At 62.3% G+C, this 56563-nt stretch carries 51 protein-coding genes (2 of these 51 cut by a window edge); 39 read left to right on the plus strand and 12 right to left on the minus strand.

Going from position 1 to position 56563, the window contains the following annotated elements; all coding sequences use genetic code 11:
- Window positions 1–518, minus strand: partial view of an electron transfer flavoprotein-ubiquinone oxidoreductase gene (locus tag SB756_RS01020; RefSeq protein WP_080642769.1) — the 5' end (the start) only. Its footprint begins 1165 nt before the window's first position; 518 of the gene's 1683 nt are visible here — the first part of the coding sequence; it begins with the start codon at window positions 516–518; the stop codon falls past the left edge of the window.
- Window positions 519–1050: 532 nt separating this feature from the next.
- On the opposite strand from SB756_RS01020, the gene SB756_RS01025 reads away from it, so the two are divergent.
- The 9 genes from SB756_RS01025 to SB756_RS01065 all read left to right on the plus strand — a co-directional run bounded on the left by SB756_RS01025 (window position 1051) and on the right by SB756_RS01065 (window position 8084).
- On the plus strand, window positions 1051–1800 hold the full coding sequence (locus SB756_RS01025) for an electron transfer flavoprotein subunit beta/FixA family protein (protein WP_016498683.1): 750 nt from the start codon (window positions 1051–1053) through the stop codon (window positions 1798–1800).
- Window positions 1801–2730: an electron transfer flavoprotein subunit alpha/FixB family protein gene (locus SB756_RS01030; protein ID WP_028613362.1), complete on the plus strand. Its 930-nt coding sequence runs from the start codon at window positions 1801–1803 to the stop codon at window positions 2728–2730.
- 75 nt (window positions 2731–2805) lie between these two features.
- On the plus strand, window positions 2806–3627 hold the full coding sequence (locus tag SB756_RS01035) for a substrate-binding periplasmic protein (protein ID WP_341796341.1): 822 nt from the start codon (window positions 2806–2808) through the stop codon (window positions 3625–3627).
- Window positions 3628–3636: 9 nt separating this feature from the next.
- Window positions 3637–3990: a DUF4398 domain-containing protein gene (locus SB756_RS01040; RefSeq protein ID WP_049275988.1), complete on the plus strand. Its 354-nt coding sequence runs from the start codon at window positions 3637–3639 to the stop codon at window positions 3988–3990.
- Entirely contained in the window at window positions 3987–4799 is an 813-nt protein-coding gene (locus SB756_RS01045; RefSeq protein WP_341796340.1) for an OmpA family protein, read from the plus strand. The genes SB756_RS01040 and SB756_RS01045 overlap by 4 nt, the downstream gene beginning before the upstream one ends.
- 279 nt (window positions 4800–5078) lie before the next feature.
- Entirely contained in the window at window positions 5079–6521 is a 1443-nt protein-coding gene (locus SB756_RS01050) for a PLP-dependent aminotransferase family protein (protein ID WP_016498688.1), read from the plus strand.
- 64 nt (window positions 6522–6585) lie between these two features.
- Entirely contained in the window at window positions 6586–7062 is a 477-nt protein-coding gene (locus tag SB756_RS01055; protein ID WP_341796339.1) for a hypothetical protein, read from the plus strand.
- A gap of 129 nt (window positions 7063–7191) precedes the next feature.
- Window positions 7192–7446 (plus strand): YkgJ family cysteine cluster protein, encoded by a 255-nt coding sequence (locus SB756_RS01060; RefSeq protein WP_009684718.1) that lies wholly within the window; start codon window positions 7192–7194, stop codon window positions 7444–7446.
- Window positions 7447–7478: 32 nt separating this feature from the next.
- A complete protein-coding gene (locus SB756_RS01065; RefSeq protein ID WP_341798913.1) occupies window positions 7479–8084 on the plus strand; it encodes an START domain-containing protein in 606 nt (201 codons plus the stop codon).
- Between the two features lie 100 nt (window positions 8085–8184).
- Here SB756_RS01065 and gltA read toward each other — a convergent pair whose 3' ends face one another.
- On the minus strand, window positions 8185–9474 hold the full coding sequence (gene gltA, locus SB756_RS01070) for a citrate synthase (RefSeq protein WP_016488282.1): 1290 nt from the start codon (window positions 9472–9474) through the stop codon (window positions 8185–8187).
- Window positions 9475–9826: 352 nt separating this feature from the next.
- On the opposite strand from gltA, the gene sdhC reads away from it, so the two are divergent.
- From sdhC to SB756_RS01125, 11 genes are all read left to right on the plus strand, one after another.
- Window positions 9827–10213, plus strand: coding sequence for a succinate dehydrogenase, cytochrome b556 subunit (sdhC, locus tag SB756_RS01075; protein ID WP_008091902.1), 387 nt, complete (start codon window positions 9827–9829; stop codon window positions 10211–10213).
- Entirely contained in the window at window positions 10207–10575 is a 369-nt protein-coding gene (sdhD, locus tag SB756_RS01080) for a succinate dehydrogenase, hydrophobic membrane anchor protein (protein ID WP_016498691.1), read from the plus strand. Before sdhC ends, sdhD begins: the two co-directional genes overlap by 7 nt.
- A 3-nt stretch (window positions 10576–10578) precedes the next feature.
- Entirely contained in the window at window positions 10579–12351 is a 1773-nt protein-coding gene (gene sdhA, locus SB756_RS01085) for a succinate dehydrogenase flavoprotein subunit (RefSeq protein ID WP_016488281.1), read from the plus strand.
- Between the two features lie 11 nt (window positions 12352–12362).
- A complete protein-coding gene (locus SB756_RS01090) occupies window positions 12363–13067 on the plus strand; it encodes a succinate dehydrogenase iron-sulfur subunit (RefSeq protein WP_008091906.1) in 705 nt (234 codons plus the stop codon).
- Between the two features lie 244 nt (window positions 13068–13311).
- Entirely contained in the window at window positions 13312–16143 is a 2832-nt protein-coding gene (locus SB756_RS01095; protein WP_341796338.1) for a 2-oxoglutarate dehydrogenase E1 component, read from the plus strand.
- A 42-nt stretch (window positions 16144–16185) separates the two neighbouring features.
- Entirely contained in the window at window positions 16186–17406 is a 1221-nt protein-coding gene (gene odhB, locus SB756_RS01100) for a 2-oxoglutarate dehydrogenase complex dihydrolipoyllysine-residue succinyltransferase (RefSeq protein WP_341796337.1), read from the plus strand.
- Window positions 17407–17499: 93 nt separating this feature from the next.
- Window positions 17500–18936 carry a dihydrolipoyl dehydrogenase gene (gene lpdA / locus SB756_RS01105; protein WP_341796336.1) on the plus strand — a complete coding sequence of 479 codons (1437 nt, stop codon included), beginning with the start codon at window positions 17500–17502 and terminating at the stop codon, window positions 18934–18936.
- A gap of 172 nt (window positions 18937–19108) precedes the next feature.
- Window positions 19109–20275: an ADP-forming succinate--CoA ligase subunit beta gene (sucC, locus tag SB756_RS01110; protein ID WP_008091914.1), complete on the plus strand. Its 1167-nt coding sequence runs from the start codon at window positions 19109–19111 to the stop codon at window positions 20273–20275.
- The gene (sucD, locus tag SB756_RS01115) at window positions 20275–21159 is read left to right on the plus strand and encodes a succinate--CoA ligase subunit alpha (protein ID WP_003254203.1); all 885 of its coding nucleotides are present in this window, start codon (window positions 20275–20277) and stop codon (window positions 21157–21159) included. The genes sucC and sucD overlap by 1 nt, the downstream gene beginning before the upstream one ends.
- Window positions 21160–21532: 373 nt before the next feature.
- Window positions 21533–22846, plus strand: a complete 1314-nt coding sequence (gene brnQ / locus SB756_RS01120; protein ID WP_016498696.1) for a branched-chain amino acid transport system II carrier protein — start codon at window positions 21533–21535, stop codon at window positions 22844–22846.
- 247 nt (window positions 22847–23093) lie between these two features.
- Window positions 23094–23843, plus strand: coding sequence for a DUF599 domain-containing protein (locus tag SB756_RS01125; RefSeq protein ID WP_063424499.1), 750 nt, complete (start codon window positions 23094–23096; stop codon window positions 23841–23843).
- A gap of 67 nt (window positions 23844–23910) precedes the next feature.
- On the opposite strand, the gene SB756_RS01130 is transcribed toward SB756_RS01125, so the two are convergent.
- Window positions 23911–24213 (minus strand): hypothetical protein, encoded by a 303-nt coding sequence (locus tag SB756_RS01130; RefSeq protein WP_016498698.1) that lies wholly within the window; start codon window positions 24211–24213, stop codon window positions 23911–23913.
- 154 nt (window positions 24214–24367) lie between these two features.
- On the opposite strand from SB756_RS01130, the gene SB756_RS01135 reads away from it, so the two are divergent.
- The 4 genes from SB756_RS01135 to SB756_RS01150 all read left to right on the plus strand — a co-directional run bounded on the left by SB756_RS01135 (window position 24368) and on the right by SB756_RS01150 (window position 28087).
- A complete protein-coding gene (locus SB756_RS01135; protein WP_410910005.1) occupies window positions 24368–24844 on the plus strand; it encodes a PaaI family thioesterase in 477 nt (158 codons plus the stop codon).
- The gene (locus tag SB756_RS01140; RefSeq protein WP_016498700.1) at window positions 24841–25323 is read left to right on the plus strand and encodes a PaaI family thioesterase; all 483 of its coding nucleotides are present in this window, start codon (window positions 24841–24843) and stop codon (window positions 25321–25323) included. Before SB756_RS01135 ends, SB756_RS01140 begins: the two co-directional genes overlap by 4 nt.
- A 69-nt stretch (window positions 25324–25392) precedes the next feature.
- Entirely contained in the window at window positions 25393–27297 is a 1905-nt protein-coding gene (htpG, locus tag SB756_RS01145) for a molecular chaperone HtpG (RefSeq protein ID WP_341796334.1), read from the plus strand.
- A gap of 64 nt (window positions 27298–27361) precedes the next feature.
- Complete coding sequence (locus SB756_RS01150) at window positions 27362–28087, plus strand: dienelactone hydrolase family protein (RefSeq protein WP_410910006.1); 726 nt, start codon at window positions 27362–27364, stop codon at window positions 28085–28087.
- 116 nt (window positions 28088–28203) lie between these two features.
- Here the strand turns inward: SB756_RS01150 and SB756_RS01155 are convergent, their stop codons facing one another.
- On the minus strand, window positions 28204–29067 hold the full coding sequence (locus SB756_RS01155; RefSeq protein WP_174371959.1) for a pirin family protein: 864 nt from the start codon (window positions 29065–29067) through the stop codon (window positions 28204–28206).
- Between the two features lie 117 nt (window positions 29068–29184).
- Here SB756_RS01155 and SB756_RS01160 point away from each other — a divergent pair, with 117 nt between their 5' ends.
- Window positions 29185–30189 carry an amidohydrolase family protein gene (locus SB756_RS01160; RefSeq protein WP_341796331.1) on the plus strand — a complete coding sequence of 335 codons (1005 nt, stop codon included), beginning with the start codon at window positions 29185–29187 and terminating at the stop codon, window positions 30187–30189.
- Window positions 30190–30281: 92 nt separating this feature from the next.
- Here SB756_RS01160 and fabB read toward each other — a convergent pair whose 3' ends face one another.
- From fabB to SB756_RS01185, 5 genes are all read right to left on the minus strand, one after another.
- Window positions 30282–31502, minus strand: a complete 1221-nt coding sequence (gene fabB, locus SB756_RS01165; protein ID WP_341796330.1) for a beta-ketoacyl-ACP synthase I — start codon at window positions 31500–31502, stop codon at window positions 30282–30284.
- An 11-nt stretch (window positions 31503–31513) separates the two neighbouring features.
- Window positions 31514–32029, minus strand: coding sequence for a 3-hydroxyacyl-[acyl-carrier-protein] dehydratase FabA (gene fabA, locus SB756_RS01170; protein WP_016498706.1), 516 nt, complete (start codon window positions 32027–32029; stop codon window positions 31514–31516).
- A 207-nt stretch (window positions 32030–32236) separates the two neighbouring features.
- On the minus strand, window positions 32237–34168 hold the full coding sequence (locus SB756_RS01175) for an ATP-binding protein (protein ID WP_341796329.1): 1932 nt from the start codon (window positions 34166–34168) through the stop codon (window positions 32237–32239).
- Window positions 34165–35055: an ABC transporter substrate-binding protein gene (locus SB756_RS01180; protein ID WP_341796328.1), complete on the minus strand. Its 891-nt coding sequence runs from the start codon at window positions 35053–35055 to the stop codon at window positions 34165–34167. Before SB756_RS01180 ends, SB756_RS01175 begins: the two co-directional genes overlap by 4 nt.
- Entirely contained in the window at window positions 35055–37202 is a 2148-nt protein-coding gene (locus SB756_RS01185) for a TonB-dependent receptor plug domain-containing protein (protein WP_341796327.1), read from the minus strand. Before SB756_RS01185 ends, SB756_RS01180 begins: the two co-directional genes overlap by 1 nt.
- A gap of 210 nt (window positions 37203–37412) precedes the next feature.
- Between SB756_RS01185 and SB756_RS01190 the strand changes: the two genes are divergently transcribed.
- From SB756_RS01190 to SB756_RS01255, 14 genes are all read left to right on the plus strand, one after another.
- A complete protein-coding gene (locus SB756_RS01190) occupies window positions 37413–38438 on the plus strand; it encodes an NAD(P)H-dependent glycerol-3-phosphate dehydrogenase (protein ID WP_410910007.1) in 1026 nt (341 codons plus the stop codon).
- A gap of 36 nt (window positions 38439–38474) precedes the next feature.
- Window positions 38475–38822: a DUF4389 domain-containing protein gene (locus SB756_RS01195; protein WP_016498711.1), complete on the plus strand. Its 348-nt coding sequence runs from the start codon at window positions 38475–38477 to the stop codon at window positions 38820–38822.
- Window positions 38819–39277 carry a phosphohistidine phosphatase SixA gene (gene sixA / locus SB756_RS01200; protein WP_410910008.1) on the plus strand — a complete coding sequence of 153 codons (459 nt, stop codon included), beginning with the start codon at window positions 38819–38821 and terminating at the stop codon, window positions 39275–39277. The genes SB756_RS01195 and sixA overlap by 4 nt, the downstream gene beginning before the upstream one ends.
- A gap of 101 nt (window positions 39278–39378) precedes the next feature.
- On the plus strand, window positions 39379–39765 hold the full coding sequence (locus SB756_RS01205; RefSeq protein ID WP_410910009.1) for a hypothetical protein: 387 nt from the start codon (window positions 39379–39381) through the stop codon (window positions 39763–39765).
- Window positions 39766–39858: 93 nt separating this feature from the next.
- Window positions 39859–40647, plus strand: coding sequence for an alpha/beta fold hydrolase (locus tag SB756_RS01210; protein WP_410910010.1), 789 nt, complete (start codon window positions 39859–39861; stop codon window positions 40645–40647).
- The gene (locus tag SB756_RS01215; protein WP_410910011.1) at window positions 40644–41498 is read left to right on the plus strand and encodes an alpha/beta hydrolase; all 855 of its coding nucleotides are present in this window, start codon (window positions 40644–40646) and stop codon (window positions 41496–41498) included. Before SB756_RS01210 ends, SB756_RS01215 begins: the two co-directional genes overlap by 4 nt.
- A 109-nt stretch (window positions 41499–41607) precedes the next feature.
- Complete coding sequence (locus SB756_RS01220) at window positions 41608–42402, plus strand: DUF4892 domain-containing protein (protein WP_341796322.1); 795 nt, start codon at window positions 41608–41610, stop codon at window positions 42400–42402.
- Window positions 42403–42414: 12 nt separating this feature from the next.
- Window positions 42415–43467, plus strand: coding sequence for an AI-2E family transporter (locus tag SB756_RS01225; protein WP_341796321.1), 1053 nt, complete (start codon window positions 42415–42417; stop codon window positions 43465–43467).
- Between the two features lie 232 nt (window positions 43468–43699).
- A complete protein-coding gene (gene kdpF, locus SB756_RS01230; protein WP_003251485.1) occupies window positions 43700–43789 on the plus strand; it encodes a K(+)-transporting ATPase subunit F in 90 nt (29 codons plus the stop codon).
- 9 nt (window positions 43790–43798) lie between these two features.
- Window positions 43799–45493: a potassium-transporting ATPase subunit KdpA gene (kdpA, locus tag SB756_RS01235; RefSeq protein WP_410910012.1), complete on the plus strand. Its 1695-nt coding sequence runs from the start codon at window positions 43799–43801 to the stop codon at window positions 45491–45493.
- A 9-nt stretch (window positions 45494–45502) separates the two neighbouring features.
- Window positions 45503–47557: a potassium-transporting ATPase subunit KdpB gene (gene kdpB, locus SB756_RS01240; protein ID WP_410910013.1), complete on the plus strand. Its 2055-nt coding sequence runs from the start codon at window positions 45503–45505 to the stop codon at window positions 47555–47557.
- 10 nt (window positions 47558–47567) lie between these two features.
- Window positions 47568–48119 (plus strand): potassium-transporting ATPase subunit KdpC, encoded by a 552-nt coding sequence (gene kdpC, locus SB756_RS01245; RefSeq protein WP_341796319.1) that lies wholly within the window; start codon window positions 47568–47570, stop codon window positions 48117–48119.
- Between the two features lie 84 nt (window positions 48120–48203).
- Entirely contained in the window at window positions 48204–50858 is a 2655-nt protein-coding gene (locus tag SB756_RS01250; RefSeq protein ID WP_410910014.1) for a DUF4118 domain-containing protein, read from the plus strand.
- Entirely contained in the window at window positions 50855–51550 is a 696-nt protein-coding gene (locus SB756_RS01255; protein ID WP_132841987.1) for a response regulator, read from the plus strand. The genes SB756_RS01250 and SB756_RS01255 overlap by 4 nt, the downstream gene beginning before the upstream one ends.
- Before the next feature lie 158 nt (window positions 51551–51708).
- Here SB756_RS01255 and SB756_RS01260 read toward each other — a convergent pair whose 3' ends face one another.
- The 3 genes in view from SB756_RS01260 to SB756_RS01270 are tightly spaced (at most 44 nt apart) and all read right to left on the minus strand, a layout consistent with a single transcriptional unit that may run on beyond the window.
- Entirely contained in the window at window positions 51709–52431 is a 723-nt protein-coding gene (locus SB756_RS01260) for a DUF6708 domain-containing protein (RefSeq protein ID WP_410910015.1), read from the minus strand.
- Between the two features lie 44 nt (window positions 52432–52475).
- Window positions 52476–55661: a T6SS effector BTH_I2691 family protein gene (locus SB756_RS01265; protein WP_410910016.1), complete on the minus strand. Its 3186-nt coding sequence runs from the start codon at window positions 55659–55661 to the stop codon at window positions 52476–52478.
- Window positions 55658–56563 carry the 3' portion of a hypothetical protein gene (locus SB756_RS01270; RefSeq protein WP_410910017.1) on the minus strand. Its footprint extends 54 nt past the window's final position, so only the last 906 of its 960 coding nucleotides appear in the window; the start codon falls outside the window, past its right edge — the gene reads right to left on this strand; it ends in the stop codon at window positions 55658–55660. Before SB756_RS01270 ends, SB756_RS01265 begins: the two co-directional genes overlap by 4 nt.

Here is a 56563-nt window from a genome sequence, read left to right on the forward strand (position 1 = left end):
TTGCCTTCGCGGTCGACACCCAGGTCGCCGGTGACGATGCCGCGGACCACGCCGTTGTCGTCGAACAGCGCTTCCTGGGCGGCGAAGCCCGGGTAGATTTCCACGCCCAGGTTCTCTGCCTGCTGGGCCAGCCAGCGGCACAGGTTGCCCAGCGAGATAATGTAGTTGCCATGGTTGTGCATGGTCTTGGGCACGAACAGGTCCGGCACCTTGGTGGCGCTGCCGGCATCCTTGAGCACATAGATGTCGTCGCGCTTCACTTCGGTGTTCAGCGGTGCGCCGAGCTCTTTCCAGTCGGGGAAGAGTTCGTTCAGGGCGCGGGGTTCGAACACCGCGCCGGAGAGGATGTGGGCGCCGACTTCAGAGCCTTTTTCCACCACGCAGACGCTGATTTCGCTACCGGCTTCGGCGGCCTTCTGCTTCAGGCGGCAGGCGGCGGACAGGCCTGCCGGGCCGGCGCCGACGATGACCACGTCGAATTCCATGTATTCGCGTTCCACTGGTTCTCTCCTACTCATCAAGGCTCGTGCTGTTGCTTTGTCTTATGGGTGTTTGCGCGCAGTGGCTCATCACGGGAGCGAAACTGTAGCTGCGCAAATGACGGACTACACCGTTTTGTCTTGGCCGCGCATTATATCTACACCACTTGGCGGGTCCAATACAAACGTTTGTTTGAATTTGCCGCAGGCCAGTAAAATCAAAGGAACACGGCTGGAGGGTGACCGATTTGCCGTATTGACCGGATGGGGTGTTACGGTCAAGATACGAGCGGTTTTACGTTCGCCGTAGGCTTGCAGCCGGGCGCAGGTACACCTCTAAAGACCAGGTGTGGAGCAGGGTTTTGCGGCCTTGGGCCGGTTTGTAGTGGAGTTTACACGCCACGACAGAAAATGACCCGTGAGTATTTGTCGCAAGAGTCCGGACAAGACTGTTCGGTCACAGTGAAGATACTGGCTCCCGGTACGTTTTTAGAGGTGCCCTTGTACCCACGCGCATCGCCGGGCTCAGCCCCAGGCGACTATCTATTCACCGGAGAGTAACGAGGAATCCATGAAGGTTCTTGTAGCTGTCAAACGAGTGGTCGACTACAACGTCAAGGTTCGCGTCAAGGCGGACAACTCCGGCGTCGACCTTGCTAACGTCAAGATGTCCATGAACCCCTTCTGCGAAATCGCCGTGGAAGAGGCCGTACGCTTGAAGGAAAAAGGCGTTGCGACCGAGATCGTCGTCGTTTCCGTCGGCCCGACCACTGCCCAGGAGCAACTGCGTACCGCCCTGGCCCTGGGTGCCGACCGTGCCATCCTGGTAGAAGCCGCTGACGAGCTGAACTCCCTGGCGGTGGCCAAGGCGCTGAAAGCCGTTGTCGACAAAGAGCAGCCGCAGCTGGTCATCCTTGGCAAGCAGGCCATCGACAGCGACAACAACCAGACCGGCCAGATGCTGGCTGCGCTGACCGGCTACGCCCAGGGCACCTTCGCCTCCAAGGTGGAAGTCGCCGGCGACAAGCTGAACGTCACCCGTGAAATCGATGGCGGCCTGCAGACCGTATCGCTGAACCTGCCAGCCATCGTCACCACCGACCTGCGCCTGAACGAGCCACGCTATGCGTCGCTGCCGAACATCATGAAGGCCAAGAAGAAGCCGCTGGAGACCGTTACTCCAGACGCGCTGGGCGTTTCCCTCGCCTCCACCAACAAAACCCTGAAAGTTGAAGCGCCGGCTGCCCGCAGCGCTGGCATCAAGGTCAAGTCGGTGGCCGAACTGGTCGAGAAGCTGAAGAACGAAGCGAAGGTAATCTAAATGACTATCCTGGTTGTCGCTGAATACGAAGCCGGCGCCGTTGCCCCGGCCACCCTGAACACTGTCGCCGCAGCCGCCAAGATCGGTGGTGATGTGCACGTGCTGGTCGCAGGCCAGAACGTCGGTGGCGTTGCTGAATCCGCTGCCAAGATCGCTGGTGTGGCCAAGGTCCTGGTTGCTGATAACGCCGCCTACGCCCACGCCTTGCCGGAAAACGTCGCGCCGCTGATCGTCGAGCTGGCCAAGGGTTACAGCCACGTGCTGGCCCCGGCCACCACCAACGGCAAGAACATCCTGCCGCGCGTTGCCGCGCTGCTGGACGTGGACCAGATCTCCGAGATCATCTCGGTCGAGTCCGCCGACACCTTCAAGCGCCCGATCTATGCCGGTAACGCCATTGCCACCGTGCAATCGAGCGCTTCGATCAAGGTCATCACCGTGCGTACCACCGGCTTCGACCCAGTCGCTGCCGAAGGTGGCTCGGCTGCTGTTGAAGCGGTGAGTGCCGCGCACAACGCCGGTATCTCGGCCTTTGTCGGTGAAGAGCTGGCCAAGTCCGACCGCCCAGAGCTGACCGCTGCCAAGATCGTCGTTTCCGGCGGCCGCGGCATGGGCAACGGTGACAACTTCAAGCATCTGTACAGCCTGGCCGACAAGCTCGGTGCTGCTGTCGGTGCCTCACGCGCTGCGGTCGACGCCGGCTTCGTGCCGAACGACATGCAGGTCGGCCAGACCGGCAAGATCGTTGCGCCACAGCTGTACATCGCCGTCGGTATCTCCGGCGCGATCCAGCACCTGGCCGGCATGAAAGACTCCAAAGTGATCGTTGCGATCAACAAGGACGAAGAAGCGCCGATCTTCCAGGTGGCCGACTACGGCCTGGTCGCTGACCTGTTCGAAGCGGTTCCGGAGCTGGAAAAGCTGGTCTGATCCGCCTGCATCACTTATAAAGAACCCGGCCCTCGCATTGAGGGTCGGGTTTTTTTATGGGTTGAGGAGTGAGGGATGACGTTGCGCGGAACGGGCAGGGTGCTGGCATGCATGGTGGCGTTGGCTTCGCCGCTGGCCATGGCGGCAGGCAAGTGCGAGCGCCTGGTGGCAACCGGCAGCCCTGATGCGCCGCCTTATTCGTGGCAGGACCCAAAAGACCCGAAACACCTGATAGGCGCCAACGTCGACCTTTTGCGCCAGGTGGCTGGCGAGCTGGGGGTGAAGGTGGAGGTGCTGAGTGCAGGCCGTCGCGACCAGGCCCTGGAGGAAGTGCGCAGCGGGCGTATGGACCTGCTGCTCGATACGCCGCTGCAGGTGGAGCAACTGACCGCGCTGGACTACATCCACCCACCCCTTCAACTCAACGAATACCTGGTGTGGACACGCCACGATGCCACGCTGACCTTCGATGGCCCGGCGGACCTGGCACAGTACCAGGGTAGCTTGTCCGAACGCGCGCGCCTGACCCCGGCCTTTACCGCGTTTGCCAAGGCCCAGCTGAAGCTGGTGCCGGCGCAGAACCTGACCCAGGCGTTCCAGAAACTGGTGCTTGGCCAGGTGGACTATGTACTCGCTGGTCGCTATTCGGGCATGGCCATGGCCCAGAGCCTGGGCATGAACAATGACCTGGTCGCCCGCGGCCTGCCGGTGGACCGGCCAGGCCTGTACTTGGCCCTGTCGCACAACTCGGCATGCAATGACAGCTGGTTGCGTGGGCAATTGGCAAAAAAACTGACAGAATTGCCGATCTCCGGTGCGTCCGAGGCGGTCCTGCAACGTAATGTCGAGCGCTGGAAAGCGCAGTTGCAGGTGCCGGCGGACGCCCCCAAACACTAGGAAGATTGCGTGAGAACCCAACCACTAATCCTTGCCTTGGCCGTGCTCGGCCTGGCTGGCTGCGCCAATGATCCGGCCCCTGACGAGCAGATGCGCATTTCCGAGCAGGCACTGGAGCAGGCCAGGGCCGTAGGTGCCACCGAGCAGGTCGAAACGCTGCAGATGGCTGAAGACAAGCTGGCCCGGGCCAAGGCCAACATGCTGACCCAGGACTACCGTGATGCGCGCATGCGCGCCGAGCAGGCCGAACTTGATGCCCGCCTGGCCGAGGCCCAGGTGCTGAACCAGAAAAGCGAAGAGCAACTGCAACTGCTGCAGTCGCGGGTCAAGCGCTTGCGCAAGCAACTGGAGGTGCAGCCATGATGCGCCGTACACCATTGGCCGCGCTGGTGTTGCTGGCGCTGGCAGCAGGCTTGCAAGGTTGTGCCAGCCAGCGCAGCTCTGCTGCGCTGGATGAAGCCAGTGCCACCTTCGCCAAGGTCAAGGATGATTCCGATGTGCTGCGCAGTGCGCCACGTGACGTGATCCGTGCAGGTGAGTCGCTGGCCCGTGCCGAGCGCCTGTCCAGCTATATCGGCACCGGTTCCGATGTGCGTCATTACGCTTACCTTAGTCAGCGCTACAGTGAAATTGCCAGTGAGCATGCCAAGCTGGCGCTGAACCAGGAGCGCCAGGCCAAGCTTGACCTCGAGCGTCAGCGCCTGCAGTTGGCGTTGCGCGAGGCCAAGCTGGCCAGCGTGCAGCAGCAAGGCAAGTGGGTCGAGTCGCAGATCGCTGCGCTGGCTTCGGAGCAGACTGATCGTGGCCTGGTGATGACCCTGGGTGACGTGCTGTTTGATACTGGCCGTGCCGAGCTGAAGAATTCGGCCAGCCGTACCGTGCTCAAGCTGGTGCAGTTCCTTCAGCTCAACCCGCGGCGGGTAGTGCGTATCGAAGGTTATACCGACAGCACTGGCGCGGCCGAAGACAACCTGAAACTGTCCCGCGACCGGGCGCAGGCCGTGGCCGACATGCTGGTGGACCTTGGTATCGACGAAAAGCGCCTGCAGGTCGAGGGCTATGGCGACCAGTACCCGATCGAGGCCAACGCCTCTGAGCGGGGCAGGGCGCAGAACCGCCGCGTGGAGATCGTGTTCTCCGACGACAAGGGCAGGCTCGCGCCTGCGCGCTGATCGCTGGCGTGCGGAGGACGGCACCGGCTTTGCCGGTGTTCGCGGCTAAAGCCGCTCCCACAGGGTAGTGTCAAGCCCAAGACATGTGCAGAACCTGTAGGAGCGGCCTTGTGCCGCGAAAGGGCCGCCATGCGGCCCCGCTTTTTGTCGGCTTAGTCGTTTCGATAGCTATCACGCTATTGTATTGTCGACTATGTTGCATACTGTCCCAGTACACTTTGCAACTGTTACGGTATCCTCTACCGTCACTGAGCCGTATAAGAACAACGAGCCGCCGCCATGACCAACCTGCTGCTGTACCAGCGTATCGCCCAGCAACTGGCCGATGACATCCGTCGCGGTGTCTACCAGCCAGGCGAGCGGGTACCCTCCGTGCGCAAGATGAGTGCCCAGCTCAATGTCAGCCATGCCACGGTGCTGCAGGCCTATGCCAACCTCGAAGACCAAGGGTTGATCCGCGCGCGGCCACAATCTGGCTACTACGTGCACCAGACGCCGGCCCTGACCGCGCAAACCCCGGACATTGCCCGGGTGGAGCGCCCAGGCCTGGTCACCCGTGCCAGCATCATCCAGCAAGTGCTGACCGAGGCGCGCCGTGATGGCGTGTTCCCGTTCGGCGCCGCGGTGCCGCATGTCGACTACCTGCCAGTGCGTGCCCTGCATCAGCAAATTGCCAAGGTCACCCGCTTTCACAGCCCGCGTGCCTTCAGCTACATGTTCAGCCCCGGTTTCGAGCCACTGCGCCGGCAGATCGCCATTCGCATGCGCGATGCCGGCGTGCTGGTCGACCCGCGTGAAGTGATCGTGACCCATGGCTGCGTCGATGCCCTGCAAATGTCCCTGCGCGTGTTGACCCGCCCGGGCGATCTGATCGCTGCCGAGTCGCCGACCTATTACGGGTTGCTGCAACTGGCCGATTTGCTCGGCCTGAAAGTGATCGAAATCCCCAGCGATCCATCCACGGGTATCAGCCTTGAAGCCTTGCAGCTGGCGGCTAACCAGTGGTCGATCAAGGCCTTGGTACTGACGGCGCGCCTGAGCAATCCGCTGGGTGGCACGGTCCCTGAGGAGCGGCAAAAGCAATTGCTGCGCCTGGCGTCAGACTTCGATATTCAGATTATCGAGGACGACATCTATGGCGAGTTGATGTTCGAGCAAGGCAAGACCAAAGCGCTGAAGGCATTCGACCGCCTGGACCGGGTGATCTACTGTTCAAGCTTCTCCAAGACCCTGTCCCCCGGTGTGCGCGTTGGCTGGATGATCGCCGGGCGCTATCAGGACGAAATTCAGCGCCTGCAGACCTTCACCACCCATTCGGCCTGTAGCGTGACGCAGATGGGGGTGGCGGCCTATCTGGAAAATGGCGGTTACGACCGGCACCTGCGCTACATCCGCCAGGAGTATCGCAAGAACCTCAGTGCCTACCAGTTGGCGGTGCAGCAGCACTTCCCCGAGGGTACCCAGATGACCCGGCCCACGGGCGGTTTCATCCTCTGGATAAGCCTGCCGGGGCGGGTCAATACCCAGGAGCTGCATGTGCGGGCGCTGGAGCAAGGCATCAGTATCGCGCCGGGGTTAATATTCAGTAACACGGAACAGTTCAACCACTGCATCCGCCTTAATTGTGGCATCCCGTGGAACAAAGAGGCCGAGCGGGCAGTGATTACGCTGGGTTTGCTGGCTCAGCAGTTGTGCAGGGAGCCTGCGCTCACACTTTTGTAAGGCTTGCCAGCCGCCCGTGGAACATGGAGCATACGCACCTTTCTTGCCAGTCTGTCCATTTGCCATGAAAGCTTTGCGCCGTTTTGCCTTGATCTTGTGCCTTGCACCGCTCTGCTACCCGGGCAGTCCAGCCTTGGCTGCGCAGCCGGCAAGCCAGGCGCAGGCAGCCCAGGGCAAAAATGTGCAAAAAAAGGCGCCAGGCAAGCCTGCGCAGAAGCAGGTGGTGAAAAAGGCTGGCAGCAAGAACAAGGCGCACAAGCCGGTCAGCAAAGCGGTCGCCAAACCATTGCCCAAGGCAAAGCTGGACCTCAGCCTGCCTGTCGATATGGTCGACAATCTGGAGCCGAATGTGGGTACCCCGTCGCCCATCCAGCGGCGCAAACCTTTGCTGCCGCCCATGTTTACCGAAAAGCCGGAAACCAGCGACAGCCCGTTCCAGCTCAATGGCCGGTTGATCAATAACGAAATGCAGCTGCAGTTGCGTAATGACAGCCGTCATGACGTGGAAGGGGCAGCCATCGATTTCGAGTATCGCCAGTAGCCGGGAACTGACTGCCGGGTCACGGCAAATTTCATCGTGCCAGTAATTTCAAACGCCTGTTTGAGCGGTTACTATCCAGGGACGTTCGTCCCGTTTTGTTCCAGGGAGTCCTGATTTTGGTGAATGACCATGAATTGCCGTGAGGGCTGTGGTGCCTGCTGCATCGCCCCGTCCATCACTTCTGCGATGCCGCGCATGCCCAATGGCAAGCCGGCTGGCGAGCGCTGCCTGCACCTGACGGCTGCCAACCTCTGCGACCTGTTCGGCAAGCCCGAGCGGCCGGCGGTATGTGGCGGCTTCAAGGCGGATGTCGAGGTGTGCGGCAGTGATCGTGACGAGGCAATCAGGATTCTTGGCTGGTGGGAGCAGATGACGGCGGCGTGACAGGCTGGATCTTCGACAACAAGGATAAACATATGAGATCGTTCAAGCGTATTGCACTGCTGTGTGGCGTGGGTGTTCTGCTGTCGCCTGCGGCCTGGGCCGAGAACTGGCAGGTGGCCAAGGACGAGGAGGGGATCAAGGTATCCCTCAGCGAAGTGGCGGGCTCCAAGTACAAGGCTTATCAGGGTGTCACCGTGATCAAGGCGCCGCTGGCCAAGGTGCAGGCGTTGCAGGAAGACGTGGTCGGCGCCTGCGCATGGATTCACGAGTGCAAGTCGCAGAAGCTGCTCAAGCATGAGGGTGACCAGAGCTGGACCTACACCCAGTTCAATACGCCATGGCCGGTGACGCCGCGGGATTCGATTCTGCATGTGACCACTGTCAAGGCAGCGGACGGCAGCCTGGTGCGGAACCTGAAGGAAGAGCCGACCTATCTACCGGAAGAGAAGGGCTTTGTGCGGGTAGCCAAGGTTGAGGGCTTCTGGAAGCTGGTGCCCAAGGGCGACAGCACGGAAGTGACCTACCAGGTGCACACCGAGCCGGGTGGTAGCGTGCCGGCGATGGTGGCCAACAAGTTCGTGGTGGATGCGCCGTTCAATACCCTGAAAGGGCTGCGCGAACGGGCTGAGAAAAACTGAGGTTTAACGCGGGGCTCCCGCAAGGGTCGAGCTGCGGCCATCAGGACCTGGAATAAAAAAGGCTGCCCGAGGGCAGCCTTTTTGCGTTCGGCTAAAAAGCTTACTTGCGGTCTTTCAGTGCAGTGATGTCGCGTTTTTGCTCGCCGGTGTACAGCTGGCGCGGACGGCCGATCTTGTACGGGCTGGAGAGCATTTCTTTCCAGTGCGAGATCCAGCCCACGGTACGTGCCAGGGCGAAGATCACGGTGAACATGCTGGTCGGAATGCCGATTGCCTTGAGGATGATCCCCGAGTAGAAGTCGACGTTCGGGTACAGCGAGCGTTCGATGAAGTACGGATCGGTCAGGGCGATCTCTTCGAGGCGCATGGCCAGTTCCAGCTGCGGGTCGTTCTTTATGCCCAGCTCGCGCAGGACTTCGTCGCAGGTCTGCTTCATCACGGTGGCACGCGGGTCGCGGTTCTTGTACACGCGGTGACCGAAGCCCATCAGCTTGAACGGGTCGTTCTTGTCCTTGGCCTTGGCGATGAACGTGTCGATGTTCGAGACATCGCCGATTTCATCGAGCATGGTCAGGACGGCTTCGTTCGCACCGCCGTGGGCCGGGCCCCACAGTGCGGCGATACCGGCGGCGATACAGGCGAACGGGTTGGCACCCGACGAGCCGGCCAGGCGGACGGTGGAGGTGGAGGCGTTTTGCTCGTGGTCGGCGTGGAGGATGAAGATCCGGTCCATTGCCTTGGCCAGCACCGGGCTGATCGGTTTGATCTCGCACGGGGTGTTGAACATCATGTGCAGGAAGTTTTCCGCGTACGACAGGTCGTTGCGCGGGTACATCATTGGCTGGCCCATGGAGTACTTGTAAACCATCGCGGCCAGGGTCGGCATCTTGGCGACCAGGCGCACCGCGGAAATTTCGCGGTGTTGCGGGTTATTGATGTCCAGGGAGTCGTGATAGAACGCCGACAGGGCGCCGACCACGCCACACATCACCGCCATCGGGTGAGCGTCGCGGCGGAAGCCGTTGAAGAAGGACTTCAGCTGCTCGTGAACCATGGTGTGGTTCTTGACGGTGCTGACGAACTGGGCCTTCTGCTCGGCATTCGGCAGTTCGCCGTTGAGCAGCAGGTAGCAGGTTTCGAGGTAGTCGGATTGCTCGGCGAGTTGCTCGATCGGGTAGCCGCGGTGCAGCAGGATACCTTTGTCGCCGTCAATGTAGGTGATCTTCGACTCGCACGAGGCAGTCGCCATGAAACCAGGGTCGAAGGTGAAGTGACCAGTGGCCCCCAACCCGCGGACGTCGATTACATCAGGACCAACGGTGCCGGTTAAAATGGGCAGCTCGACGGGGGCAGCGCCCTCGATGACCAACTGCGCTTTTTTGTCAGCCATGTGGCCTCCTATTAATGCTTGAAATCATCAGACAGACCCCCCACGCAGGGCCCGCACCACTATAGAGGGATAAATCCAGATGTCAATTTGCCTAAAGGCTTGTTGAAACAGGCATTCAAGCCTGATTTTTCCCGAAATTCTCGCCCATTTACGCCTTTTGTTCGTTAAAGGCAATGCGCTATTTGGGCTACCCCGTCACGTTGTCATAAGCAGCCTAACTGTCTATACTCGGCACCCGACCGCCAGGGGCTTGCAAGCCCGAACTGCTGGGGGTCGCCGTTCCCTGGGTGGTGGGTACCTGACCAGTACACTTACCAACAACTTTGCCCTGATTCGCTAGGGGCTCTTCAGTGTGAAAAAAGCCGTGAAAAGCCAACGACCTGTAAACCTAGACCTAAGGACCATCAAGCTCCCTGTCACTGCGTACACGTCCATCTTGCACCGTATCTCCGGCGTCATCCTGTTCATCGGCCTTGCCATCATGCTTTATGCACTGGGCAAATCGCTGGGTTCCGAGGAAGGCTTCGGTGAGGTGAAGGCGTGTCTGACCAGCCCGCTGGCCAAATTCGTGACCTGGGGTCTGCTGTCTGCCCTGCTTTATCACCTCGTGGCAGGTGTTCGTCACCTGATCATGGACATGGGTATCGGTGAGACGCTGGAAGGCGGCAAGCTGGGCTCGAAAATCGTGATCGTCATCTCCGTGGTGCTGATCGTTCTGGTGGGAGTTTGGGTATGGTAACCAATGTCACGAACCTGTCGCGTTCGGGCCTCTATGACTGGATGGCGCAGCGCGTTTCTGCGGTCGTTCTCGCGGCTTACTTCCTCTTCCTGATCGGCTACGTGATCGCCCACCCAGGCATCGACTACACCCAGTGGCATGGTCTGTTCTCCAACAACGCGATGCGGATCTTCAGTCTGCTGGCCCTCGTTGCCCTGGGCGCTCACGCCTGGGTCGGCATGTGGACCATTGCAACCGACTACCTGACGCCTATGTCGTTCGGCAAGTCGGCAACTGCGATTCGTTTCCTGTTCCAGGCGGTATGCGGCGTTGCGATGTTCGCTTACTTCGTCTGGGGTGTGCAGATTCTCTGGGGTATCTGATCCATGGCTAGCATTCCAACCATTTCCTTCGACGCCATCATCATCGGTGGCGGCGGCGCCGGCATGCGTGCTGCGCTGCAACTGGCTCAAGGCGGCCACAAGACTGCCGTAGTCACCAAGGTCTTCCCGACCCGCTCGCACACCGTATCCGCCCAGGGCGGCATCACCTGCGCCATCGCTTCGGCCGACCCGAACGACGACTGGCGCTGGCACATGTACGATACCGTCAAGGGTTCCGACTACATCGGTGACCAGGACGCTATCGAATACATGTGTCAGGAAGGCCCGGCTGCGGTCTTCGAGCTGGACCACATGGGCCTGCCGTTCTCGCGGACCGAAACCGGCCGCATCTACCAGCGTCCGTTCGGTGGTCAGTCCAAGGACTTCGGTAAAGGTGGCCAGGCTGCCCGTACCTGTGCCGCTTCCGACCGTACCGGTCACGCGCTGCTGCACACCTTGTACCAGGGCAACCTGAAAGCCGGTACCACCTTCCTCAACGAGTACTATGCCGTTGACCTGGTGAAGAACCAGGAAGGCGCCTTTGTCGGTGTGATCGCGATCTGCATCGAAACCGGCGAAACCATGTACATCAAGTCCAAGGCCACCGTTCTGGCGACTGGCGGTGCGGGCCGTATCTACGCCTCCACCACCAACGCCCTGATCAATACCGGCGACGGTATCGGCATGGCCCTGCGTGCCGGTGTACCGGTGCAGGACATCGAGATGTGGCAGTTCCACCCGACCGGCATCGCTGGCGCCGGTGTACTGGTCACCGAGGGTTGCCGCGGTGAAGGTGGTTACCTGATCAACGCCCACGGCGAGCGCTTCATGGAGCGTTACGCGCCGAACGCGAAAGACCTGGCCGGCCGCGACGTGGTTGCCCGTTCCATGGTCAAGGAAATCATCGCCGGCAACGGCGTGGGCCCGAACAAGGACCACGTACTGCTGAAGCTGGACCACCTGGGCGAGGAAGTGCTGCACAGCCGCCTGCCAGGTATCTGCGAACTGTCCAAGACCTTCGCCCACGTCGACCCGGTCGTCGCGCCGGTGCCGGTCGTTCCGACCTGCCACTACATGATGGGCGGCGTTGCTACCAACATTCATGGCCAGGCGATCACCATGGACGAAGAAGGCAAGGATCACATCATCCCTGGCCTGTTCGCCGTAGGTGAAGTGGCGTGCGTATCGGTTCACGGTGCCAACCGCCTGGGCGGCAACTCGCTGCTCGACCTGGTGGTGTTCGGCCGTGCTGCCGGCCTGCACCTGGAGAAGGCGCTGAGCGACGGCATCGAGCATCTCGACGCCAGCGACACCGACATCGAAGTTGCCCTGAACCGCCTGAACAAGCTCAACGAGCGCTCCACTGGCGAAGACGTTGCCAGCCTCAAGCGCGAGCTGCAGAGCTGCATGCAGAACTACTTCGGTGTATTCCGTACCGGCGAGTACATGCTCAAGGGTATCGAGCAACTGGCCGGCCTGCGTGACCGCATCGCCAACGTCAAGATCAACGACAAGTCCCAGGCCTTCAACACCGCGCGTATCGAAGCGCTGGAGCTGCAGAACCTGTTGGAAGTCGCCGAAGCTACCGCCATCGCGGCCGAAGCCCGTAAAGAGTCCCGCGGCGCTCACGCCCGTGAAGACTTCGAAGACCGTGACGACGAAAACTGGCTGTGCCACACCCTGTACTACCCGGGTGAGAAGCGCGTTGCCAAGCGCGGTGTCAACTTTGCGCCGAAGACCGTTCCGGCCTTCGAGCCAAAAATCCGGACTTACTAAGGGTGGCTGCTATGTTGAAAGTCGAAGTTTATCGTTACAACCCCGACACCGACTCGGCGCCCAAGATGGAGTCGTTCGACGTCGATACCGGCGGCAAGGACCTGATGGTTCTCGATGTATTGGCGCTGATCAAGGAAAAGGACGAGGGTTTCTCGTACCGTCGCTCCTGCCGTGAAGGCGTGTGCGGTTCCGATGGCATGAACATGAACGGCAAGAACGGCCTGGCCTGCATCACCCCGCTGTCGGGCGTGGTCAAGGGCAACAAGCTGGTTCTGCGCCCGCTGCCGGGTCTGCCGGTCATTCGTGACCTGGTCGTCGACATGAGCATCTTCTACAAGCAGTACGAGAAGGTGAAACCATTCCTGCAGAACGACACGCCGGCCCCGGCCATCGAGCGTCTGCAGTCGCCTGAAGAGCGTGACAAGCTGGACGGTCTGTACGAGTGCATCCTGTGCGCTTGCTGCTCGACTTCCTGCCCGTCGTTCTGGTGGAACCCGGACAAGTTCCTGGGCCCCGCCGCACTGCTGCAGGCCTACCGCTTCCTGGCCGACAGCCGTGACACCAAGACTCAGGAGCGCCTGGCGTCCCTGGATGACCCGTTCAGCGTATTCCGCTGCCGCGGGATCATGAACTGCGTAAACGTTTGCCCGAAAGGTCTGAACCCGACCAAGGCAATCGGTCACGTACGTAACATGCTGCTGCAAAGCGGCACCTGATACAACGTGTTGTACCTGCAGTATGCCGAGGTGCGGGTGTGAGCCCGCACTGAGGTAAAACCCGAACAAGGGCCCACAAAGCCCGCGTTCATACCTATGAAGATATGAGACCAGCAGGGGCTTTCCGGGCTGGTACCCGGAAAATCAGCAGGATCCAAGTGGCGTGGTTCAGTCGCTTTATTCGGACTTTTCCAGGTTTGCTGTGGCTCTTGTCGATCAGTCCCCTAATCGAGGGTGACCAAGCATGCAAGAAAGCGTGATGCAGCGCATGTGGGATAGCGCCCACCTTTCAGGTGGTAACGCTGCATATGTGGAAGAGCTCTACGAACTCTACCTGCACGACCCTAACGCTGTGCCAGAAGAGTGGCGCACTTACTTCCAGAAGTTGCCAGCCGACGGCAGCACCGCTACTGATGTATCGCACTCGACAATCCGCGACCATTTCGTACTGCTGGCAAAGAACCAGCGCCGCGCCCAACCGGTGTCCGCCGGGAGCGTGAGCAGTGAACACGAGAAGAAGCAGGTTGAAGTTCTGCGACTGATCCAGGCCTATCGTATGCGCGGCCATCAGGCTGCCAAGCTTGACCCGTTGGGGTTGTGGCAGCGTCCAGCGCCCGTAGACCTGTCGATCAATCACTACGGCTTGACCAATGCCGATCTTGATACGACCTTCCGTGCCGGCGACCTGTTCATCGGCAAAGAGGAGGCGAGCCTACGCGACATCTTCGATGCACTCCAGAAGACATATTGTCGCACCATTGGCGCCGAATTCACCCACATCGTCGATTCCGAGCAGCGCAGCTGGTTCCAGCAGCGTCTGGAAAGCGTGCGCGGTCGTCCGGAGTTTTCCGCTGACGTGCAGGCTCACCTGCTCGAGCGCGTGACCGCCGGTGAGGGCCTGGAAAAGTACCTGGGCACCAAGTACCCGGGCACCAAGCGTTTCGGCCTTGAAGGCGGCGAGAGCCTGATTCCGATGCTGGATGAAATGATCCAGCGTTCCGGCTCTTACGGCGCCAAGGAGGTCGTGATCGGCATGGCCCACCGTGGCCGCCTGAACGTGCTGGTGAACACCTTCGGCAAGAACCCGCGCGAGCTGTTCGACGAGTTCGAAGGCAAGAAGATGAACGAGCTGGGCTCCGGTGACGTGAAGTATCACCAGGGCTTCTCCTCGAACGTGATGACCCCGGGTGGCGAAGTGCACCTGGCCATGGCGTTCAACCCGTCCCACCTGGAAATCGTTTCGCCGGTGGTCGAGGGTTCGGTGCGCGCCCGTCAGGACCGCCGCAACGACACCGTTGGCGACAAGGTGGTGCCGATCTCGATCCACGGCGACGCAGCATTCGCCGGCCAGGGCGTGGTCATGGAAACCTTCCAGATGTCGCAGACCCGCGGTTTCAAGACCGGCGGTACCGTGCACATCGTGATCAATAACCAGGTTGGTTTCACCATCAGCAACCCGCTGGACGCGCGCTCCACCGAGTACGCCACCGACGTTGCCAAGATGATCCAGGCGCCGATCCTGCACGTGAACGGCGATGACCCGGAAGCAGTGCTGTTCGTCACCCAGCTGGCCATCGACTACCGCATGCAGTTCAAGCGTGACGTGGTCATCGACCTGGTCTGCTACCGTCGCCGTGGCCACAATGAGGCTGACGAGCCTAACGGCACCCAGCCGCTGATGTACCAGCAAATCAGCAAGCAGCGCACTACCCGTGAGCTGTATGCCGAGCAGCTGATCCAGGCCGGTCGCATCGACGCCGAGCGCGCTCAGGCCAAGATCGACGAGTACCGCAACGCGCTGGACAATGGCCTGCACGTGGTGAAGAGCCTGGTCAAGGAGCCGAACCGCGAGCTGTTCGTCGACTGGCGTCCGTACCTGGGCCATGCCTGGACCGCGCGTCACGACACCCGCTTCGACCTCAAGACCCTGCAGGATCTGTCGGCCAAGCTGCTTGAGCTGCCGGAAGGTTTCGTGGTCCAGCGTCAGGTGTCGAAGATCTACGAAGACCGTCAGAAGATGCAGGCCGGTGGCTTGCCGATCAACTGGGGTTATGCAGAGACCATGGCTTACGCCACCCTGCAGTTCGAAGGTCACCCGATCCGCATGACCGGCCAGGACATCGGCCGTGGCACCTTCTCGCACCGTCACGCGGTGCTGCACAACCAGAAGGACGCCAGCACCTACATTCCGTTGCAGAACCTGTTCCCAGGCCAGCCACGTTTCGATCTGTACGATTCGTTCCTGTCCGAGGAGGCGGTACTGGCCTTCGAATACGGCTACTCCACCACCATGCCGAACGCGCTGGTGATCTGGGAAGCCCAGTTCGGCGACTTCGCCAACGGTGCGCAAGTGGTGATCGACCAGTTCATCACCAGCGGTGAGCACAAGTGGGGCCGCCTGTGCGGTCTGACCATGCTGCTGCCACACGGTTACGAAGGGCAGGGCCCGGAGCACTCCTCCGCGCGTCTGGAGCGTTACCTGCAGCTGTGCGCCGAGCACAACATCCAGGTCTGCGTACCGACCACTCCGGCACAGATCTACCACCTGCTGCGTCGCCAGGTCATCCGCCCGCTGCGCAAGCCGCTGGTAGTCCTGACGCCGAAGTCGCTGCTGCGCCACAAGCTGGCCATCTCGACCCTGGAAGAACTGGCAGAAGGCTCGTTCCAGACCGTGATCCCGGAAATCGACGCAATCGATCCGGCCAAGGTCGAGCGCCTGGTGCTGTGCAGCGGCAAGGTTTACTACGACCTGCTGGAAAAACGCCGTGCCGAAGGCCGCGAAGACATCGCCATCCTGCGTCTCGAGCAGCTGTACCCGTTCCCGGAAGACGACCTGGTCGAAATCCTGGCGCAATACAGCAACCTCAAGCACGCCGTATGGTGCCAGGAAGAGCCGATGAACCAGGGCGCCTGGTACAGCAGCCAGCACCACATGCGCCGTATCCTGGGCCGCCACAACAAGGCACTGGTCCTGGAATACGCCGGTCGCGACGCGTCTGCCGCACCAGCCTGTGGTTACGCTTCGAAGCACGCCGAACAGCAGGAAAAACTGCTGCAAGACGCCTTCACTGTCTAACGCCTTCGCGCACCTGAAACCGAATTTAAGGAAACACAGATAATGGCTATCGAGATCAAAGCCCCAACCTTCCCGGAATCGGTTGCCGATGGCACCGTTGCCACCTGGCACAAGAAGCCGGGCGACGCCGTCAAGCGTGACGAGCTGATCGTCGACATCGAGACCGACAAGGTTGTCCTGGAAGTACTGGCTACCGCCGATGGCGTGCTGGGCGACATCGTCAAGGGCGAGGGCGACACCGTCCTGTCCGACGAACTGCTGGGCTCGATCGTTGAAGGCGGTGCTGCCGCGGCTCCTGCCGCCGCAGCCGCTCCTGCTGCTGCTCCGGCTGCCGCTGCTGTCGCTGCTGGCGAAGATGACCCGGTTGCTGCCCCGGCCGCCCGCAAGCTGGCTGAAGAAAACGGCATTGACCTGGCTGCCGTTGCCGGTACCGGTAAAGGCGGTCGCGTCACCAAGGAAGACGTGGTTGCTGCTGTTGCCAACAAGAAGTCGGCACCTGCCGCTGCCCCGGCTGCCAAGCCTGCCGCTGCTGCTGCCCCGGTTGTCGTCGCTGCTGGCGACCGCACCGAGAAGCGCGTGCCGATGACCCGCCTGCGCGCCAAGATCGCCGAGCGTCTGGTCGAAGCCCAGTCCAACATGGCGATGCTGACCACCTTCAACGAAGTGGACATGACCGAAGTCATGGCCCTGCGTTCTAAGTACAAGGACCTGTTCGAGAAGACCCACAATGGCGTGCGCCTGGGCTTCATGTCGTTCTTCGTCAAGGCCGCTACCGAAGCCCTGAAACGCTTCCCGGCGGTCAACGCCTCGATCGACGGCAACGACATCGTCTACCACGGCTTCGCCGACGTCGGCGTTGCCGTGTCCAGCGACCGTGGCCTGGTGGTACCGGTACTGCGTAACGCCGAATCGATGAGCCTGGCTGAAATCGAGAACGGCATCGCCACCTTCGGCAAGAAGGCCCGTGACGGCAAACTGTCCATCGAAGAGATGACCGGTGGCACCTTCACCATCACCAACGGTGGTACCTTCGGTTCGATGATGTCGACCCCGATCGTCAACCCGCCGCAGGCCGCCATTCTCGGCATGCACAACATCATCCAGCGCCCGATGGCCATCAATGGCCAGGTCGTGATTCGCCCGATGATGTACCTGGCGCTGTCGTACGATCACCGCCTGATCGACGGCAAGGAAGCGGTAACCTTCCTGGTCACTATCAAGAACCTGCTGGAAGATCCGTCCCGCCTGCTGCTGGACATCTAACCCTCTGGCTGCGTACCGTGCCGGCCCTGGCTTCGCGAGAAGCCATGCCGCGCGGTTCGCGGCTTGTAGCTAGTTGCTGATAAGGAATCTTTTATGACCCAGAAATTCGACGTAGTGGTGATTGGTGCAGGTCCTGGCGGCTATGTTGCTGCTATCAAGGCTGCCCAACTTGGTCTGAAGACTGCCTGTATCGAGAAATACACTGACGCCGAGGGCAAGCTGGCCCTGGGCGGTACCTGCCTGAACGTAGGTTGCATTCCTTCCAAGGCGCTGCTGGACAGCTCCTGGAAGTACAAGGAAGCCAAAGAGAGCTTCAATGTCCACGGTATCTCCACTGGCGAAGTGAAGATGGACGTTGCTGCGATGGTTGGCCGCAAGGCTGGCATCGTCAAGAACCTGACCGGTGGCGTTGCCACCCTGTTCAAGGCCAACGGCGTTACTTCGATCCAGGGCCACGGCAAGCTGCTGGCTGGCAAGAAAGTCGAAGTCACCAAGGCTGACGGCACCACCGAAGTCATCGAAGCCGACAACGTGATCCTGGCTTCCGGCTCGCGCCCGATCGACATTCCGCCGGCTCCGGTCGACCAGAACGTCATCGTCGACTCCACCGGCGCCCTGGAATTCCAGAGCGTACCGAAGCGCCTGGGCGTTATCGGTGCTGGCGTGATCGGCCTGGAACTGGGTTCGGTATGGGCTCGCCTGGGTGCTGAAGTTACCGTCCTGGAAGCCCTGGACACCTTCCTGATGGCTGCCGACACTGCCGTGTCGAAAGAAGCCCAGAAGACCCTGACCAAGCAAGGCCTGGACATCAAGCTGGGCGCTCGCGTCACTGGCTCTAAAGTCAACGGCAACGAAGTTGAAGTGACCTACACCAACGCCGAAGGCGAGCAGAAGATCACCTTCGACAAGCTGATCGTTGCGGTCGGCCGTCGCCCTGTAACCACCGACCTGCTGGCTTCGGACAGCGGCGTGACCATCGACGAGCGTGGCTACATCTTCGTCGACGATCACTGCGCCACCAGCGTTCCGGGCGTGTTCGCCATCGGTGACGTGGTACGCGGCATGATGCTGGCCCACAAGGCCTCGGAAGAGGGCATCATGGTTGTCGAGCGCATCAAGGGCCACAAGGCCCAGATGAACTACGACCTGATCCCGTCGGTTATCTACACCCACCCTGAAATTGCATGGGTCGGCAAGACCGAACAGTCCTTGAAGGCCGAGGGTGTTGAGGTTAACGTAGGCACCTTCCCGTTCGCGGCCAGCGGCCGTGCGATGGCAGCCAACGACACCGGTGGTTTCGTCAAGGTCATCGCCGATGCCAAGACCGACCGCGTTCTGGGTGTACACGTGATTGGCCCATCGGCTGCCGAACTGGTGCAGCAGGGTGCAATCGCAATGGAATTCGGCACCAGTGCCGAGGATCTGGGCATGATGGTCTTCAGCCATCCAACCCTGTCCGAAGCGTTGCATGAAGCAGCGCTGGCGGTGAATGGCGGCGCCATTCACGTGGCCAACCGTAAGAAGCGTTAATTATAAGAAACCACGGCGGGCAGCCCGTCGTGAGTCTTGCGTGCATGACTCACCGCGGAACGTCCGCCGGACCGGATCACACGGGAAAACCCGGGGTCAACGGTCACAGGTGGTGCGGCGCCAGTAATGGCGCAGCGCCGAAGCGCAGTACCTAACGAAGACGGTAAAAAGCATGAATCTTCACGAGTATCAGGGTAAGCAGCTGTTCGCTGAATACGGCCTGCCAGTTTCCAAGGGTTTCGCAGTCGATACCCCTGAAGCTGCAGCAGAAGCTTGCGACAAGATCGGCGGTTCCGAGTGGGTTGTAAAAGCCCAGGTTCACGCAGGTGGTCGCGGTAAAGCGGGCGGCGTCAAGCTGGTTCGCAGCAAGGAAGACGCCAAGGCGTTCGCTGCGCAATGGTTGGGCAAGCGCCTGGTAACCTACCAGACCGACGCCAACGGTCAGCCAGTGACCAAGATCCTGGTCGAATCCTGCACTGACATCGCCAAAGAGCTGTACCTGGGCGCTGTAGTCGATCGCTCGAGCCGCCGTATCGTGTTCATGGCCTCCACCGAAGGTGGCGTGGACATCGAGAAAGTCGCTCACGAAACTCCTGAGAAGATCATCAAGGCTACTATCGATCCACTGGTCGGCGCTCAGCCGTTCCAGGGTCGTGAACTGGCATTCCAGCTGGGTCTGGAAGGCAAGCAAGTTGCACAGTTCGCCAAGATTTTCGTAGGCCTGGCCAAGCTGTTCAAAGAACACGACCTGGCCCTGCTGGAAGTCAACCCGCTGGTCATCAAGGCCGACGGCGACCTGCACTGCCTGGATGCGAAGATCAACATCGACGCAAACGCCATGTACCGTCAGCCTAAGCTGAAAACCTTCCACGACCCGTCGCAGGACGATCCTCGTGAAGCCCACGCTGCCAGCTTCGAGCTGAACTACGTGGCCCTGGAAGGCAACATCGGCTGCATGGTCAACGGTGCCGGCCTGGCCATGGGTACCATGGACATCGTCAACCTGCATGGCGGCAAGCCAGCCAACTTCCTCGACGTTGGCGGTGGTGCTACCAAAGAGCGCGTTACCGAAGCCTTCAAGATCATTCTGTCCGACAGCAATGTCGCGGCCGTCCTGGTCAACATCTTCGGCGGCATCGTTCGCTGCGACATGATTGCCGAAGGCATCATCGGTGCAGTGAAAGAAGTCGGCGTCAAAGTTCCGGTTGTGGTTCGCCTCGAAGGCAACAACGCCGAACTGGGCGCTAAAGTACTGGCAGAAAGCGGTTTGAACATCATTGCGGCAACCAGCCTGACCGACGCTGCTCAACAAGTTGTCAAAGCTGCGGAGGGCAAGTAATGAGCGTCCTGATCAATAAAGACACCAAAGTCATCTGCCAGGGCTTCACCGGCTCGCAGGGTACTTTCCACTCCGAACAAGCCATCGCCTACGGCACCAAGATGGTCGGCGGCGTAACCCCAGGCAAGGGTGGCACCACCCACCTGGGCCTGCCGGTGTTCAACACCGTCAAGGAAGCCGTGGAAGCTACCGGCGCTGACGCTTCGGTCATCTACGTACCGGCTCCGTTCTGCAAAGACTCGATCCTGGAAGCTGCCTTCGGCGGCATCAAGCTGATCGTCTGCATCACCGAAGGCATTCCTACCCTGGACATGCTGGATGCCAAGGTCAAGTGCGACGAGCTGGGCGTTACCCTGATCGGCCCTAACTGCCCAGGTGTCATCACCCCGGGCGAGTGCAAGATCGGCATCATGCCAGGCCACATCCACCTGCCAGGCAAGGTCGGTATCGTTTCGCGTTCCGGCACCCTGACTTACGAAGCTGTGAAGCAGACCACCGACGCCGGCTTCGGCCAGTCGACCTGCGTCGGCATCGGCGGTGACCCGATCCCGGGCTCCAACTTCATCGACATCCTGAAGCTGTTCCAGGAAGACCCGAAGACCGAAGCGATCGTCATGATCGGTGAGATCGGCGGTTCGGCTGAAGAAGAAGCCGCGGCCTACATCAAGGCCCACGTGACCAAGCCAGTCGTTTCCTACATCGCCGGTGTTACTGCACCTGCGGGCAAGCGCATGGGCCACGCTGGCGCCATCATTTCCGGCGGCAAAGGCACTGCGGACGAGAAGTTCGCCGCCCTGCAGGACGCTGGTGTGAAGACCGTGCGTTCCCTGGCTGACATCGGCAAGGCCCTGGCCGAGCTGACTGGCTGGGAAGCCAAGAAGTAATACTGCTACACCCCCCACGCGCACAGAGGCCACCTTCGGGTGGCCTTTGTCGTTGTTGCGCCGGATATTTTATCGACATGGAACATTCGATAGTTTTTATCAGGTTTTTCCACCAGACATTCACGCTAATTGGCAATAAATTATCGCTTGGCACAGATATCCAGACGACAAACATGTACGCACATCGGACAAGCAGCACTGTAACAGTGCGTTTGCCGGGTAAAACGGTTAATCTACGCGCCACTCTGTGCCCGCTCCCCAAAAGGGAACGACACGCTAAACGGGTCTGGCCTATCAAGCCGGGCAGCATTTCCCTCACCCCTGGGGAAATCCCTTCTCGAATCCCGATTTCAGCAGTGTGGTACTACCTTAAATGAAAGTTCTCAAAGGCCAGGATATCCTGGCGCTTGGCTTTATGACGTTTGCGCTTTTCGTTGGCGCGGGCAATATCATCTTCCCGCCTATCGTCGGTCTGCAGTCCGGCCCGCACGTCTGGATGGCAGCACTAGGCTTCCTGGTGACCGCCGTGGGTCTGCCGGTCATCACCGTGGTCGCCCTGGCCAAGGTCGGTGGCGGCATGGATGCCCTTAGCAGCCCGATCGGCAAATTCTTCGGCGGCCTGCTGGCGGCTGTGTGCTACCTGTCGGTCGGCCCGCTGTTCGCCACCCCGCGTACGGCGACCGTGTCGTTCGAAGTAGGTGTTGCACCGCTGACCGGTGAAAGCCCGTTGGCGCTGTTCATCTACAGCCTGGTGTACTTCGCCGTGGTGCTGGCCGTGTCCATGTACCCGGGCAAGCTGCTCGACACCGTCGGCCGCTTCCTGGCCCCGTTGAAGATCATCGCCTTGGCCGTGCTGGGCATCGCTGCCTTCGCGCTGCCGGCCGGCACCATTGGTGAAGCACAGCCGGCCTATGCCGCCGCCGCGTTCTCCAAGGGCTTCTCCGATGGCTACCTGACCATGGATACCCTGGGTGCCCTGGTGTTCGGTATCGTCATCGTCAACGCCATCCGCTCGCGCGGTGTCACGTCGCCGAAGCTGATCACCCGCTACGCCATCATCGCCGGCCTGATCGCCGGTGTCGGCCTGGCCCTGGTGTACATCAGCCTGTTCCGCCTGGGTGCCGGCAGCCACGATATCGCGGCTGACGCTACCAACGGTGCGGCGGTACTGCATGCCTACGTGCAGCACACCTTCGGCTCGCTGGGCAGCGGCTTCCTCGCCGTACTCATCGCCCTGGCTTGCCTGGTGACTGCGGTTGGCCTGACCTGCGCCTGTGCCGAGTACTTCAGCCAGATCTTGCCGCTGTCGTACCGTGCGCTGGTAGTGATCCTGGCAGGCTCCTCGCTGCTGATCTCCAACCTGGGCCTGACCAAGCTGATCATGTTCTCGATCCCGGTACTCACCGCCATCTACCCACCCTGCATCGTGGTGGTGGGCCTGAGCTTCGTGAAAGACCTGTGGAACTCGCCGACCCGCATCCTGGCGCCGGTGATGCTGGTGTCGCTGTTGTTCGGCATGGTCGACGCAATCAAGGGCAGCAGCATCGCCCACGTGCTGCCGGACTTCATGGCGCACTTGCCGCTGAGCGACCAAGGCCTTGCCTGGCTGGTGCCTTCGGTGGTGACTCTGGTTGGCGCCGTGGCCTGCGACCGCATGCTTGGCAAGCCGCGCGAGGCGCTGGCCTGACCTGAAAAGTTGAAGCCTGAGGGCGGCACCGGCCACAAGCCGAAGGGTGCTCGCCAAGGGTCTAGACGCGAAAGCCCCGCATCCGAAAGGAAGCGGGGCTTTTTTTGGGCAACCCCTTTGCCTTGCGCTCCTACAGCTGATTGCGCCAGCCATGCACATTTCACAGTGCAGCTGTGTCTTTTGCCGCTTGCCAGCGTCGAAACCTGATCCCTATCCTCTAGGCATCTGGCCCTTTCGGGAACCCTGCATGAACTTCATCCAAAGCAACCTCAACAACCTGCTGGCTATCGCCTGGTTTGCCCTGTGCTGGGGTGGCTATACCCGCTATGCCATCTGGAAGGGCCGCGACACCGCGTGCCTTGCCAGTGTGTTGCACCTGTACCGTGAGGACTGGATGCGCCGCATGCTGCTGCGCGACAACCGTATCGCCGATGCCAGCGTGATCGGCAACCTCGAACGCAACGCGTCGTTCTTTGCCTCCAGCACGCTGATCATCCTCGCCGGCATCCTTACCGTGCTCGGTGCCTCCGACCGGGCGCTGTCGCTGCTGGCCGACTTGCCGCTGGTGCAGCAGACCTCCCAGGGCATGTCGGAGATCAAGCTGCTGTGCCTGGCCACGGTCTTCGTCTACGCGTTTTTCACGTTCAGCTGGTGCATGCGCCAATACAACTTTGCAGCGGTGCTGGTGGGTTCGGCGCCCATGATCGGGGAGCGGCTGGTCAACGAACTGGAGCGCAAGGCATTCGCCTCGCGGGCGGCGCGGGTATTGTCGCTTGCCGCCAACCAGTTCAACCTGGGCCTGCGTTCGTATTACTTTGGCATGGCCATGTTGAGCTGGTTCATCAGCCCGTGGTTGTTCATGGCCATGAGCGTCGGGGTAGTGTTGATTCTCTACCGTCGCGAGTTCCATTCGGATGTGCTGGATGTGATGGTGTTCACGCCCACGGAAAGTGTGCCGGGTGAACCGGCCCGGGAAAGTACGGCCACGGGTAACTGAAACGTTTAATCCGTAAATTGCAGGTACAAAAAAACCCGACAGTGTCGGGTTTTTTTGTTTTAGCCAATTACTGCTTGGCAGGTTCTGCCGGAGCAGTTTCTGGCGCAGGGGTAGCTGGCGCGGCTTCCGGAGCCGGAGTAGCCGGAGCGGCTTCTTCGGCAGCCTTCTGCTCGGCTTCAGCCTGATCTTTGGCGGCTTCAGCGTTTTCCTTGGCGGCTTCGTTCATTTTATCCTGAGCTTCGCCCGCTTTCTCCTGGGCTTGCTCGGCGTGTTGCTGTGCGTCCTGGGCTTTGTCTTCGCTCGCTTTATCGCAAGCGGCCAGGCCCATGGCAGCGGCCAGCATCAGAGCAAAAGCAAAAGGTTTACGCATGGGTGTGTTTCTCCTTGGTGGAATAAGTGACTTGTTCCTTCGAGTGCAACTACGCGGAATAAGTTCCGCGAAGACTACAGATATATAACGCACCGTTCTATATAGACTTTTTAACATTTTTGTGCCGCTGCGGCAGTGCGGGTGGAAACAGCGAATGAGCGATTCAACCTTGATGGCCATGGCCGAGCGTTTTCTCTTGGCCCTTAGACATTGCCAGTTGCTGAACATGCGTGTGGCCCAGGCCGATGGCAATGGCATGACCCTGGTATTGCCCTGGTCGCCGGCCATTGTCGGCAACCCGCAAACGGGCGCGGTACATGGAGGGGCGCTGACCACGCTGATGGATACCACCTGCGGCATGGCCACCCTGTGCGTGCTGCCGCGCTTCGAGGTGTGCCCGACACTGGATCTGCGCATCGACTACATGCACCCGGCCGAAGCCGGCAAGGACATCTACGGCCACGCCCAGTGCTACCGGGTTACCCGCGACGTGATCTTCACCCGTGGCACCGCCTACCAGGACGACCCCGACCAGCCGATCTGCCAGGTGGTGGGGACCTTCATGCGCCTGGGCCAGGAGATCAAGGGCGGTATCCGGTTCGGCAATAACCTGAAGGAGGGCGGCGCATGATTCCGTACGCGGTTCGCCAGCAACTCAACGCCGCCCACGCGGTCGGTGATTACCGGCCATTGCTGGCACTGATTCCCTACGCAGGGCTGATTGGCATCGAATGCGAGCGCCAGGGCGATGACCTTCTGTTCCGCCTCCCAGCCAACCCCGACAACATCGGCAACCCGTTGCTGCCCGCCATCCATGGTGGCGTGATTGCGGGTTTCATGGAGCTGTCCGCCGCGCTGTACCTGCTGATCTACAGCGAAAGCGCGAGTATCCCGAAGGTGATCGATTTTTCCATCGACTACCTGCGCGCCGGGCACTTTCGCGATACCTACGCCCAATGCCAGCTGTGGCGCCAGGGCCGCCGGGTGACCAATGTGGCTATTACTGCCTGGCAGGGCGACAGGCAGGCGCCAATTGCCACCGCCCGTGCGCATTTCAAGATCGAGCCGGAAAAGCCCTTGAAATCATCCGGGCAGCCCCCATCTGAATGACATCCGCCATTAACGCAGGCCCAACCGGCCGCCAGGCGCCACTGCAATCAGATCGGAGTTTCGAAGACCATGACTGTGGAAACACAAAAGGAAACGCTGGGCTTCCAGACCGAGGTGAAGCAACTGCTGCACCTCATGATTCATTCGCTGTACTCGAACAAGGAAATCTTCCTGCGGGAGCTGATTTCCAACGCCTCCGACGCCGTGGACAAACTGCGTTTCGAAGCCCTGGCCAAGCCAGAGCTGCTTGAAGGTGGCGATGAGCTGAAAATTCGCCTGAGCTTCGACAAGGATGCCGGTACCGTTACCCTTGAGGACAACGGCATCGGCATGAGCCGCGAAGACGTCATCGCTCACCTTGGCACCATCGCCAAGTCCGGCACCGCCGACTTCATGAAGAACCTCACCGGTGACCAGAAGAAGGACTCGCACCTGATCGGTCAGTTCGGCGTGGGCTTCTACTCCGCGTTCATCGTGGCCGACAAGGTCGACGTGTACAGCCGTCGCGCCGGTCAGCCTGCTGCCGAAGGCGTGCACTGGTCGTCGAAAGGCGAGGGCGAATTTGAAGTCGCCACCATCGACAAGCCACAGCGCGGTACCCGCATCGTCCTGCACCTGAAGCAGGAAGAGAAAGAGTTCGCCGATGGCTGGCGCCTGCGCAACGTGGTCAAGAAGTACTCCGACCACATCGCCCTGCCTATCCAGCTGCCGAAGGAGCAGGTTGCCGCTGAAGGCGAAGAGCAGCCAGCCGAAGAGTGGGAAACCGTCAACCGTGCCAGCGCCCTGTGGACCCGTCCGCGTACCGAGATCAAGGACGAGGAATACCAGGAGTTCTACAAGCACATCGGCCATGACTTCGAAAACCCGCTGGCTTGGAGCCACAACAAGGTCGAAGGCAAGCTCGAATACAACTCGCTGTTGTATGTGCCGGCTCGCGCACCGTTCGACCTGTACCAGCGCGAAGCACCGCGCGGCCTTAAGCTTTACGTGCAGCGCGTGTTCATCATGGACCAGGCCGAGTCGTTCCTGCCGCTGTACCTGCGCTTCATCAAAGGTGTGGTCGACTCCAACGACCTGTCGCTGAACGTTTCTCGCGAGATCCTGCAGAAAGACCCGATCATCGATTCGATGAAGACCGCGCTGACCAAGCGCGTGCTGGACATGCTGGATAAACTGGCGAAGAACGAGCCTGAACAATACAAGGGCTTCTGGAAAAACTTCGGCCAGGTGCTGAAGGAAGGCCCGGCCGAAGACTTCGCCAACAAAGAGAAGATTGCCGGCCTGCTGCGCTTCGCCTCCACCCACGACGACAGCGGCGAGCAGAGCGTTGCCTTGGCGGATTACCTAGCCCGCGCCAAAGAAGGCCAGGACAAGATCTACTTCCTCACCGGCGAGTCGTACGCGCAGGTCAAGAACAGCCCGCACCTGGAAGTCTTCCGCAAGAAAGGCATCGAAGTGCTGCTGCTGACCGACCGCATCGACGAGTGGCTGATGAGCTACCTCAACGAGTTCGACGGCAAGGCCTTCGTCGACGTCGCCCGCGGCGACCTCGACCTGGGCAAGCTGGACTCCGAAGAAGACAAGAAGGCCCAGGAAGAAGTCGCCAAGGACAAGGAAGGCCTGGTCGAGCGTCTGAAAGGGGCGCTGGGTGACAGCGTCGCTGAAGTGCGTGTGTCCCACCGCCTGACCGACTCGCCGGCGATCCTCGCCATCGGCGAGCAGGACCTGGGCCTGCAGATGCGCCAGATCCTCGAGGCCAGCGGGCAGAAGGTGCCGGAGTCCAAGCCGATCTTCGAATTCAACCCGACCCACCCGCTGATCGAGAAGCTCGACAACGAGCAAAGCGAAGACCGCTTCGCCGAGCTGTCGCACATCCTGTTCGATCAGGCGGCGCTGGCGGCCGGTGATAGCCTGAAGGACCCGGCGGCTTACGTTCGTCGCCTGAACAAGCTGCTGGTCGAGCTGTCTGCTTGAGTTGATGCAAAGGAAAGCCCGCTTCGGCGGGCTTTTCTCATGGTGAAGCCTTAAGGAGTGCTTGATGAGCAAGGTAATCGTCGAATCGCTGGTTTATCACCTGTCTGGCAAGACCTATGAAAGCCGCCTTGTATACGAGCCCGGCGCGCTGGGGCGCCCGGGGCTTGTCATGGCGCCGAACTGGATGGGTATTGGCGAAGGTGCCGAGCGCATTGCCAAGGAAGTGGCCGAGAAGGGATACGTGGTGCTGATTGCCGACCTGTATGGGCAATCGGTGCGGCCGTCCAATGCCGACGAGGCGGGGGCGGCGATGATGCCGTTGAAGAACGACCGCAGCGAGCTGCGCAAGCGCATGAAGGGGGCGCTGGAGCAGCTGCTGGCGCAGTCCAAGGCACTGCTGGAGCCTGGCAAGGTGGCAACCTTCGGCTTCTGCTTTGGCGGTTGCTGCGCCCTGGAGCTGGCACGTACTGGCGCCGACCTGAAGGCTGCGGTGTCGTTCCATGGCACGCTGGATACCCCGAACCCGGAAGATGCCAAGCACATCAAGGGTTCGGTGCTGGTGTTGCACGGCGCGTCGGACCCACTGGTGCCGAAGGAGCAGTTGCCGGCGTTCGAGGACGAGATGAGCGCGGCCAAGGTTGACTGGCAGTTGCTGAGCTATGGCGGGGCGGTGCACTCGTTTACCGACCCGAATGCCAATGTACCGGGCAAGATGCAGTATGACCGCCGCACCTCGGAACGGGCTTTCCGTGCGATGCACAACCTGCTGACAGAAGTGTTCCAGCGCTGATATAGCAGGGGGCGCCTTGCGCCCCATCGCCGGCAAGCCAGCTCCCACTGGTACAGCGTACGCCGCTCTTTGTGGGAGCTGGCTTGCCGGCTATGGGCTGCACAGCAGCCCCGAAATTACCGGGGCAACTCGATCCTTGAAGTTTCCCCCGGTACCACCGGCCAATCCCCCGCAGCCCACCGTGCCCTGGCTTGCTCGATCAGTTCCGGGTCGCTTGCCACGAAATTCCAGTTCATTCGCCGCGGCCCATCCAGTGGCTCCCCGCCAATCAGTACCAACTGGCACTCTGCGTCCGCATACAGCGTCACGTCCTCGCCCTCCGGCAGTACCACCAGGCTGCAAGGCTCCACATCCTCATCGCCCAGCAGCAACTCGCCATCCAGCAGGTAAAGCGCCCGCTGCTCGTGTTCAGCCGGTATCAGCAGCGTCGTCGCCGGTTGCATCTGTACGTGCGCATAAAGGGTGGGGGAGAGCACCGGCACCGGTGACTCCAGGCAGAACCCGGTGCCAGCAATCATGCAGATGCGTACCCCCAGGTGGTCACTCACCGGCAGGCTCGCCGCCGGGTGGTGGCTGTAGCTCGCCGGGCCTTGTTCGTGCGCGCGCGGCGAAGCCAGCCACACTTGCAAGCCGTGCAGGCGCGAACCATGGGCCAGGGCATCTGCCGGCGTACGCTCGACATGGGCCACGCCGCTGCCAGCCGTCATCCAGCTGACATCGCCGGGGAGCACCCGCTGCTCTGAGCCGAGGCTGTCCTTGTGCAGGATCGCCCCCTCGAACAGGTAGGTCAGGGTTGAAAGGCCGATGTGCGGGTGCTGGCGGATGTCCATGCCATGCCCCGGGGCATAGTCGGTTTCGAGCATATGGTCGAAGAACACGAACGGGCCGACGCTACGGCACTGTGCTGCCGGCAGCGGGCGCAGGATCGGCTGGCCCTCGACCGATTCGGCACGTGGGCGGATGATCAGGGGGCTGCTCATGCGGTGGGCTCCAGGCGCGGTGGAAATGCCTCAAGCATAGCGGTTTGCCTGGTGCGGCTGAACCGTATCGTTTGCCGGCCGGTCTACTGTTTCCATACCCGTAGAAGGAAGCTGCCCATGATTGCCCGAGCGCTGGCCTGCGTGTTGTTGTCTGGCTGGCTGTGCCAGGCGGCACAGGCACGCGACTACCGCTACAGCGATGCCCACCTGCACTACGTCGACTTCTTCCAGGAGAGCGAAGGCATGCCGGCGTTGCTAAAGGCCATGGATGCCGCAGGCATCGAGCAGTCGATGATTTCCGGCATACCGGTGGCCAAGAAATGGCATGAAGACGAGCCCAAGCGCCCGCGTTATTACGCCGGTGACGATGCCGATGCCTATTGGTACAGCGCCACCGATACCTACGTGGCGGCCGCCCTGCAGCAGTTGCCGATTGAGCAGCGGAAACGCTTTCATCCGTTCCTGACTGGTTTCAACCCGGTGGACAAGAACGCTGTCAGCCATATCGAACGCATGCTCGATATGTACCCGGGGCTGTGGGAGGGAATCGGCGAGGTTTTCACCCGTCACGATGACCTGACAGCGCTGACCAGTGGCGACACGCCGCGTGCCAACAACGAAGCCATGACGCGCATTTACCATCTGGCGGCCGAGCGGGACCTGCCGGTACTGCTGCATTCCAATATCACTTCAAAACGTGAGCGTAACCCGCTGTACCTGGCTGAGATCGAAGAGCCGCTGCGCAATCACCCGCACACGCGGTTCATCTGGGCGCACGCCGGCAGCAGCATGGAGATCCATCGGCACCAGACGCAGATGGACTTTTTGCTCCCGGTGCTGACGCGGTTGCTGGAGGATTACCCGAACCTGTATGTCGACCTGTCGTGGAGTGTGCTGCAGCCCTATCTGCTGGATGACAAGGGCGTGCCGCGAAAAGCCTGGGTGGCATTGGTCGAGAAATACCCGGAGCGGTTCATGCTGGGGTCGGATGTGGTGGGGCGGTTTGGCAGCCTGGGGGAACAGATGCACGGGTTCAGGCCGTTTCTGGATGCTTTGCCTGAGAATGTAGCGAACAAAGTAGCCCGCGATAACTTTCTGGCTGTGCTGCCCAGGCAAAAATAGGGGGTTGCCTGTACTGGCCCTATCGCCGGCACAGGCTACAAATGAAAACGCCCCGAACCAGTCGGGGCGTTTTCGATTACCGCATCAGCGTCTTACTTGCCTTCCCAGCGCTTGAGCACCAGGGTGGCGTTGGTGCCGCCGAAGCCGAAGCTGTTGCTCATGACCGTATCGATCTTGGCGTTTTCTTCGGTTTTGCGCAGGATCGGCAGGTCGGCGACCTCCGGGTCCAGTTCGTCGATGTTGGCGGAGCCGGCGATGAAGTTGTTTTCCATCATCAGCAGGCAATAGATCGCCTCGTGCACGCCAGCGGCGCCCAGCGAGTGACCCGACAGGCTCTTGGTCGAGCTGATCTTCGGTGCCTTGTCGCCGAATACCGCGCGAACGCCCTTGATCTCGGCAACGTCACCGACCGGGGTCGAGGTGCCGTGGGTGTTCAGGTAGTCGATCGGGGTGTCGACGGTGGACAGTGCCTGCTGCATGCAGCGGATGGCGCCTTCGCCGCTCGGGGCAACCATGTCGTAGCCATCGGAAGTCGCACCGTAGCCAACGATTTCGGCGTAGATCTTGGCGCCACGGGCCAAAGCATGTTCCAGCTCTTCGACGACAACCATGCCGCCACCGCCAGCAATGACGAAGCCATCACGGTCGTTATCGTAGGCGCGCGAGGCCAGTTCCGGGGTTTCGTTGCGCTTGGTCGACAGGGCGCCCATGGCATCGAACAGGAACGACTGGCTCCAGTGTTCTTCTTCACCGCCACCGGCGAAGACGATGTCTTGCTTGCCCCACTGGATCTGCTCCAGGGCGGTACCGATGCAGTGTGCCGAGGTGGCGCATGCCGACGAGATCGAGTAGTTCAGGCCCTTGATCTTGAACGGGGTGGCCAGGCACGCCGAAACGGTGCTGCCCATGGTGCGGGTAACGCGGTATGGGCCGACGCGCTTGACGCCTTTCTCGCGCAGGGTGTCCAGCGCTTCCATCTGGTTCAGGGTCGAGGCACCGCCGGAGCCAGCTACCAGCCCGGTACGCGGGTTGGAAACCTGCTCTTCGGTCAGGCCTGCGTCCTTGATCGCGTCCTGCATCGCCAGGTAAGCGTACGCCGCGGCGTGGCCGACGAAGCGGTATACCTTGCGGTCGATCAGTTCTTCGAGGTTGAGGTCGATGGACCCGGAAACCTGGCTGCGCAGCCCCATTTCCTTGTATTCCGGGTTGAAACGGATACCCGGACGGCTTTTACGCAGGTTTTCGGTGACGGTAGCTTTGTCATTGCCCAGGCACGATACGATGCCCAGACCAGTGATAACGACGCGGCGCATGCGAATAACCCTTAGAAATTGTCAGTGGAAGTGAACACGCCGACCCGCAGGCCTTCGGCAGTGTAGATCTCACGGCCGTCGACGCTGACCGAGCCATCGGCGATGGCCATGTTCAGCTTGCCCTTCAGGACACGCTTGATCTGAATGTTGTAGGTGACTTTCTTGGCCTCTGGCAGTACCTGGCCGAAGAATTTCACCTCGCCCGAGCCCAGGGCGCGGCCGCGGCCCGGCAGGCCTTGCCAGCCGAGGAAGAAGCCTACCAGCTGCCACATGGCATCGAGGCCCAGGCAGCCCGGCATGACCGGATCGCCTTCGAAGTGGCAGGCGAAGAACCACAGGTCCGGGTTGATATCCAGCTCGGCGACCAATTCACCTTTGCCGTACTTGCCGCCTTCTTCGCTGATATGGGTGATGCGATCGACCATCAGCATGTTCGGCGCGGGCAGTTGCGCATTACCTGGGCCGAACAGCTCACCGCGACTGCAGCGCAGCAGGTCTTCCCGAGTAAAGGCGTGTTGTTTGGTCATGCGAGCTCCTCAATAACCCCCTGCGGCAGGGGATGAATCTTCCCGGCCGGCCTGATACGCATCGCGTTCAAGACGGCAGCCTACAGGTAGACTATTGCGTTGTGGTGAAAGTCACAGTGCACCCGGTGAAAGAAGTACAGGTGTGCACTGAAACGTCTATTTTCAGGTCCGATGATGGTCCTGTCCAGTGTTTAAGACTGCCGCACTTTAGCATTTATCGCCAGTCGCGGTTGTCTGACCGGGTAACCAGCGTTCCAGCACCTGCTGCAGCTCGGTACGGCGCAAGGGTTTGCTCAGGTAGTCGTCCATGCCAGCGGCCATGCAACGCTCGCGGTCACCCTGCATCGCATTGGCAGTCAGGGCGATGATCGGTAACCCGGTGCCGTTGGGCAATTGGCGGATACGCCGGGTGGCTTCATAGCCGTCCAGGTGCGGCAGCCGACAGTCCATCAGCACGGCGGCAAAGCGCTGGCGGCTGACCAGGTCGACGGCCTCAAGTCCATCTTCGGCTGTGCATACCGCCAGGCCCAGGCTGCGCAGCATGGCTTCGATGACGCTCTGGTTGACCGGATTGTCCTCTACCAGCAGCACCTGATCACTGCCGGGCGCCGTCGTTTTCGCGTGCGTTGGCAACGCCGGTCGGCTGGGGGGAGGGCTGGCCAGGGCCAGCGGCATCTCCAGGGTAAATGTAGAACCCAGGCCTTCGCGGCTTTCACCGCGCAGCTTGCCGCCCATGCGTTCGGCCAGGGTGCGGGCGATCGACAGGCCCAGCCCGGTGCCGCCATAACGGCGGGAGATCGAGCTGTCGGCCTGCTGGAAGGCCACGAACATCATTTCCAGGCGGTCGCTGTCGATGCCGATACCCGTGTCGCGCACACTGCAGGTGAGCCAGATCAACTGCCGGTCGAGCACCTGCCAGCGTGCTTCGACCTGAACCTGGCCGCGTTCGGTGAACTTCAGTGCGTTACCGACCAGGTTCAGCAGGATCTGGCGGATGCGCGTGGGGTCGCCGTTCACTTGCAACTGCTCGATGTCGGCCGGCAGTTGCAGGTGCAAGCCAAGGCCACGCTGCTGGGCACTGTGCTGGAACGACAGGACGCAGCTGGTAATCAGCTCACCCAGGTTGAAATTGATGTGTTCCAGCTGAAGCGCAGCGCGTTCGATGCGCGAGAAGTCGAGGATATCGTTGATGACTTTCAGCAAATGCCCGGTGGATTCGCTGGCCACTGCGGTGTAGTCGGCCTGTTCGGTACTTAGCTGCGTGGTTTCCAGCAGCTGCAGCATGCCCAGCACGCCATTCATCGGGGTGCGCAGCTCGTGACTCATCATCGCCAGGAAGTCCGATTTGGCTCGGTTGGCTTGCTCGGCTTCCTCGCGGGCCTGGATCAGCTCGGCAATGGCCTGCTTCTGTTCATCGCTGGCCTGCTCCAGGGCGTTGGCCAGGTTGTTGATATGGCGGGCCAGGTGGCCCAGCTCGCTATCATCGACCACGGGCAGCGGGGTGTTGTACTGGCCCTGCTGTATGGCCTTGACCGCATGGCCCATGTCGCTGATCGGCTTGGCCAGGCTCAGGGCCAGGCGGCGCGCCAGCAAGAAGGTGAACAGCAAGGCGAACAGCGCCAGGATGCCGGCCTTGATCACGATTTCCTGTTGGCGTTGGCTGAAGGCGTCATCGGACATGCCGACGATCACCCGGCCCAGGTAGTCATCGCCGATCGCGGGTGTGGCGGCCTTGCCCTGCTGCAGGAAGTCGCTGTCCAGGCGGATTTGCTGCAAGCGTATGGGCGCCTGGAACACCTCTACGCGCTGCGCGCGGTTGGCGCTTTCGTCGGACTGCTCGACGTACACAAGGATGTGGTTGCGGCTGTCCTGCACCTCGAGGAAGCGCACGTGCGGGATGCTGAGGGTGGCGCGCATCAGGCCTTCGAGCACCTCGTTGTTGCCCGAGATCACCCCGTACTCCGAGGCCGGGGCCAATTGGTTGGCGATCAGCTGCCCGGTATGGTTCAGCTCCTGGCGCAGGTCCTGGATGCGCACGAAGGTGAAGAAGCTGATCAGCAGCAAGGTCAGCAGCAGGGCAGGGCCAAGGCTTATGATTTGCGTGCGGGTGTGGATGTCCCAGCTCAGGCCTTTGCTCATGGGGTGGGCTCTCCTTCGGCCAGGGCCTTGGCGGCGGCGGACGGATCGATCGGTTGCAGGCCCAGGGCGCGCGCCACCTGCTGGTTGCCACTGACGCCGAAACGGGCCGGATACAGGCTGCGCGGCCAGCGCCCCGGAGGCTGGTCGAGCAACTGGTCAAGTACTGCCAGCCAGTCCTCCTGGTCGCTGTAGGTACTGGCCAGGGCGCCGGCGCGAACAAAGCCGGCGTTCGGGCCGATCAGCGCCATCTGCCGGCCATAACTGCTCAGCAACAGGTTCTTCGCAGTCTTGGAGTTGTACAGGTCCGGGTCATCCAGGCCCAGCAGCACATCGCTGTTACCCAGCAGGTGCTGCAGGGGCCGGCTGTCACGCAGGTCGGGCCAGTCCTGGGCAATGATTTCCAGGCCCAGCGGGCGGGCAGCATGGCGCAGCTCTTCGAGCAGGAAACCACTGTGCTCGCCGTACAGCACACCAATGCGCTGGGCCTGTGGCAGCAGGTAGCGCGCCAGGCGCAGTTGCCGGCCCAACGGCGGGTCGCTCCACAGCAAGGTGAGAAACGCCGGGCGCGACTTTCCCAGGCGCTGTTCAGCCTGCACCCGGCTTATTCGCATGGCCAGGGCTGGCGGGCCGGCGTTTTCACCCAGGCGCCACTCCAGGGCAGCACTGTCGAGCAGAATCAGGCGCTGGTCGGTCTTGAGCTGGCCAGGGCGTGGCAGGTCAGCGGTGGTCTGGAAATGCACATGATCGTGCGGCCGACGGTTTTCGAGTGCGGCGACGAAGCTGCGGATGCCGGGCTGGTCTTGCGCGCCTACCAGCAGAATTTCGCTGGCGGACAACGGCCCCAGGGGCCACAGACACAGCAGCAACAGGCGCAGCACCACGGCCATCAGAACGCCAGCTCCGCGCTGAAGCTGAGGCGGTGGCGGCTGTCGTAGCGGTTCTGCACGGTCGTGGTCGGCTCGTCGTCCAGGCGTTGCTGCCACAGCGCCGCCAGCTCCAGGTTGCTGCCCTGCACCCGAAGGCGCTTGGCCAGGCGCAGGTCCAGACGCTCGTAGCGGTACTGGTTGAGCGCATCGTCACCGTAGTAGAACAGCGCACTCGACCAGCCATCGCCCCATTCGCGCATCCAACCGACCGAGCCGCTGTTGCGGGCGGTGAGGCGGCGGTCGTCGGGGTTGCTGGCCCAGGCATCGACATAGGCATAGGTCAGGCGCAGGCGGTCACGCAGGGTGGGGCGCCAGTCCAGTTGCGTCTCGCTGCCGCTGAACCGGGCCTTGTTCGCGTTGCTGGCGACGTACTGGTTGTTCTTCAGGGGCTCGCTGATCATGCCGGTGATCTCGTCGTAGAACAGCTTCACATCCAGGCTCAGGTCGATGTCGCTGAAGTAGCCGTTGTAGCCCAGTTCGCGCGAGCGCATGCGCTCTTGGTCCAGGTCGCCCGGGCCGCGGGTCTTGACGAAGTACTCACCGTGCTGCTGGCCGAACGCATTGGGGCTGAGGTTCTTGACCGTGTAGCTCCAGTTGATGTTGTTCTCGAACATGTCGGGCGAGCGCACCGCCTCGGAATACACTGCACGCAGGCCGTGGCGCGGGGTGATCAGGTAGTTGACCGCAACGCGCGGGGTCAGCGAGCTGCCCGACAGGCGCGAGTCTTCGAACATCGCCCCACCCTGCAAGATCCAGTGCTCGTCGGCGCGCCATTCCAGCTGGCCGAACACGCGCCAGGTCTGGTCGTCGATGCTGCCGTTGAAGTAGGTCTGCGAGTCGGCACGGTCATAGCGGTAGTTCATGCCGCTGAGCAGGCGCAGGCTGTCGGTCAGGCTGAGGGTGTCCTGGATTTCCAGGTCGTAGCGGGTTTCGCGGGTGCTCTGGTCGACATCGCCGCAGACCACGCTGCTGCCGCCCTTGTTGTTCCACTGATCCTTGATGGTATCGACCAGCGCTTGTTCTGCCGGGTTGCTGCTGGGTGGCGGGTTGTTGGCGCCGCGTGCGACCAGCTCGGCGTAATTGGGGTTCATCTGCCACAGCCGGGTCAGTTCGGGGCTGAACGACAGTGCGGCATCACAGGCCCGCCAGACCTGTTGGCGGTCGAAATGCTGTGCCGAACCTTGCACATACAGGCTGTGGTCGGGATTGAAGTCGATGTTCCAGCGCACCGACCCTGCGTAGTCCTTGGCATTGACGTCGGCATTGTCGCCGCGCTGGGTAACGTAGGGGAATACCGGCTGGTAGGTATAGGGCCGCTGGTTGCTGCCTTCTTTTGCCGCCAGTTGCCATTCCAGGGTCTGGTCGACCGCCAGGTTGTGGCTGGCACTGAGGTTGAAGCGGGTCAGCCGGCGGCTGTCCCGGTAGTCCTGGCCGAACTGATCGTGGTCGAAGCCGTCGTCCTGCTGGCCCGACAACGACAGGCGCATGTCGCCGCCATCCCAGCCGAAGCCGTGGCTGGCATAGAAGTCGTTGATGCCGTCCTCGCCGCGGGTCACTTTCAATCGTGTGCCATGGCTGTCGGCGGGGTTGCGGGTGAGGATGTTGACCACCGCCATCAGCGCATTGGCACCGTAGCTGACCGTGTTGGGGCCGCGGAACACCTCGATGCGCTCGATGTCTTCCATGGCCAGGGGGATATCGCTCCAGTCCACCGTGGCCAGGCCAGCCCGGTACACCGAGCGGCCATCGATCAGCACCTGCATGCGCCGCGCTTCGCTGGCGTTGCTGCCGTGGTAGTTGACCGTCGGCTGGTTGCCGGCGCCGTAGCCGATCATCATGCCCGGTACCAGGCGCAGCAGTTCGGGGATGTCGCGGGCGCCGCTGGCGCGGATCAGCTCGCTGTCGAGCACGGTCATGCTGCCCGGGACTGCCGCCGGGGATTGTTTCAGGCGCGTGGCGGTCAGAACCTGCGGCAGGTCGCTATTGTCGATGAACAGGTCGTCGGCCATGGCCGGGCCACCGAGCAGGGCAGTCAGTATCAGCAGGCGCGGGAACGGGGGCGAGCCAGGGAACACGGGGCAGCCTTGTATCAGGATTGAAACAGGCATGGTAACTGACCTTGGCGTATTTTCCAGTGATCTGCGTCGGCTGTTCTGGCCCTTTCCCGGATGAGCCCGTTTTCACAGCGGCTGAACGCTGTGCTGTACCTGTGGGAGCGGCCTTGCCCGCGACGAGGCCAGTACTGACACTGGTTCTGTAGCAGGTGAGCCGTATAATGGCGGGGTCGCCACTTAACTTTTGGCTTTAACGGATTGGATATGACTGAACAGCAACCTGTTGCAGTTCTGGGCGGCGGCAGCTTCGGCACCGCCGTGGCGAACCTGCTGGCGGAAAACGGTGTGCCGGTGCGCCAATGGATGCGCGACCCGGCGCAGGCCGAGGCCATGCGCGTCAATCGCGAGAATCCGCGCTACCTCAAGGGCATCCGCCTGCAGGATGGCGTGGAGCCGGTCAACGATCTGCTGGCCACCTTGCAGGCCAGCGAGTTGATCTTCGTCGCCCTGCCATCAAGTGCCTTGCGCAGTGTGCTGGCGCCCCACGCCGAGCTGTTGCGGGGCAAGGGCCTGGTCAGCCTGACCAAGGGTATCGAGGCGCAGAGCTTCAAGCTGATGAGCCAGATCCTTGAAGAGATCGCCCCTGACGCCCGCATCGGGGTGCTGTCGGGCCCCAACCTGGCCCGCGAGATCGCCGAACATGCGCTGACCGCCACAGTGGTCGCCAGCGAGGACGAACAACTCTGCCAGCAAGTGCAGGCTGTACTGCACGGGCGTACCTTTCGTGTCTACGCCAGCGCCGACCGCTTCGGCGTCGAACTGGGTGGGGCGCTGAAAAACGTCTACGCCATTATCGCTGGCATGGCCGTAGCCTTGGGCATGGGCGAAAACACCAAGAGCATGCTGATTACCCGGGCCCTGGCCGAGATGACCCGCTTCGCCGTCAGCCAGGGTGCCAACCCCATGACCTTCCTTGGCCTGGCCGGTGTCGGTGACCTGATCGTCACCTGCTCCTCGCCCAAGAGCCGCAACTACCAGGTGGGCCATGCGCTGGGCCAGGGGTTGAGCCTGGAAGAGGCTGTCAGCCGCCTGGGCGAGGTGGCCGAAGGCGTCAACACCCTCAAGGTGCTCAAGGCCAAGGCGCAGGAGGTACAGGTGTACATGCCGCTGGTGGCGGGCCTGCATGCCATCCTGTTCGAAGGCCGCACACTGAACCAGGTGATCGAGCACCTGATGCGCGCCGAGCCCAAGACCGATGTCGATTTCATTTCCATCAGCGGTTTCAACTGAGCCCTTGGCGGCTCTGACACGAGCAAGGAGCAACACATGAACGATACGCCCGAACGCGCCCAGCGCGAGTCGATCATCCTGCGGGTGCTGTGGATGCTGGTGTTCCTGGTGGTCTGGCAACTGGCCGAATTGCTGCTCGGCGGCCTGGTGCTGGTGCAACTCATCTACCGACTAGTGTATGGCGCGCCCAGCGCCAGCCTGATGAACTTCGGCGACAGCCTGAGCCAGTACCTGGCGCAGATCGGCCGCTATGGCAGCTTCCACACTGAGCAGAAGCCCTGGCCATTTGCCGACTGGCCAGCACCGCGTGCCCCGGAAGGCGAGGCGCCGCATGCCGTGGCACCGGCCCCGCACCCGGTGCGGGACGAGGAACCCAAGCTGTGAAGCTGTGGGTGCTGCGCCACGGTGAGGCGGAGCCGCGGGCCAACACCGACGCCGAGCGCCGCCTGACCGGCCATGGTCGCGAGCAGGTGCTGCACAGCGCTGCCCGCCTGCTGGGGCAGCCGCTGCAGGCGATTATCGCCAGCCCCTACGTGCGCGCCCAGCAAACGGCGGCGCTGGTGCATGACACGCTGGGTTTCAGGGAGCCGGTGCGTACCGTGCCCTGGTTGACGCCAGAGAGCGATGTGCAGCAGGTCATTGGCGAAATCGAGCGCCTGGGCCTGGAGCATGTACTGCTGGTCAGCCACCAGCCGCTGGTGGGGAATTTGATCGGTGCGCTGGAGCATGGTCACCAACAGCAACCAGCCGCCATGAGCACCGCCAGCCTGGCGGAGCTGGAAGGGGATTGGCCGCTGGCTGGGTTGATGACCCTGCTGGCGATCAACCCACCGGTGTGATTCCTCGGCAAATCGATAAGGCAACTGGTATTTTTGTCAGTTGCCGCACTTGATGGCCTCTTGCTAGCGTTGCCTCAAAGCAATCAGGGAGGGAGCAGCGGATGAGCGGTGAGATGCGGGAGCTTTTGAGTTCCCTGGACCTGCAACCCACCGTAGACAAGGTGGGGCAAGGCGTTACGCTGGATTTTGCCCAGTACAGCCTGCTGCGCGACTCGGCCGACGCCAAGCTCTACCAGCTGCTGCACAAGGTCAGCCGCAACGGCAACCTGGAGCCCGCCACCAGGCAGCAAAGCGAGCGAGACCTGCGCACGCTGCAGGACGCCTGCCTGCGAGTCTCCCACCTGCTACAAACGAGTTGCCTGGCCTTGCGCCGTCTGCAACTCGACTTTCAGGACCAGCGCCTGGCCCGTGAGGCGCTGGAAAGCCAGTTGGCCTACATGCAGGCCTGCTTGCGCCGGTCTCTGGCCAGCTTCGACCGCTCGGCGTGACCTGATAGCCCTCGCCGATGACCTTTCCGAATGTTGCTGAATCGCGCCCCGATGCCGACAATGAGCCATCATCTTCCGTCCGGACCAGGCGCCATGTCGCAGCAGATCTTCTTCGCTCATGCCAACGGTTTCCCTTCGGCCACGTATGGCAAGCTGTTCGCTGCCCTGGCGCCGGACTACCAGGTGCAGCACCTGGCCCAGCATGGCCACGATCCGCGCTTTCCGGTAGACGACAACTGGCAGAGCCTTGTCGATGAGCTGCTGCATCACCTGGCGCAGCAGGACCAGCCCGTCTGGGGTGTCGGGCATTCGCTGGGGGGGGTGTTGCACCTGCATGCTGCCTTGCGTCGCCCCGAGTACTACCGCGGGGTGGTGATGCTCGACTCGCCGGTGCTCACCCGTGCCGACCAGTGGCTGCTGCGCACCGCCAAGCGTTTCGGTTTCATTGACCGCATTACCCCGGCCGGCCGCACCTTGGGGCGCCGCGAAGTTTTCAATGACCGCGACAGTGCCCGGGACTATTTTGCTGGCAAGTCACTGTTTCGCCATTTTGACCCCGACTGCCTCGAAGCCTATGTAGAACATGGCCTGCAGGCGATGGAGCAGGGGCTGCAACTGCGCTTCGATCCGGCTACCGAAATCAGTATCTACCGCAGCATCCCGCACACCAGCCCCGCGCCTGCGCGGCAGTTGCAGGTGCCGCTGGCCATGGTGCGCGGCGAGCGCAGCAACGTCATTCGCCGTCACCACACCCTGGCGGTGCGCGGCATGCCCAAAGGCGAATATCACAGTGTGCCCGGCGGCCACATGTTCCCGCTGGAGCGCCCGACCGACACCGCCAGCCTGATCAAGGGCCTGTTCGACCGCTGGAGCCAGGCATGAGCGCGCAGGTGCAGGAAGTGCGCCTGAGCCTGGGCCATATCGAACTGGCGGCACACCTGTTCGGCCCCGAGGACGGGCTGCCGGTAATTGCCCTGCATGGCTGGCTGGATAACGCCAACAGTTACGCTCGCCTGGCGCCGCAACTGAAGGGCCTGCGCATCGTCGCCCTGGACCTGGCCGGGCACGGTTACTCGGAACACCGTCCGCCTGGTGCCGGCTATGCCCTGGCCGACTACGCCCACGACGTGCTGCGGGTTGCCGAGCAGCTGGGTTGGCAGCGTTTCGCCCTGTTGGGCCACTCGCTGGGCGCAATCATTTCGGTACAACTGGCCGGCGCCTTGCCCGACCGGGTCAGCCACCTGGCGTTGATCGACGGCGTCATCCCGCCGACCGGTGCCGAGCAGGACGCAGGCGAGCGCTTGGGGATGGCACTGCAAGCCCAGCTGCGGCTGGATGGCAAACGCAAGTCGGTGTACGCAACGCTGGAAGAAGGCGTACATGCGCGGATGAAAGGCATGGTCGCGGTCAGCCGCGAGGCTGCAGAATTGCTGGCGCAACGTGGCCTGATGCCGGTACCCGGTGGCTACAGCTGGCGCAGTGACAGCCGCCTCACCCTGCCATCGCCGGTGCGCCTGAGTGAAACCCAGGCCATGGCCCATGTGCGCCGGGTGAGTTGCCCGGCGCTGTTGGTGGTGGCCGCCGACGGCATGCTGGCGCGCCACGCCGCGTTGCTGGAGAAGCTACCCTTTGAGCAGGTGACGCTACCCGGTGGTCATCACCTGCACCTGAATGATGAGCAGGGCGCGGCCCTTGTCGCAGACTGTATCAATCGCTTCTTTGGCTTTGCTTGACTTGCACCGGACAAGTGTCGAGGCTTGGCGGGTTGAACAGGGAGACAACCATGCAACTGCCAGACATCCTGGAGCTTCACTTCGGCGCCGCGCGCCGCCTGGTTCGCCAATGAGCGCGCCTGTTGCCATCCGTACTGCTGTCGCCGCCTGCCTGGCGCTGGCCAGCCCTGGGTTGTGGGCCGGCAGCCTGCCGGTGCCGGTGGACGCAAAGGTCGTTGACCAGCGTCCGGCCGTGGAGCAAGAGCGCGTCTACCCCATGGGCCCGCTGCGCAAGATCAGCGGCCGCCTGCGGGTCGAAAACAAGGTCGAGAGCCGTGGCCAGGTCAGCTCGGTAACCTACGAACTGCCGGTCGAACGTACGGCCCGTGAAGCCTTCACCAGTGCCCGCGAAGCACTGCAGCGCGAGGGTGGTTACCCGTTGTTCTGGTGCCAGGGCCGCGATTGCGGCGAGGCCAGCCTGTGGGGCAACGATGTGTTCGCCAACGCCCGCCTCAACGGTGGTGACGAGCAGCAGGCGTTCATCCTGCTACGCCGCTCGGCTGAGGAGGCCGACACGCTGGTCGCGCTGTACAGCGTTACCCGTGGCAACCGCCGCGCCTACCTGCATGTGGAGGAGTTCGTCGCCGCCAGCCCGCTGGGCGAGCTGCTGCCTACTGCCGCCACGGTGATGCGCGAAATGCGCGACACCGGCAAGCTCGACTACCCTGACCTTGCTGCGCCGCAAGACACCTGGGTGAACCTGCTGGCCCGCAGCCTGAACCTCGACAGCACCTTGCGCGCCAGCCTCAGTGGCGCCCAAGCCGAAGCCTGGCGCGAGGCGCTGGTCAAGGCCGGGGTGCGTAATGGTCGCCTTGAAGTCGGTAGCGCACCCACCAATGGCCTGCACCTTGAATTGATCCGTTGAACGAGCGCCACCATGGTTAACAATGACCGCCTGCTGATCCAGATTCTGCTGCTGGCCTTGCTGGGTGCCGGCCTTTGGGTGATGGCGCCGTTCATTTCTGCATTGCTGTGGGGGGCTATCCTGGCTTTTGCCAGTTGGCCGCTGATGCGCTTGCTGACACGTGTGCTGGGCGGGCGTGAAACCCTGGCGGCGAGCCTGCTGACCACGGCCTGGATCCTGATCGTGGCACTGCCGCTGGTGTGGCTGGGGTTCAACATGGCCGATCATATTCGCGATGCCACGGCGTTTGTGCGTGACGTGCAGGTCGACGGCCTGCCCGACGCGCCGGCCTGGCTGGGTGGCATTCCATTCGTGGGCGAGCGCCTGGTCAACGGGTGGCAATCGCTGGACCAGCAGGGCGCGGCCTTGGTGGCCTCGGCCAAGCCCTACTTCGGGCAGGTGGGCAACTGGTTGCTGGCGCGCAGCGCGCAGATCGGCAGCGGCGTGCTGGAACTGACCCTGAGCCTGGTGTTCGTGTTCTTCTTCTACCGCGACGGGCCACGTCTGGCGGCATTTGTGTTGCGCTTGCTGCACCGTTTGATTGGCGAGCGCGCTGAGTATTACCTGGAGCTGGTAGCCGGTACTGTGCAGCGGGTGGTCAACGGGGTGATCGGCACGGCGGCCGCGCAGGCCCTGCTGGCGCTGATCGGCTTCCTGATCGCCGGGGTGCCCGGGGCGATCGTGCTGGGCCTGGTGACCTTCATGCTCAGCCTGATCCCCATGGGCCCGCCACTGGCCTGGATCCCGGCCACTGCCTGGCTGGTGTGGAAGGGCGAATACGGCATGGCGGTGTTCCTGGGTATCTGGGGCACCTTCGTCATCAGTGGCGTGGACAACGTGCTCAAGCCCTACCTGATCAGCCGTGGCGGCAACCTGCCGCTGGTGATCGTGCTGCTGGGTGTATTCGGTGGCTTGCTTGCCTTTGGCTTCATTGGCCTGTTCATCGGGCCGACCTTGCTGGCGGTCGGTTACAGCCTGCTGCTGGACTGGAGCCGTAACGCCGCACAGCAGCCGCCCCAGCAGTAAGCCTGTAACGGCCTCTTCGCGGGCACGCCCGCTCCCACAGGTACTGCACAGTCTTCAAGGCCTGTGTCGTACCTGTGGATTCACCCGCGAAGAGGCCAGCACAGGCAGTCCAAAGTGCTGATCTTTACGCATTCTTTATACCTCACCCCATCCCCAGATCTCGCCCCTTTACGCCCCTCCCTAAGACAATTTCCCCAAAGCGGCCCAAGCCGTAACACGGGGAGAACCACTCATGAACATGCTCGACGGGCTGTCACTGCTGCTGGCAGTGGCCTTGGCGTTTTATCTGCTGGTGGCGCTGTTGCGCGCCGATCGCAGCTAGGGAGCGACCATGCACAGTTACGATTTCGCCTTGCTCCTGGCGTTCTTTGCCATCGTGCTGCTACCGGCACCCTGGCTGGGGCGGTTCTACTTCAAGGTCATGGAAGGCCAGCGCACCTGGCTGTCGCCGCTACTCGGCCCGGTCGAGCAAGCTTGCTACCGGCTGGCGGGGGTGAACGCCAGCCAGGAGCAGAACTGGCGGCAGTACACCCTGGCCCTGCTGGCCTTCAACCTGGTCGGGTTCCTGCTGCTGTTCGCCGTGCTGTTATTGCAGGGCTACCTGCCGCTCAACCCGCAGCACCTGCCAGGCCAAGAATGGTCGCTGGCGTTCAATACCGCCGTCAGTTTCGTGACCAACACCAACTGGCAGGCCTACAGCGGTGAAGCGTCGGTCAGTTACCTGAGCCAGATGCTCGGCCTGACCGTGCAGAACTTTGTCAGTGCTGCCACCGGCCTGGCCGTGCTGGTGGCGTTGTGCCGTGGCATTGCCCGGCGCAGCGCGTCGACACTGGGCAACTTCTGGGTCGACATGACCCGTGCCACCCTCTACTGCTTGCTGCCGCTGTGCTTGCTGCTGGCGCTGTTGCTGGTATGGCAGGGTGTGCCACAGACCTTTGCCGACTACGTCCATGCGCTGACCTTGCAAGGTGCTGACCAGACCATTCCACTGGGGCCGGCTGCCAGTCAGATCGCTATCAAGCAATTGGGTACCAATGGTGGCGGCTTCTTCGGCGTCAACTCGGCGCACCCGTTCGAAAACCCCACCGCCTGGAGCAACCTGTTCGAGGTGGCTTCGATCATCCTCATTCCGGTGGCCTTGGTGTTCACCTTCGGCCACTACGTGAAGGACCTGCGCCAGAGCCGCGCCATCCTCGCCTGCATGCTTGCCCTGTTCCTGATCGGTGGCAGCACGGCGTTGTGGTCCGAGCATCAACCCAACCCGGCGCTGCAGAGCCCGCAGGTGCAGCAGACCGCGCCCCTGGAGGGCAAGGAAAGCCGCTTCGGCACCACCGGTTCGGTGCTGTGGACGGTCACTACCACCGCCGCCTCGAACGGCTCGGTCAACGCCATGCACGACAGCCTGAACCCGCTGACCGGCATGGTGGCGATGGTCAACATGATGGTCGGCGAGGTGATCTTCGGCGGCGTCGGCGCGGGCCTCTACGGCATGCTGCTGTTCGTCCTGATCGCGGTGTTCCTGGCCGGGCTGATGATTGGCCGCACCCCGGAATACCTGGGCAAGAAACTGCAGGCCCGTGAGGTGCAGTTGCTGGTGGCGACCCTGCTGGTGATGCCGGTCGGCGTGCTGGTGCTTGGCGCCATTGCTGCCAGCCTGCCAGGCCCGGCAGGGGTAATCAGCAACCCGGGGGCGCACGGTTTCAGCCAGCTGCTGTACGCCTATACCTCGGGCACGGCCAACAACGGTTCGGCGTTCGCCGGTTTTGGCGCCAACACGGTGTACCACAACCTGATGATCGGCCTGGCCATGCTCATCGGCCGCTTTGGCTACATCCTGCCGATCCTGGCCTTGGCCGGCAGCCTGGCGGCGAAGAAAAGCGCGCCACAGGGGCAGAACAGCTTCCCCACCCACGGCCCGCTGTTCACCTGCCTGCTGCTGGTGACCATCCTGCTGGTCGGCGGCCTGACCTTCCTGCCGACCCTGGCCCTTGGGCCAATTGCCGAACACCTGAGCCTGGGTTTTTGAGGACCGATCATGAACATGCCCATTCCTGAAGTGAATACCCGGCACACTGCCAAGGACCAGACCCGCTTCGCCGCGCTGTGGCGCCCGGCGCTGGTGCAGGCGTTTGTAAAACTCGACCCGCGCCAGCTCAAACGCTCGCCGGTGATGCTGGTGGTGGCCCTGACCGCAGTGCTCACCACCGTGCTGTGCTTCGCCCCCGGTAATGGCGTGAGCACGGGTGTTGCCGTGCAAATCGCCCTGTGGCTGTGGTTTACCGTGCTGTTCGCCAACTTCGCCGAAGCCCTCGCCGAAGGCCGTGGCAAGGCCCGCGCCGACAGCCTCAAGGCCGGTAGCCAAGGCCTGACTGCCCAGCGTCGCCAGCGTGATGGCAGTTACGAGACGGTTGCTGCCAGCGCGCTGCGCAAGGACGACGTGGTGCGCGTGGTAGCGGGCGAGATGATCCCCGGTGACGGCGAGGTGCTTGAAGGTATCGCGGCGGTCAACGAGGCCGCCATTACCGGCGAGTCTGCACCGGTGATCCGCGAGTCCGGCGGCGACCGCTCAGCGGTCACCGGCAATACGCGGCTGGTCTCCGACTGGCTGCTGATCCGCATTACCAGCAACCCGGGCGAGTCGACCCTGGACCGCATGATTGCCCTGGTCGAAGGTGCCAAGCGACAGAAGACTCCCAACGAGATCGCCCTCGACATCCTGCTGATCGGCCTGACCCTGATCTTCCTGATCGTGGTGGTGACCTTGCAGCCGTTCGCCCACTTCGTGGGGGGCAGCCTGCCGCTGATTTTCCTGGCTGCGTTGCTGGTGACGCTGATTCCCACCACCATCGGCGGGCTGCTGTCGGCCATCGGCATCGCCGGCATGGACCGGCTGGTGCGGCTGAACGTCATTGCCCGTTCGGGCCGTGCAGTGGAAGCCGCCGGTGACGTGCATACGCTGATGCTCGACAAGACCGGTACGATCACCTTCGGCAACCGCCGCTGCAGCGCGCTGCATGCAGCACCAGGCATCGCTGCCAAGGAACTGGGGGAGGGCGCCTTGCTGGCCTCGCTGGCTGACGATACCGCCGAGGGCAAGTCGGTTGTCGAGTACCTGCGCCAGTTGCACGACTTCGTCGAGCCTCCCGCCGGTCAGTTCGAAGCCGTGGCCTTCAGCGCCGAAACGCGCCTGTCGGGCATCGACTACCAGCAGCACCGCTACCGCAAGGGCGCGGTAGATGCCGTGCTGGCGTTCGTCGGCATGCAACGCCTGGAAATGCCCCCGGCGCTGGCCCGCGAAGTGGAACGTATTGCCCAGAGTGGCGGCACACCGCTGCTGGTGTGTATCGACAAGCGCCTGCTTGGCGTGATCCACCTCAAAGACGTGGTCAAACCCGGCATCCGCGAGCGCTTCGCCGAACTGCGCAAGCTGGGCATCCGCACGGTCATGGTGACCGGCGACAACCCGTTGACTGCCGCTGCCATCGCCGCCGAAGCGGGGGTGGATGACGTACTGGCCGAGGCCACGCCCGAGAAGAAGCTGGCGCGCATTCGCCAGGAACAGAACGACGGTCGCCTGGTGGCCATGTGCGGCGACGGCGCCAACGACGCCCCGGCACTGGCCCAGGCCGACGTGGGCATGGCCATGAACGACGGCACCCAGGCTGCGCGCGAGGCGGCCAACATGGTCGACCTGGACAGCGACCCGACCAAGTTGCTGGATGTAGTACAGGTCGGCAAGGAGTTGCTGGTGACCCGCGGTGCGTTGACCACGTTCTCCATTGCCAACGACGTGGCCAAGTACTTCGCCATCCTGCCGGCACTGTTTGCGGCCATCTACCCGCAGCTGGGCGTACTCAACCTGATGCACCTGGCCAGCCCACAGAGCGCGATCCTGTCGGCCATCGTGTTCAACGCGCTGATCATCATCGTGCTGATCCCGCTGGCGCTGCGTGGTGTGCGGGTGCAGGCGGCCAGTGCGGCGCACCTGTTGCGGCGCAACCTGCTGATCTACGGGCTGGGTGGCATTGTGGTGCCGTTTGCCGGGATCAAGCTGATCGACCTGCTGCTCAATGCCCTGAACCTGGTCTGAGGAGGCCGCCATGAATGCTTATGTACGCCCGGCGTTGAGCCTGGCCCTGTTGATGACGCTGGTGACCGGCGCACTGTATCCGCTGGCAGTGACCGGCATCGCCCAGGTTGTTTTTCCGGACCAGGCCAATGGTAGCCTGGTGCGGGATGACCAAGGCCAGGTGCGCGGTTCGGCACTGATCGCCCAGGAATTCAAGGGTGATGGCTGGTTCCATGCACGGCCGTCGGCAGGCGCTTACGCCACGGTGGCCAGCGGTGCCAGCAACCTTTCGCCAAGCAACCCGGCGCTGGCCGAGCGGGTCAAGGGGGAGGCGGCTGCGCTGTATCAGGTGCAGCAGGGGCCGGTGCCGCAGGCGTTGCTGACCACCTCGGGCAGCGGCCTCGACCCACACCTGCCACCGGAGGGCGTTGCCTATCAGATCCCACGTGTGGCGGCGGCGCGGAAACTGCCGGTGGAGCGCTTGCAAGCCTTGCAGGAAGAGGCCACCCTCCACCCATTGATCGGCCCACCGGTGGTCAATGTACTGGCGTTGAACAAGGCGCTTGAGCAATTGAGCCACTGATATTGGGGCCGCTTTGCGGCCCTTCGCGGGCTTGCCAAGCAGGCCCGGTGTTGGTCGACTGTCGCAAATCCTGAAGGATGAAACATGAGTGATTCCGCCCGCGCAGATGCGCTGTTGGCTAACCTACCGCGCACCGGCCGGGGTCGGCTGAAGGTGTTCCTTGGCGCCGCCCCCGGCGTCGGCAAGACCTTCGCCATGCTGCAGGCCGCCCACGGCCAGCAACGTCAGGGTGTGCAGGTACTGGCCGGGGTGGTGGAAACCCACGGCCGTGCTGAAACCGAAGCGCTGCTCGCCGGCCTTCAGCAGCAGCCGTTGCTGCGCAGCCAGTACCGTGGTGTCACCCTGGAGGAAATGGACCTTGACGGCCTGCTCAAGGCTGCGCCGGCCTTGGCTCTGGTCGACGAACTGGCCCACACCAACGCCCCCGGCAGCCGCCACGCCAAGCGCTGGCAGGACGTGCAAGAGCTGCTGGCCGCCGGCATCGACGTGTACACCACGGTCAACGTCCAGCACCTGGAAAGCCTCAACGACAAGGTGCGCGACATCACTGGCGTACAAGTGCGTGAAACCCTGCCGGACTGGGTACTGCAGGAAGCCTTCGAACTGGTGCTGATCGACCTGCCACCCCGCGAACTGCTCGAACGCCTGCGTGAAGGCAAGGTTTACGTGCCCGAGCAGGCGCGGGCGGCCATCGATGCTTACTTCTCGCAAACCAACCTCACCGCCTTGCGCGAACTGGCCATGCAAACTGCCGCCGCGCAGGTCGATGCCGACCTCGCCGACGGCTATCGCCAGCGTGGCCAAGAGGCCCCGGCCTTGCGCGGGCGGCTTCTGGTAGGCGTGGACGGCGACGACCAGGCCGAACGCTTGGTGCGCCATGCCAGCCGCGTGGCGCAACGCCGCCACCTGCCCTGGAGCCTGGTGCATGTGGACAACGGCCGCCTGCGCGACGAAACCGCGCGTCACCGCTTGCAGGCCGCGCAGCAGCTGGCCGAGCGCCTGGGCGGCGAGGTGGTGCTGCTAAGGGCTGGCGAAGTGGCGCGCACGTTGATCCAGCATGCCGCCGAACGGCGGGCCAGCCTGGTGCTGGTGGGGCAGTCCCGTGACCGCCTGCGTCGTCGCCTGTTCGGTGCCGGTGTGGCTGCGCGGCTGCTGCGCGAAAGCCATGGGCTGGAAATCAACGTGCTGGACCGCGACGTGCAGCCGCACGCACCGCGGTCGGCGGTGCGGCGGGTGTGGGTGTGGCGCCACTACCTGCTGGCGCTTCTGGCCACGGTCATGGCGGCGGGGCTGGCCTGGGCGGTGTCGAGTGTGCTGGCGCTGCCCAACATCTCGCTGGTGTTTCTGGCTGCGGTGTTGCTGGTGGCGGTGCGCAGCAGCCTGGGGCCTGCGCTGGCCTGCGCCGCGCTATCGTTCCTGACTTACGATTTTCTGTTTATTCCACCCAATTTCTCGTTCAGCATCCAGCGCGAAGAAGACGTGCTGACCCTGGTGTTCTTCCTGCTGATGGCCGCGCTTACCGGCAACCTGGCGGCACGCCAGCGCCGCCAGTTGCAGGCGCTGCGCGAAACTCAGGCGCAGACCAGCCAGCTGCTCGACCTGTCGCGCCGGCTGACCGTGGCCACCGACCGCCAGGCCGTGTTCAATGCCGCCGGCCAGCATCTGGACGGCTGGCAAGACATGCAGGTGTGCCTGCTGGAGCGCAACGCCGAAGGTCAGCTGCAGGTTGCCAGCGGCGAAGCCCACGCCTTCAGCGACACCGAACGGGCTGCCGCCGATTGGGCCTGGCAGCACGGCCAGGCTGCCGGCCACGGCAGCGACACCCTGCCCAACGGCCGTTGGTGGTGGTGGCCGCTGGCGGTGGACGAGCAGCCGCTGGCGCTGCTGGGTGTGCGCCCGCGCAACGGGCAGCCGCTCAACGACCCACGCCGGCGCCTGCTCACGGCCCTTGGCCAGCCACTGGCTCAGGCCCTGGCCCGCGCACGTTTGGCCGAACAACTGGAGGCCGCGCGCCTGCACGGCGAAACCGAGCAGCTGCGCAGCGCTTTGCTGGCCTCTGTGTCCCACGACCTGCGCACGCCGTTGACTGCCATGCGCGGCAGCATCGACAGCCTGCTGGCGCTGGGCGAAGCGATACCGGCCGAGGACCGCCGCGAGTTGCTGGAGGGCACCCGCAACGAGGCCGAACGCCTGGACCGCTATATCCAGAACCTGCTGGACATGACCCGCCTGGGCCACGGCGGCCTCAAGCTGGCCCGCGACTGGGTAGCCCCGGCCGACATCGTCGGCAGTGCGCTCAACCGCCTGCGCGTGGTACTGGCGCCGCTGCGGGTGCACACCGATGTGCCGGCCGAGCTGCCGTTGCTGTTCGTGCATGCGGCGCTGATCGAACAGGCGCTGGTCAACGTGCTGGAAAACGCCGCACGCTTTTCCCCGGCCAATGGCCGGCTTGAGCTGCAGGTGGCCGTGCATGATGACCAGTTGCGCCTTACCGTCAACGACCAGGGCCCCGGCATTCCGGTCGCCGACCGCGAGAAGATCTTCGACATGTTCTATACCGCAGCCCGTGGTGACCGCGGCGGGCAGGGCACAGGCCTGGGCCTGGCAATCTGCCAGGGCATGATCGGCGCCCATGGCGGGCAGATTCTGGTGGGCGAAGGCATCGATGGCCAGGGCACCGGCATCACTCTATGCTTGCCGCTACCCCCTCAACCTGAAGCCGAAAGCGAAACGCCATGAGCCAGTCCGCCACCCTGTTGGTCATCGACGATGAACCGCAGATCCGCAAGTTTTTACGCATCAGCCTGGCCTCGCAAGGCTACAAGGTGCTTGAGGCGGCCACTGGCACTGAAGGGCTGGCCCAGGCAGCGCTGGGCAAGCCGGACCTGGTGGTGCTCGACCTGGGGCTGCCGGACATGGACGGCCAGCAGGTGCTGCGTGAGCTGCGCGAATGGAGCGCGGTGCCGGTGATGGTGCTGTCGGTGCGCGCCAGTGAGGTGCAGAAGGTGGATGCGCTGGACGGCGGGGCCAACGATTACGTGACCAAGCCGTTTGGCATCCAGGAATTTCTGGCACGGGTGCGGGCCTTGCTACGCCAGGTGCCCCAGGCCGGGGGCTCGGAAGTCGCAGCCAGTTTTGGGCCGCTGACCGTGGATTTTGCCTTTCGCCGGGTGACCCTGGACGGTGTGGAGGTGGCGTTGACGCGCAAGGAGTACGCCTTGCTGGCGCTATTGGCCGGGCACCCAGGGCGGGTGATTACCCAGCAGCAACTGCTCAAGGATGTCTGGGGGCCTACCCATGTGGAGAATACCCACTACCTTCGGATCGTGGTGGGCCATCTGCGGCAGAAGCTGGGCGATGACCCCACGGCGCCACGGTTCATCATTACCGAGGCGGGGGTGGGGTACAGGTTGGTGGCGCCGACCACATAATCCCTGTGGGAGCGGGCGTGCCCGTGAAGAATCCAGCGCGATGCATGGCACCGGCTGCGCCGGTGTTCGCGGGCATGCCCGCTCCCACATTGACCGCATCGCCCTCAAGTCATGCGCAGTACCTGCGGGTGCCGGCTTGCCTAGGGGCCAGTGTCGGTTCAGGGCGGTGTTCTCGACTCCAGATCCATTTCCGTGGGCCACACTACTCGGGGTGCCAGGCGCAGGGCGAACTCACACCAGAGTACATCGTTGTGGTCCTTGGGCTCACCGGGTGGGGGCAGTGCCGAGGGGCCTTCCTGCATATAGGTGCAGATGTAGGCCCAGGCGTGCTGGTCGGCGCCCATGGTACTCAAGTGAAAACGGTCGATGACGTTGTTCGTACCGGGCGCGACGATGGAGAGCATGACACCCCATTTGAAAATGACCCCACCGTTTGGCAGGGCGCCGGTTTGTGCCCAGCGCTCGGCGCGGACTTGGGACCAGTCGTAACTGACGGGCACGACTTTGCCTTTGTCGAAAGGGTTCCACCATTGACGCTTGAAGTTGTAGGCGTAAATTTTTTTGCGGACCCGGTTGAAACGGATGGGCAGGTCTCGGGGAGCTGCCAGATCCGCCCGGAACAGAATGATGATGCTCCATGAGAATAGTGAGTACATACCAACGAGTAGGAGTATGCTCTCAATGTCTGTTGGGTCCGTATGGAGGATCATCCAAGGAAGATCAACCAAGATCGAAATCAGATAGATTAATGTCAGTGCCGAAACGACACCACGCCATGCCATTGCTGAACGAGAGATTTCGAGGTAAATATCATCTTGATGGTTTGGCGCGTGAGTGCCCAGGTGCGGTTCCAGAATCGGTGCATCGAAAGGCGACGGCAAGTCTTCTTTCCATCCGGGGCAGGGGGGGATCAGTACTGGACCGCTCATTGACTGCCGCCGGTGCTGGAGCGGATATTATTTTCCTTGAGAACGATTTGAGCGCATGCGGATTGGTCATGTCTATCGGGCCAGTAGCTTAGGGTTAACTCAACGGCCTGGAGAGTGTGGTAGTCGGACAGTGGGAGCGTTCCCTGGATGCTGAGTGTTCCAGTTACTTCATCTAGCTTTATAAGTGGCTGCATAGGGGAAGCCCCTGAGAAGAGGTGCCTGGGTTCTTTATTTTCAGCGTGCAGTGTTAACGGTGACGAACTGTCGGCTGACAAATTAGCTGCTTCGCAGCCTCTAGCTCCGTAATGCAGAATTAGACTCCACTGATAATGCGAGAGGTGCTGATTAAAGTGTGGAATGCGCATGAAGTAGTCGAGGCTGAAACTTGCGGGCACCGCATTTCCGTCGTCAGTAAACATCGTGGATGCAACTTCTCGGTGAATGGCGTGGTTTATATCGAATTGGATCTGGATCGAGACCTCCGCATGCAAACCGATGATGGCCGCATTGAGGGCTCCAATGGCCGCGTCCATATCAGTTTCGGTTACCCATTGGCGACGTGATTGAGGTAGTCCCCACCTAGCATTTCTGGCCCAAAGCTCCGTTGGTGATGATTCTTTCCGCTTGGCCGAAGTTGCGAGCAGATAGGCTGCCATGCCCAACGTCATGCTTAGGCCTATTGGGCCAAGCAAAGCGCTATATCCAAAAGCGGCCCAGACTCCAAATGCTGCGGCCCCAAATGAACTGGCACTTGCGAGCTGGTACAACTGAGTCGCAGCGTTATCTCCTGTCTTCTTGGATCTCAGGCTTGCAAACCTGTATTGAGCCCCATCCATGACGCCAGCAATCGCCGCAATGCCGGCCCCAAATCTGGCCATACCGGTACCCAGGGAGGTCGTTGTCACTGTTCCTGGCCACGGAATCTGCGGGCGTATCTTCGCAACGAGAAGCCCTGCCGCTTCTACACTAGTACCCAGTAAACCAAGCGACGAAGACCAGATTGCCGCAAGCGCCTCCGGGTTGTGCTGATGCGTTTCCTGCAACGTTCGATAGTTGTTGCGCAGGCTGTCCTGATGGAACCATAGGCCCCCCAGGGCAAACAGCAGTTGGACACTTGCACCACTGGCTAATCCATCCCGCAAGCTGCGCATGGCATCGCTAGCCACGCTTTGCGCGGCCATCGAGCTGACTTTCAATCCATCAGTAACCTGTGCACGCAGCGTACCCGTACCAATCACCACACTCCTTACCAGGTCCCCGACGCCACCGGCCGCACCTTCCCGTAATTGCACCAACCGAACCTGCAAACTCTCGGCACTTTCAAACGCCCAGAGCACCACCTCGATCATCTGGTTACGGTTGCCCGCTGCCGCAATGTTGATCGCGCCACTGAGCACCATGGCGCGTACCTTGCGGCCCAAGGGATCACGGAATTGCTTGTCTACCTGCTGCAGAAACGCATCGGTCCGTGCCTGCACCGCTTCATTGAGCAGGCTCATGTATTCGCCCACTGTCAGCGACACGCGCAGCGGCGTCACCTGCTGCCCGGCGAACAGCGCAAATGCCGAACGATGTACGTGGCCGATCAGCGTCCTGGAACGTTCACTGATGTGCTGGCTGAGTGCATTCCCAGCGCTGTTGGTCGCGGCCAGCAACTGGCCAACGGCATCCTGTATCGGCTTGATCATCAACAGCTGGCCATCGGCGGTGCCGGCGATACTTTTGATGATGTCGTACACCTTGCCGAAGTCATCCCCGGACAGCCCGCTGGCCACCTGCTGCATCAGCTTCTGGTTCTTGGCCAGCAACGCTTGGTAAAGCAGGCTACGGTCGTCTTCCAGAAGCTGCTGCCAGATATGCTGGGTCATCCCGAGCGGCTGGCCTTGCGCGGGTAGCGCTTCAGTGGGCCCGCCGGCCAGACAGGCCGCCATCATCTGTATGAAGTGCTCCACCGAAACAGGGTCTTTCGCGTCGTAGTCGAAGTAGCCGATCTGCTGAAACGCACGTTTGGCGTAGTGGTGCGCGTACAGCTTGCCTACCTGGTCGACCATCGACTGCCAGTTTTTCAGCTCGCGGTCGTAATCCGCCTGGAAGTCGGCACGGGCGCGCTCGTCGTAACGCTCTTCCAGCCGCTTGCGGGCCCCCTCTTGCCTGCGCGCGATGTCGCGTTCGCTCTGTGCTTGCAGGTCCACCGGAGGAAAGTGTGTTTTGATCCCTAACGGGCTTTTGTTCCACTGCTGAACCCGCCGGGCCTCGCGCTGTGCGTCCGCGGCCCCCAGAGCAGCAGCGGTGGCGGCATGCAGTTCGCGGATGCCCAGTAACGCTTGCGAGGTGAAATACTCGAAGTGGCGCTGGGGTTGGGCACGCCACTCCTGCATGGCCTGCACCCAGCCCGTGCGCTGCGCGTTGAGCTCCATCACCATCCCGACCGGGTCGGGCAGGGTCAGCGCCAGCACGCCGTTGGGTAGCTGTTCCTGCTGGATGACCTTGCGCACATGGTTGCGGGTTTGATCCCCGCGGCCCAGGCGGCTGTAAAAGCCATGAACGCTGGTAAACCTGGCAGAAGAAAACGTAGAGAACTCCAGCACATTTTCCATGCCGAAGCGGAAACTGTCGGTCATGGCAATGCCGATGCTGGCAGGGTTGTTGCGCGCGGTCTCCAGGTCTACCTCGACGAAGCGGGCGAGGGTGCCCGGATCACCGTCGGCAATACCTTTGCGATAACGGTCGAGTACGGCAAGGTGCCAGGGATCGTTGGCGAAGGCGACCCAGGCTTTGCGGTAGAGCGAGGTGTTGATGTTGATGAATGAGGCGATCACATCGTGGCCTTCGGTGGCGCATACCTTGGGCAATGACTTGGGCGGCCCCAAGGGCATCTGCGACACAGGGAAACGCTGCAAGGTGCCTTCTGCCGCCACCTCGTAGGCCTGCCAGATTTCCTGGTCGAGCAGCACGTAGACATAACCCTGGCGCAGCAGGCGCAATTGGTCGGTGTGCATTGGGTGGAAGGTGATTTCGCTGTCGTCCGCCAGGCGATAGGGGCGCCCTGTATCAGGGCGAGGGGCGTAGGCCTCGCGCAGCAGCATGATCGGCAGGCCGGAGCGTTCGCAGGCATTGCAGCTGCCGTATGTGTTGGGTATCTCTTCCTGCATGGCAATGTGGACGGCTTTGCTGGTGCTCATGAATAACTCCTTGCCTGCGGCAGGGCGGCCACGATGTGCGACCAGGCGCGGTCGTCGTAGCAGGCGAAACGCGATGCCAGGCGTTGTATGCCGGCCGCTGCCTGTGCCACGTCGAGCTGGATGGTGGGATGTTGAAGGAGCAATGGGTGGACCATGACCATGTGCAGGCACATGCACTGGATATCGGCACGGTCGCGAAGGCCCTGCCTGAAGGCCTTGAGGAGCAGATTCATGGCATGAACGGGCGCGTTTTCGGGCAGGGCTGATGGGCCTGTGAATTGCCAGGGGGCGCCGGTTTGCTGCACGGCATTCAGGCGACGCCAGGCGCCGAGCAGTTGAATGATCTGCGGCGCGAAGTGCTGGGTAGCCCTTGCCGCATCAGGGACGACCAGCTCGCCAGCCGGCGGTTGCCGTTCGAACACCGCGCAACTGCCACAGCCATCGGGGTGCAGCCAGCTACGAATGGGCCCAAGGACTTGGGCCGCGTTGCGCATGGTTGCGCGCAGCAACACCAGGCGTACAGGCTCGAACCAGGCGGTGATGCCGTGCGGCGGCGGTTGGTGCAGCACATGGCATTGCTGGCTGATGTGTCGGGCGATGAGGTCGGCGGGTTGCTCGCTGACTAGCCAGCCACACACATAGTGCCAGGTGGCCGTTGCCTCACGTGCGGCGCAGGTCGCGCTGAGTGCAGCAAGGGCTGTGGGCGCTGCACCGGGTTTGGCAAGCTGCACCAGGGCTGGCCAGTATTGAGGGTCCTGGACTAGCCCGCGGCTATCGACGCGCACTACCGCATCGTCACCCAGCGTCTCGGTGAGCGATGCAATGCTTAACGGGTGCTCGGGCGTGCACCCCGCAAACGGGTCCAGTAGAAGATACAGGGCCTCTTCTGGTTGGCGCAGCTG

It is taken from the genome of Pseudomonas sp. SIMBA_068, assembly GCF_046534705.1.
GTDB lineage: Bacteria > Pseudomonadota > Gammaproteobacteria > Pseudomonadales > Pseudomonadaceae > Aquipseudomonas > Aquipseudomonas putida.

What these genes read in the sequence shown, in the direction of transcription:
- SB756_RS01025 (WP_016498683.1), top strand. Translation starts at nt 1,051, where the DNA reads ATGAAGGTTCTTGTAGCTGTCAAACGAGTGGTCGACTACAACGTCAAG.
- SB756_RS01030 (WP_028613362.1), top strand. Translation starts at nt 1,801, where the DNA reads ATGACTATCCTGGTTGTCGCTGAATACGAAGCCGGCGCCGTTGCCCCG.
- SB756_RS01035 (WP_341796341.1), top strand. Translation starts at nt 2,806, where the DNA reads ATGACGTTGCGCGGAACGGGCAGGGTGCTGGCATGCATGGTGGCGTTG.
- SB756_RS01045 (WP_341796340.1), top strand. Translation starts at nt 3,987, where the DNA reads ATGATGCGCCGTACACCATTGGCCGCGCTGGTGTTGCTGGCGCTGGCA.
- SB756_RS01050 (WP_016498688.1), top strand. Translation starts at nt 5,079, where the DNA reads ATGACCAACCTGCTGCTGTACCAGCGTATCGCCCAGCAACTGGCCGAT.
- SB756_RS01055 (WP_341796339.1), top strand. Translation starts at nt 6,586, where the DNA reads ATGAAAGCTTTGCGCCGTTTTGCCTTGATCTTGTGCCTTGCACCGCTC.
- SB756_RS01060 (WP_009684718.1), top strand. Translation starts at nt 7,192, where the DNA reads ATGAATTGCCGTGAGGGCTGTGGTGCCTGCTGCATCGCCCCGTCCATC.
- SB756_RS01065 (WP_341798913.1), top strand. Translation starts at nt 7,479, where the DNA reads ATGAGATCGTTCAAGCGTATTGCACTGCTGTGTGGCGTGGGTGTTCTG.
- gltA (WP_016488282.1), bottom strand. Translation starts at nt 9,474, where the DNA reads ATGGCTGACAAAAAAGCGCAGTTGGTCATCGAGGGCGCTGCCCCCGTC.
- sdhD (WP_016498691.1), top strand. Translation starts at nt 10,207, where the DNA reads ATGGTAACCAATGTCACGAACCTGTCGCGTTCGGGCCTCTATGACTGG.
- sdhA (WP_016488281.1), top strand. Translation starts at nt 10,579, where the DNA reads ATGGCTAGCATTCCAACCATTTCCTTCGACGCCATCATCATCGGTGGC.
- SB756_RS01090 (WP_008091906.1), top strand. Translation starts at nt 12,363, where the DNA reads ATGTTGAAAGTCGAAGTTTATCGTTACAACCCCGACACCGACTCGGCG.
- SB756_RS01095 (WP_341796338.1), top strand. Translation starts at nt 13,312, where the DNA reads ATGCAAGAAAGCGTGATGCAGCGCATGTGGGATAGCGCCCACCTTTCA.
- odhB (WP_341796337.1), top strand. Translation starts at nt 16,186, where the DNA reads ATGGCTATCGAGATCAAAGCCCCAACCTTCCCGGAATCGGTTGCCGAT.
- lpdA (WP_341796336.1), top strand. Translation starts at nt 17,500, where the DNA reads ATGACCCAGAAATTCGACGTAGTGGTGATTGGTGCAGGTCCTGGCGGC.
- sucC (WP_008091914.1), top strand. Translation starts at nt 19,109, where the DNA reads ATGAATCTTCACGAGTATCAGGGTAAGCAGCTGTTCGCTGAATACGGC.
- sucD (WP_003254203.1), top strand. Translation starts at nt 20,275, where the DNA reads ATGAGCGTCCTGATCAATAAAGACACCAAAGTCATCTGCCAGGGCTTC.
- brnQ (WP_016498696.1), top strand. Translation starts at nt 21,533, where the DNA reads ATGAAAGTTCTCAAAGGCCAGGATATCCTGGCGCTTGGCTTTATGACG.
- SB756_RS01125 (WP_063424499.1), top strand. Translation starts at nt 23,094, where the DNA reads ATGAACTTCATCCAAAGCAACCTCAACAACCTGCTGGCTATCGCCTGG.
- SB756_RS01130 (WP_016498698.1), bottom strand. Translation starts at nt 24,213, where the DNA reads ATGCGTAAACCTTTTGCTTTTGCTCTGATGCTGGCCGCTGCCATGGGC.
- SB756_RS01135 (WP_410910005.1), top strand. Translation starts at nt 24,368, where the DNA reads ATGAGCGATTCAACCTTGATGGCCATGGCCGAGCGTTTTCTCTTGGCC.
- SB756_RS01140 (WP_016498700.1), top strand. Translation starts at nt 24,841, where the DNA reads ATGATTCCGTACGCGGTTCGCCAGCAACTCAACGCCGCCCACGCGGTC.
- htpG (WP_341796334.1), top strand. Translation starts at nt 25,393, where the DNA reads ATGACTGTGGAAACACAAAAGGAAACGCTGGGCTTCCAGACCGAGGTG.
- SB756_RS01150 (WP_410910006.1), top strand. Translation starts at nt 27,362, where the DNA reads ATGAGCAAGGTAATCGTCGAATCGCTGGTTTATCACCTGTCTGGCAAG.
- SB756_RS01155 (WP_174371959.1), bottom strand. Translation starts at nt 29,067, where the DNA reads ATGAGCAGCCCCCTGATCATCCGCCCACGTGCCGAATCGGTCGAGGGC.
- SB756_RS01160 (WP_341796331.1), top strand. Translation starts at nt 29,185, where the DNA reads ATGATTGCCCGAGCGCTGGCCTGCGTGTTGTTGTCTGGCTGGCTGTGC.
- fabB (WP_341796330.1), bottom strand. Translation starts at nt 31,502, where the DNA reads ATGCGCCGCGTCGTTATCACTGGTCTGGGCATCGTATCGTGCCTGGGC.
- fabA (WP_016498706.1), bottom strand. Translation starts at nt 32,029, where the DNA reads ATGACCAAACAACACGCCTTTACTCGGGAAGACCTGCTGCGCTGCAGT.
- SB756_RS01175 (WP_341796329.1), bottom strand. Translation starts at nt 34,168, where the DNA reads ATGAGCAAAGGCCTGAGCTGGGACATCCACACCCGCACGCAAATCATA.
- SB756_RS01180 (WP_341796328.1), bottom strand. Translation starts at nt 35,055, where the DNA reads ATGGCCGTGGTGCTGCGCCTGTTGCTGCTGTGTCTGTGGCCCCTGGGG.
- SB756_RS01185 (WP_341796327.1), bottom strand. Translation starts at nt 37,202, where the DNA reads ATGCCTGTTTCAATCCTGATACAAGGCTGCCCCGTGTTCCCTGGCTCG.
- SB756_RS01190 (WP_410910007.1), top strand. Translation starts at nt 37,413, where the DNA reads ATGACTGAACAGCAACCTGTTGCAGTTCTGGGCGGCGGCAGCTTCGGC.
- SB756_RS01195 (WP_016498711.1), top strand. Translation starts at nt 38,475, where the DNA reads ATGAACGATACGCCCGAACGCGCCCAGCGCGAGTCGATCATCCTGCGG.
- SB756_RS01205 (WP_410910009.1), top strand. Translation starts at nt 39,379, where the DNA reads ATGAGCGGTGAGATGCGGGAGCTTTTGAGTTCCCTGGACCTGCAACCC.
- SB756_RS01210 (WP_410910010.1), top strand. Translation starts at nt 39,859, where the DNA reads ATGTCGCAGCAGATCTTCTTCGCTCATGCCAACGGTTTCCCTTCGGCC.
- SB756_RS01215 (WP_410910011.1), top strand. Translation starts at nt 40,644, where the DNA reads ATGAGCGCGCAGGTGCAGGAAGTGCGCCTGAGCCTGGGCCATATCGAA.
- SB756_RS01220 (WP_341796322.1), top strand. Translation starts at nt 41,608, where the DNA reads ATGAGCGCGCCTGTTGCCATCCGTACTGCTGTCGCCGCCTGCCTGGCG.
- SB756_RS01225 (WP_341796321.1), top strand. Translation starts at nt 42,415, where the DNA reads ATGGTTAACAATGACCGCCTGCTGATCCAGATTCTGCTGCTGGCCTTG.
- kdpF (WP_003251485.1), top strand. Translation starts at nt 43,700, where the DNA reads ATGAACATGCTCGACGGGCTGTCACTGCTGCTGGCAGTGGCCTTGGCG.
- kdpA (WP_410910012.1), top strand. Translation starts at nt 43,799, where the DNA reads ATGCACAGTTACGATTTCGCCTTGCTCCTGGCGTTCTTTGCCATCGTG.
- kdpB (WP_410910013.1), top strand. Translation starts at nt 45,503, where the DNA reads ATGAACATGCCCATTCCTGAAGTGAATACCCGGCACACTGCCAAGGAC.
- kdpC (WP_341796319.1), top strand. Translation starts at nt 47,568, where the DNA reads ATGAATGCTTATGTACGCCCGGCGTTGAGCCTGGCCCTGTTGATGACG.
- SB756_RS01250 (WP_410910014.1), top strand. Translation starts at nt 48,204, where the DNA reads ATGAGTGATTCCGCCCGCGCAGATGCGCTGTTGGCTAACCTACCGCGC.
- SB756_RS01255 (WP_132841987.1), top strand. Translation starts at nt 50,855, where the DNA reads ATGAGCCAGTCCGCCACCCTGTTGGTCATCGACGATGAACCGCAGATC.
- SB756_RS01265 (WP_410910016.1), bottom strand. Translation starts at nt 55,661, where the DNA reads ATGAGCACCAGCAAAGCCGTCCACATTGCCATGCAGGAAGAGATACCC.